This window comes from Pseudomonas sp. P4_B3 (assembly GCF_056402295.1).
In genome coordinates, this window is record NZ_JBFUHR010000019.1 from 1 (window position 1) to 57,671 (window position 57,671).

Here is a 57,671-nt window from a genome sequence, read left to right on the forward strand (position 1 = left end):
GCGAGCTTGCTCGCGATGGAGCTTGCTCGCGATGGACCTGAGGGCGACGCGTTCATCCAGACAACACGCGTTATCGTTAACGTCCATCGCGAGCAAGCTCGCTCCTACAGGCCAGCCTGCCAGGAGTACCCGCCCCATGCCGACCTCGACACCCGCCTTCGCGCACCTGTTCGAACCCCTGGAGATCCGTGGCAAGCGCCTGAAGAACCGCATTATGTCCAGCGGGCACGACACCTCGATGCCCACCGACAACCTGGTCAATGAACAATTGATCGCCTATCACCGGGCACGTGCCGAAGGCGGTGCCGGGCTGATCGTGCTGCAAGTGGCCGGGGTGCATGACAGTGCGCGCTACACCTCCCACGTGCTGATGGCCACCGACGACGCGTGCATCGAGGGTTACCGCAAACTGGCGCAAACCTGCCATGCCCACGGCACGGTGGTGTTGTCCCAGGTGTTCCATCCGGGGCGGGAGATCATGGAGTCCAGCGATGGCCTGCTGGCGGTGGCCTACTCCGCCTCGTCGGTGCCCAACGAACGCTTCCGGGTGATGCCCCGCGCGCTGGATCAGGCGATGATCGACGAGATCGTCGACGGTTACGCCGCTGCCGCCCGCCGCCTGCATCAGGCCGGGATCGATGGCGTCGAGGTCGTGGCCAGCCACGGTTACCTGCCGGCGCAATTCATCAACCCGCGGGTCAACCGGCGTACCGATGGCTACAACGGTGAGCTGGAACAGCGTTTGCGTTTTCTGCGCGAAGTCATCAAAGCCGTGCGCGCGGCGACCGACGAGCAGTTCATCATCGGCCTGCGCATCTCCGCCGACGAGCGCGACCCGGAAGGCCTGACCGAGGACGAATCCCTGGCCGCCGTGCAGTCACTGCAAGCGCAGCTCGATTACGTGCATATCGTCGCCGGTACTTCGGCATCCCTTGGCGGCGCGGTGCATATCGTGCCGCCCATGGCGATCGAAGCGGCGTACCTGGCTAAAGAAGCCGGGACATTCAAGGCGAGTCTGAACATTCCTTTGTTCGTCACCGGGCGCATCAACCAGCCCCAGGAAGCCGAGCTGATTCTGGCTCGCGGCCAGGCCGATGTGTGCGGCATGACCCGGGCACTGATCTGCGATCCGCAAATGCCCAACAAGACCGACACCGGCCGCGTCGAAGACGTGCGGGCGTGCATTGCCTGCAATCAGGCCTGTATCGGCCACTTCCACAAGGGCTTGCCGATTTCCTGCATCCAGCACCCGGAAACCGGGCGCGAACTGATCTTCGGCGAACGCCGACAAGCGCCACAGCGCAAACGCATCATGATTGCCGGCGGTGGTCCGGCCGGGATGAAAGCCGCCACCGTCGCGGCCCAGCGTGGTCATGAGGTGACGCTGTACGAAGCCAGTTCGCAATTGGGTGGTCAGGTGTTGCTCGCGCAGTTGCTGCCACGGCGCAGCGAGTTCGGCGGTGCCAGCACCAACCTGCAGCGGGAAATGGAGCTGGCCGGTGTGCGCGTGGTGCGCAATACCCGGGTCGACCGCACGCTGGTGGAGCAGGAAAAACCGGACATGGTGATCGTCGCCACCGGTGCCGAGCCCTACTGGCCAGCCTTCGAGCGCGGCGGTGAATTGCAGGTGGTGGACGCCTGGCAAGTGCTGCGCGATGAAGTACAGATCGGCCGTTCGGTGGTGGTGGTCGACTGGCGCTGCGACTGGATCGGCCCCGGCATCGCCGAACGCCTGGTCCGCGCCGGGCATCAGGTGCAACTGGCGGTCAACGGCACTCATTGCGGGGAAAACCTGCCGCTGTACGTGCGCGATCAACTGGCCGGCGAGCTGCATAAGCTGGGGGTTCCGATCACGCCGTACGCGCGGCTGTATGGCTGCGATGACAACACGGTGTACTTGCAACACACCGCCAGCGGCGAACCGATGCTGATGGAGAACATCGATACGCTGGTGCTGTGCCAAGGCCATCAACCGGTGGATACCCTGGGTGCTGAACTGCAAGGGCTGGTGGAGTTTCGCCGGATCGGCGACTGCCTGGCGCCGCGTACCGCCGAAGAAGCGATTTATGAAGGCTTGAAGGTCGCGTGGGAGCTTTAAGGCTGTTTATACTCCGGGGCTTTAGATTCAAATGATCGCTCTCTGTAGGAGCGAGCTTGCTCGCGATGGTCGCTAACGATGACGCGTGTTTTCTGGATAAGACGCGGTGTTCTGAAGTCCATCGCGAGCAAGCTCGCTCCTACAAGGGGCGAAGTGCAGCCCCCGGTTCGGAACATTCCATGAGCAACAACAGCAAGACCCCGCCCGCATCAGGCAGCGCCGAACCGCATTTCCTCGGCACGCGCATTCGTGGCCTGCGCAAGCGCCGGGGCATGACCCTGGCGGAACTGGCGCAACAGAGCGAACTCACCGCCGGCTACATCAGCCAGCTGGAACGCAACCTCGCCTACCCGTCGATTCCGGCGCTGTTCAACATTGCCCGCAGCCTCGGCGTGACCATCCAGTGGTTCTTCGCCAGTGAAGCGGTCACCGCGCCCGAAGACGATGGCGTCGTGGTGCGCAAGAGCAGCCGCCTGAACGTGCATTACGAAGACGGCATCGTCGACCAGTTGCTGACGCCGCAAGCCAACCGCCAACTGGAAATGCTCCACTCGCGTTTCCCGCCCGGCACCTACAGCCAGCAAAGCTACAGCCACGACGGTGAAGAAGCCGGTTACTTGCTCTCGGGGAGTTTCGAGTTGTGGGTTGGCGAGCGCCATTTCCAGCTCAATGAAGGCGACAGCTTCAGCTTTTCCAGCCAGGAGCCGCACCGCTACGGCAACCCCGGCGATGTCGATGCGGTGGTGATCTGGGTGATTACACCGCCGACGTTCTAGCGCCGGCTGCGACCGCTTGCCTGACTGGTACTCGCACGCTTGAGGGTGTCACTCGGCAACTCGTTGAACAACGCGCGATAGCTGCTGGAAAACCGCCCCAGATGCCAGAACGACCAATGCATGGCAACTTCAGCCACGGTGGTTTGCGTGGGCGTGCGGCTCAGCAGTTCGCGGCGGGCACTGTTGAGTCGGCGCAGGCGCAGCCACTGGGTCGGCGACATGCCGGTGTAGGTCTTGAACGCATGCTGCAACTGGCGCAGTGAAACCCCGGCAACCTGGGACAACTCCAGCAGGTTGAGGTGTTCTTCCGGGGTGTCCGCGGCCCATTCCCCTACCCGCTTCATGATCGCCCGCTCCCCGGCCCGACGCTGCAATGCACCCTGGTCGAGGCCGACACAGGCGTTGTCGAGAATGAACAGGCAATCTTCCAGCAATTGCTGGGTCAGCGCTTCGCGGCTCGGTGGATCGAAGGTTTGCGACAGCCGCGTCAAGGTGCCGCTGAGCCAACGGCAGAACAGCGCGTTCTGCCGGGAGTTGAGCGGCGCCATGAACAGCCCTTCGAGCCGGGCGATATCCAGGCTATGACGCTTTACAAACTCCGGACCGAACACCACGGCGATTTCCTGGTAGTTCTCCGGGGTGATCCAGATGTTGCGGCTTTCGCCATTCAACACGTACAGCGCGTTGTCGCCGCGATCGAAACAGAACGACAACGAGCCCTGGGGCGCACTGAAATTCTGCTCGACCCGGGTGTTCATCGACTCTTCGTAAATCTCCACGCCCTGCAGGTCCAGATAACGCACCCTACCCGCGAAATGCCCCGGCGACATCTGCTGGTATTGCTGCACCCAGCCCGGCGTGGCGCGGATTTGCTCGGCGACATCGGCGGTGTTGAAGGCTTGGACCTGGAGGGAATTGGAACCTGTCATGGGGCGACCTTACGCACTCTTTTGGTGCGCTTTGTGCTGCTTAAAGTGGATAGATGGAACTGCAAGGCTCGCACAAGATAGTCGTCAACGCGCTACAGGGGAAGTGTCCGGCGGATGAAACCGGTCTCTCCTGGCGTTAATAAAACCAATAACGAGGTCTTTATGAATGTCCCTTTCGATCAGCTGTTCACTTGGCTGAAAGATCACAAGATTACCGAAGTCGAGTGCGTCGTCAGCGACCTGACCGGCATTGCACGCGGCAAAATCGCACCCACCAACAAGTTCCTGCATGAGCGAGGCATGCGCCTGCCGGAAAGTGTGTTGTTGCAAACGGTAACCGGGGACTTTGTCGACGACGACATCTACTACGACCTGCTCGACCCGGCCGATATCGACATGGTCTGCAAGCCGGACGCCGACGCCGTCTACGTGGTGCCATGGGCCATCGAGCCGACCGCCATCGTGATCCACGACACCTTCGACAAGTTCGGCAACCCGATCGAACTGTCGCCGCGCAACGTGCTGAAGAAAGTCCTGCAGCTGTACACCGACAAAGGCTGGCGGCCGATTGTCGCGCCGGAAATGGAGTTCTACCTGACCCAGCGCTGCGAAGACCCGGACCTGCCGCTCAAGGCGCCGATGGGCCGTTCGGGCCGTGCCGAAAGCGGTCGCCAGTCGTTCTCCATCGACGCGGCCAACGAATTCGATCCGCTGTTCGAAGACGTCTACGACTGGTGCGAACTGCAAGGCTTGGACCTGGACACGCTGATCCACGAAGACGGCCCGGCGCAGATGGAAATCAACTTCCGTCATGGCAACGCCCTGGACCTGGCCGACCAGATCACCGTGTTCAAGCGCACCATGCGTGAAGCGGCGCTCAAGCACAACGTGGCGGCAACCTTCATGGCCAAGCCGGTCGGCGACGAGCCGGGCAGCGCCATGCACCTTCACCAGAGCGTGGTGGACATTGCCACCGGCCAGCCGATCTTTGCCGATGCCGATGGCAACATGAGCGAGCTGTTCCTGCATCACATTGGCGGCCTGCAGAAGTACATCCCGAAAGTGCTGCCGATGTTCGCGCCGAACGTCAACTCGTTCCGCCGCTTCCTGCCGGACACCTCGGCACCGGTGAACGTCGAATGGGGCGAAGAAAACCGCACCGTCGGCCTGCGTGTGCCGACCTCAAGCCCGGACGCCATGCGCGTCGAGAACCGTCTGCCGGGTGCCGACGCCAACCCGTACCTGGCGATCGCCGCCAGCCTGCTGTGTGGTTACCTGGGCATGGTCGAACGTATCGAGCCGAGCGCTGCGGTACAGGGTCGTGCCTATGAGCGTCGCAACCTGCGCCTGCCGATCACCATCGAAGACGCCCTGACCCAGATGGAAGAGTGCGACACCATCAGCCGCTACCTGGGCAGCAAGTTCGTGCGGGGCTATGTCGCGGTCAAACGCGCCGAGCACGAGAACTTCAAACGGGTGATCAGCTCGTGGGAGCGTGAGTTCCTGATGCTGAGCGTTTAAAGCCCTCGCTCCCCCAAGGGATCACACATCCCCCTGTGGGAGCGGGCTTGCTCGCGAAAGCGGCCTGTCAGTCAACGATGATGTTGAATGTACCGGCCTCTTCGCGAGCAAGCCCGCTCCCACAGGAGGACACAGAACACCAAAGATTTGCCTGAAGAATCCAATAATTCCAAGAAGGTATCGATATGCGTCTTTTGAAATCCGTGGTCCCGGCCGCGCTGGCGGTCTTGTTCAGTGCCGTTGCCCAGGCCCAACCCCAGGTCAGCGTGTACAACTGGACCGACTACATCGGCGAAACCACCCTCGTCGACTTCCAGGCCAAGACCGGGATCAAGGTGATCTACGACGTATTCGATTCCAACGAAACCCTGGAGGGCAAGCTGCTTGCCGGTCGTACCGGGTATGACGTGGTGGTGCCGTCCAACCACTTCCTCGCCCGCCAGGTAAAGGCCGGCGCGTTCCTCAAGCTCGATCGCGATCAACTGCCGAACTTCAAGAACCTCGACCCGAAACTGCTGGCGCTGCTGGAGAAAAACGATCCGGGCAACTCGCACTCGGTGCCGTACCTGTGGGGCACCAACGGCATCGGCTATAACGTCGACAAGGTCAAGCAAGTGCTGGGCATCGATCACATCGATTCCTGGGCCGTGCTGTTCGAACCGGAAAACATCAAGAAGCTCAGCGCCTGCGGCGTGTCGATGATGGACTCGGCGGACGAAGTGTTCCCGGCGATGCTCAATTACATGGGCATGGACCCGCGCAGCGAAAGTGTCGAGGACTACAAAAAGGCCGAAGCCAAGCTGCTGCAGATCCGCCCCTACATCACCTACTTCCACTCCTCCAAGTACGTCTCGGACCTGGCCAATGGCGATATCTGTGTAGCGTTCGGTTATTCGGGTGACGTGTTCCAGGCCGCCAACCGCGCCAAGGAAGCCAAGAACGGCGTGAACATCGCCTACGCCATTCCCAAGGAAGGCGCCAACCTGTGGTTCGACCTGCTGGCCATCCCCGCCGACGCCAGCAACCCGAAAGAAGCCCACGCCTTCGTCAACTACCTGCTGGACCCGCAAGTGATTGCCAAGGTCAGCGCGTCGGTCGGCTACGCCAACCCGAACCCGGCCGCCAAGCAGTACATGGACCCTGAGCTGGTCAGCAACCCCGAGGTTTATCCGTCCCAGGAAGTCCTCGACAAACTCTACATCTCCACCACGCCGCCGCAGTCGATCATGCGCCTGATGACCCGTTCGTGGAGCAAAGTGAAGTCCAACAAATGAATCAGTACACCAAGGAACACGCCCACTCCTATTACGCAGCGTCCGCCAAGGGCATGAGGCAGCGTCCCGCGCTGGCCTCGGACCTTACGGCCGATGTCTGCGTGGTCGGCGCGGGTTTCACCGGCATCAACACCGCCATCGAACTGGCCCAGCGCGGTCTCTCGGTGATCCTGCTGGAGGCCCGGCGGATTGGCTGGGGTGCCAGCGGGCGCAACGGCGGCCAGTTGATTCGTGGTATCGGCCATGACGTCAGTGGTTTCGCCAGGCACATCGGCGCCGATGGCGTGCAATACCTGGAACACGCCGGGACCGAATCGGTGCAAGTGGTGGCCAATCGCATCCGAGAGCACGGTATCGATTGCGACCTCAGCTGGGGCTTTTGCGAACTGGCCAATACCCCGGCCCAGTTCAAAGCGTTCAAGACCGAACAGGCGGAGCTGATCGAGTCCGGTTATGCCTTTGAAACCCGATTGGTCGCGCCGGATCAGATCCGTGAGCAGGTGGTGAACTCCGGCGTGTATGCCGGTGGCCTGGTGGACATGGGCTCGGGGCATTTGCATCCGCTGAACCTGGTCCTTGGCGAGGCGCAAGTTGCCGAGTCCCTAGGGGTGCAAATTTTCGAGCAGAGCCCGGTGCTGGAATTGATCCATGGCAGCACGGTGCAAGTGCGCTGTGCCGGTGGCACTGTGAGTGCAGGAACCTTGGTGCTGGCTTGCAACGCGCATCTGGAAGAACTCGAACCGAAGCTCAGCGGCAAGGTACTCCCTGCGGGTAGCTACATCATCGCCACCGAGCCGTTGTCGGAAGACGCCGCTGCAAAACTGATCCCGCACAACCTCGCGCTGTGCGACCAGAAGGTCGGCCTGGACTACTACCGGCTCTCGGCTAACCGTCGCTTGCTGTTCGGCGGTGCCTGCCATTACTCCGGGCGCGATCCTTCGGACATCAGCGCCTACATGCGTCCGCAAATGCTCAAGGTGTTCCCACAACTGGCCAATGTGCGCATCGAGTATCAGTGGGGCGGCAAGATCGGCATCTCGGCCAACCGCTTCCCCCAGGTCGGGCGCCTGAGCCAGCACCCGAACGTGTTCTACGCCCAGGGTTACTCCGGCCATGGCCTGAACGTGACCCACTGGTGCGCGAAGTTGTTGGGCGAAGCGATCCATGCCGGCCACAGCAAAGGCTTTGACGTGTTCAGCGCCGTGCCGCACATGACCTTCCCCGGCGGACGCGCCCTGCGCTCACCGTTGCTGGCCCTTGGCATGTTCTGGTATCGGATGCGGGAAGTGCTGGGTTGACCGGGTAGCCGTGGCGAGGGAGTTCCCCCGCCTGGCCGACAGAAATGCAGCGGTCTTGAGCAAGACCGCTGCCGCACCGCTAGTTAGGCACCGGGATATTGACGCCCTCCTTCTGCAAGCTTTCCCGAATCGACTGGAATTTCTGGTACTTCGACAATTCGATCGGCCCGTCATAGCCCATGCTTTGCAGCTTGCGTGGCGGGTATTTGATGTAGGTCTGCATCAGCTTGTTGATCGCCTGACTGATCGGCACCATGGTCCAGGTGCGCTCGGTGACATTACTCATGAAGATGTCATAGCGCTCCTGTGGATCTTGCAGCAAGTCAAAGACTTGCGGTACGACCGCCACGTACTTCGACTCACCTTTCCAGCCCAGGTTGGTGTCCACGGCCAGGCCACCGGTCGGCACACCGTTGTCGCCACGCAGGTTGAACACGGCCTTGTAGTTGCCTACGCGGGCCGCCCCCGGCGACAACTCGTTTTCGGTGAAATAGAACCACTCCTTACGTGGGTCGGGGCCAGTGCCGGTTATCACCGGGGTCATGTCGTAGCTGTCGAAATAGATCGGCTGACCTTCGCGATCTTTCTCCGGCAACTTGATGCCGGCCACCGAGGCGAAGGTCGCCATCAAATCGAGCCCGCCGAGAATGTCGTGGTTCTTGGCATTGGGCTTGATTTTTCCAGGCCAGGTCATGATTGCAGGGACCCGGTTACCGCCCTCGCGCACGGTGCCCTTGGTGCCACGGAATGGCGTGTAGCCGGCGTCCGGATAAACGTCCTGCCAGGCGCCGTTGTCGGTGGTGTAAACCACCAGCGTGTTTTTATCCAGGCCCAGCGCCTTGAGCTTGTCCATGATATGGCCGATGCGCGTATCCAGTTCGACCACCGAGTCGGCGTACTTGGACTTGGAGATCGACTTGTGAACGAACTCCGGTGCCGGCAGGTTCGGCTGGTGCACTTTCATGAAGTTGACGTTGATGAAGAACGGCTTGTCGGATTTGGCGGCGGTGTCGAGGAATTCCAGTGCGGCTTTTTCCACATAACCGTCAAAGTAGGGGATCCCGACTACACCGGGTTTGCCATCGATGACCGGCGTATCAACATACTGGCCGTTGATCTTGAACTCTTCGACGGCCTTTTCTCCCGCCTTGCCCGAGAGTGCGCCCTTGGTCACCTTGGTAAACATTTCCCGGGTTTCCGGGTCCATGTCGGGGAACCATGTCGGGTCGGCGTAGGTGTAGGCATTGAGGTGATAGAGGCCGACGTACTTCATCACGTCATAGCCCTGGGCATTGGGCAACGCATAGTCGGCTTCACCCAGGTGCCACTTGCCGGTGAAGTAGGTTTCGTACCCGCCGGTCTTGAGCACCGAGGCCAGCGTCCACTCGGCGGCGGGCAAACCACCGCCCTGGCCCTGGAAGGCCACGGTGGTCATGCCGCTGCGATTGGGGATGCGCCCGGTCTGCATGGCGGCTCGCCCTGGCGTGCAGCTTGGTTGCGCGTAGAACGAGTAAAAGGTTGTGCCCTCAGCGGCCAGTTCGTCGATGCTGGGTGTCGGCATGCCCCGGCCGACACCGCCACCGTACGGCCCCAGATCGCCGTAGCCGGTATCGTCGGACACGATGAACAGGATATTGGGCTTTTCTGTTTGTGCAGCCTGGGCCATACCGTTAAGCGCTATCAGTAATGAACCTGCAATGTAGAACCTTGAGCGATGCGAGAGTGTTTTCATGGCGACCTTCCTTTATCGGGACGGATCCTTGTGGCCGGCTACTTGTTTTCAAGTAATCCGTGACCGGACCCTGGTGAGTTACCCCAAACCATGCCCTCTGGTTAGTTCCAGGCGTTCTACTGACCAGACAACTGAATTCCTGTAGCTACTCAAGGCACCCGAGTCAGCCTAGTACGGTTATTTTCATTACGCGCAATGCAGGCAGTGGAATTCGAAGTCGTTCGTCGCTTGCTTCCCATGTAATTCCGTGGGTCGAGTCATCCCCCGGCGGCGGATAGTGTTCAAGGTGCGACTTTCGATTTGCTCAATTGCGAGTCACTTCTATATTGAGGGAGTGCTCTGAACCTCCTGCCTTCTGTTGAGCTTGACCCATGGCAACTACTGATCAGCTGATCATCTGCGAGCACTGCGACAGCGTGTACCAGAAAGTCACGCTCGCCAAACATCAAAAAACCCTGTGTACGCGCTGCGGCGGCGTGCTTCAGCGCTATAACGGCCTCACGGTGGAACAGCGTCTTGCGTTGACCTTCACGGCGCTGATGCTGTGGGTATTTGCCAATTTCTATCCGGTGATGAGCATCAGCCTCAAAGGCGTGAAGAACAGCGCAACGCTCTGGGACTCGGTGCTGGCCCTGAGCCTGGGGCCTATCACGTTCATTGCCATGGTGGCGGCAATCGCCATGATCATCGCGCCGATTTTCCAGCTGTTGCTGCTGATCTGGGTGCTGGGCTTCGCCCTCGCCCATCGACGTTCGCCCGGTTTCAAACTCTGCATGCGCTGGCTGGAAACCCTGAGGCCCTGGAGCATGCTCGAAGTCTGCCTGCTGGGCGCCATGGTCGCGGTGATCAAGCTCGCCGGTCTGCTCGATGTGCTGCCCGGCATCGGGTTGTTTGCCCTGGCTGCGCTGAGCCTGATGATGATCCGCATCGCCGGGCGCGACATCCGCGAATTATGGGACATTGTATGAGCACGCCTCCTTACGCCGACGAGCTCAACCTGTGCCTGTGCCACACCTGCGGCCTGGCCTGCGACATGACTGGCAAACCTCACGAATGCGAGCGCTGCGGCGCGCCTTTGCATCGACGCAAGACCAATGCCTTGACCCGGACCTGGGCCTACATGATCGCGTCCCTGGTGTTTTACATCCCGGCCAACCTGTTGCCGGTGATGAACACCAAAATGGTCGGCCATGGCGCCGACAGCACGATCATGAGTGGCGTGTTGGAGTTCTGGGAAGCCGGAGCCTGGGACATCGCCCTGATCATTTTCATTGCCAGTATCGCGGTGCCGGGCATCAAGTTCGTCGCCATCACGCTACTGCTGGTCACTGTGCATCGCGACAGCGAGTGGGCGCGCAAGGAGCGGTCGACGCTGTACCGCTTCGTCGAGGTCATCGGTTACTGGTCGATGCTCGATGTGATCGTGGTCGCCCTGGTGGCCTCGCTGGTGAAATTCCAGGCCCTGGCCGACATCGAACCGCGTCCGGGCATTCTGTTTTTTGGCCTGGTGGTGGTGTTCACCATGCTGTCGGCCATGAGCTTCGATCCACGCATGATCTGGGATAAAGAACGGGAAAACCCACACAATGAGGAGGTCACGGATGAAGTCACAAGCCACTGACGGGCCGCAAGCCCCCGGGCCGGCGCCGATCAAGACCCGCCGCTTCAGCGTTTCACTGGTCTGGATCGTGCCGATCGTCGCGGTGCTGGTGGGTATTTCGCTGGTGGTTCACAGCATTCTGCAGGAAGGTCCGACCATCGTTGTCACGTTCAAGACCGGGGACGGCCTGACCGCGAATAAAACCGAGGTCAAATACCGTAATGTCGTGATCGGTCATGTCTCCGATGTGGAGCTGAGCGGTGACCAGAAGAGCGTCAACGCCACCATCAAGCTGGAAAAGCAGGCCGAAAGCTTTACCCGCGAAGACTCGCAATTCTGGGTCGTGCGGCCGCGCATTGGCGCGGGCGGTGTGTCCGGCATCGACACGCTACTGTCGGGCGATTACATCGGTGCCGATATCGGCCAGGCCAACGGCCGGGCAAAAAACTTCATGGGGCTGGAGAGTCCGCCGCCCATCACCTACGGCGAGCCGGGAAAGCGTTTCACCCTGTTCACACAGGACCTGGGGTCGCTGGATATCGGCTCTCCGGTCTACTACCGCAAGATCCCGGTGGGTCAGGTGGTGGCCTACGCGCTGGACCCGGATGGCAAAGGCGTGAACATCGAGCTGTTCATCCATGCACCCAATGACAAGTACGTCACCGAAAACACCCGTTTCTGGAACGCCAGCGGCATAGACGTGAGCGTCGGTGCCAACGGTTTTGCGGTCAAGACCGAATCGTTGTCTTCCTTGCTGGTGGGCGGTATTGCCTTCCGCGCGCCCGACTACAGCCCTGACGATAAACCTGCGGCTGCCGAGTACGCCTACGAACTGTTCGAAGACCAGCAAACCGCCCTCGCCCCGCCAAACGGCAAGCCGCAGTACCTGGCCATGCGCTTCGACCAGGCACTGCGCGGGCTCAAGGTCGATGCCCCGGTGGAATTCCTCGGTGTGGAAATCGGCAAGGTGGTGGCAGTCAATCTGGATTACGACGAGAAAAAACGTTCCTTTCCAATCAACGTCGGTATCGTGATTTACCCGCAGCGCCTGGGCCAGGCCCATATCAAAATGCTCAAGGCGCTCGATCATGACCCTAATAACGAAGCCGCTGGCGTACGCTTGATCGGCACCTTCATCGAAAACGGCCTGCGTGCCCAGGCCCGCACCGGCAACTTCCTGACCGGCCAGTTGTACATTGCCCTGGACTTCTACCCCAAGGCCGACAAAGTCGCCTTCGATGCAAACGCACGCCCGGTCATGATCCCGACCCTTCCCGGCAGCCTCGAGCAATTGCAGGAAAAACTCGAATCCATGGTCGACAAGATCAACAAACTGCCGATCGAGCGAATCGCCGGCAATCTCGATGGCAATCTCGTCGAACTGCGCAAAGGCATCATGCAATTCAACGGCAAGATCATGCCTGGCGTGCAGACCACCTTGTCAGATGTCAGCAAAACCCTGGAAACCGCCAATTCGACCCTGCAGTCCGCCAGTTCGACCTTGGCCGACGATTCACCGCAACGGGAAAAACTGGGGCAAACCCTGGATGAGCTGGGACGCACGTCGAGGTCCTTGCGTGACCTTTCGGATTACCTGGGGCGGCATCCGGAATCGCTGCTTCGCGGCCGTCCGAACAATGCCGCACCCGTGGATCTGCAGGGGCCACCGCGCAATTGAACACAGGAGCAACACCCATGGCTTTTCCGCTGAAGTTCACCCTGGTCACCGCGATGTTGCTGCTCGCCGCTTGCCGCAGTGACCCGATTCAATTCCACACCCTGACCCCGGCCCAGGTGGGCGATCATTCAATGACCACCGTCGGGGTGATTCAGATCGAGACGATCAGCGTGCCGCCCCAGGTCGATCGTGCGCAGATCGTCATTCGCCAAGGCAACAGTGGCCTGGCGATCCTGGAAACCCATTGGTGGGCTGCGACCCTCGTGGATGAATTGCGCGGTGCGCTGGCCGATCAACTGAGCAACAGTCCGGTACAAGGCAAATATTCGGTGCGGGTCGATGTGCAGCGTTTTGACTCGGTCCCCGGTCAATACGCGTTGATGGACGTGAAATGGCGTCTGCGCAGTGCCGGCATCGGCGACACGGCACGGGTGATTTGCCGCAGCACCTTGCAAACACCGTCAGGTGCGAGCATCGATGACCTGGTGCTTGCCCAGCAAAACAACGTCAAACGCCTGGCCGCGCTGATCAGCCAGGCTGCCGCCAGACCACAGGCGAGCTGCCCTTCGCCCTGAACGCCTTTTCTCCTGCTTCCCGGATTAACGGCGACACGTTCGCCGTTAATCCCAACCCATACGCCCTCTCTGTTTCCCGCTGTCATTCCATGCAAGTGTAAAAGACAACGTTTCTCAGTAACAAACAAATTATCCGAGCGAACCTCCTATGCAATTTTTTCACATTCCTTTCACCGCTCCGACACCTGCACAGATTTAACGTGGGCCGCAGTTAATTCGCTGAACTTAGTCTCGGCGGACATTTTTTGTGCTGTTTCAGGTTTTGTTTAACAGTACTTCCCTGGCGCTCCTATTGGTGGACAAACTTGGTCAATTCCGTCTCGCGTAAACCGTCTTCGCGCCTGTCTAAATCGGTCGTGGCCATTGCTGCACTGACCGTCGCCGCGGTGGTCACCGGTTTGGTCCTGTGGCCGAAATCCCCGGCCAACCTGGCCCATGAGGGCGCGCAAGCCCGGGCCCAATTGCTGCAACAATGGAGTGCCGGCGAGATCGCGGTACTGGTTCGTCACGCCGAGCGCTGCGACCGTTCCAGCAATCCTTGCCTGGGCCCGGCTGACGGTATTACCCGAATCGGCAGTGAAGCGGCCGCCGGTGTCGGGCAAGGCCTGGCACGCCTGGGTTTGACGCAAGCCGACATCCTGACCAGCCCGGTGACGCGCACCGTGCAGACCGCGCATTACATGTTCAACAGCGACCCACGGACCCAGGAGTGGCTGGCGACCTGCGGCACGACCCTGCGTAACGATGTCGTGGCGCACAAGGTAGCCCATCGCAACCTGGTGCTGGTGACCCACAGCGGTTGCATCGCCGACTTTGAAAAGCAGGCCGGCCTGAAGCATTCGGCGAAGGACGCCGAGTACGCCAGCGCGCTGTTTGTCCACATCGATGGCAATGGTCAACTGCAAGTGCTCGGTATTGTGAATGCCGAAGACTGGAACACTCTGTTACAAGAAAAAAACTGAAATCATTACGGACCGAGAACTTTGCCACTAAGTTGTTTCAAGCCGGACTGAATGGAACCTGAACAAAACAGCGAGAAGTGTGATTGCACTTCTCGCCGTTCAATATCATTCCGGTTTTCTCTCTCACTAGTTGCACATCACTTTTCAACCAGCCATCTAAGCGCCAAGGTCGAGACATGACGTCTAGTCAGCCATTGCCAGATTTTACTGGCCATTCTTCCCGTCTGTACGCCCCACCCGCGCCGACCAGCGAGCGCTGGATGCTATTGGCGTTGTTACTGGCGTTCATCGTGTTCTACTTGCTGCCGCTGATGAGCCACGGTCTGTGGATTCCCGATGAAACCCGTTATGCCCAGATCAGCCAGGAAATGCTGCAGGGCGGGAACTGGATCTCACCGCACTTCATGGGCCTGCGTTATTTCGAGAAGCCGATTGCCGGGTACTGGATGATTGCCATCGGCCAGGCGGTGTTTGGTGACAATCTGTTCGGGGTACGCATCGCCTCAGCGTTGAGTACCGGGCTGAGCGTGTGGCTGACCTACCTGATTGCCCGCCGGTTCTGGGGCGATCCGCGCAAAAGCTTTGCCTGCGCACTGTTGTACATGAGCTTCGGGCTGATTGCCGGTCAGGCCGGGTACGCCAACCTCGATCCGCAGTTCACCCTGTGGGTCAACCTGAGCCTGGTTTCACTGTGGTTTGCCATCGACAGCCGCACCACGCGTGCCCGCCTGGGTGCCTGGACGATGCTGGGTATCGCCTGCGGCATGGGCTTCATGACCAAGGGCTTTCTGGCCTGGCTGCTGCCAGCGGCGATCGCCCTGCCCTACATGCTCTGGCAGCGCCGCATGGGTGAGCTGTTGCGTTACGGGCCACTGGCTGTTGTGGTCGCCGCGGCCGTCTGCTTGCCCTGGACATTGGCCATTCATCATCAGGAACCGGACTTCTGGAATTTCTTCTTCTGGAACGAGCACGTACGTCGCTTCGCCGCCGACAATGCGCAACACGCCCGTCCGTGGTGGTTCTACCTGCCGATGCTGGTCGTCTGCGCCCTGCCCTGGGCCGCGTTGTTGCCGACAACGTTCATCCAGGCCTGGAACGACAAGCGCCAGCCCGTCAGCGGTTTTCTCCTGCTCTGGCTGTTGTTGCCATTGGCGATTTTCAGCGTGAGCAGCGGCAAGTTGCCGACCTACATCATGCCGTGCCTGTTGCCGCTGGCGCTGCTGATGGGTCATGCGCTGACCAGCCTGCTGGAACGCGCACAGGGGCGGACGATTCGCGTCAACGGCTGGCTCAACGTGGTCATTGCCACGACGGCCTTGATCGCTTTGCTGTACCTGCAACTGAGCAAAGAGGTTTTTGAGAATACCGAGATGTTCAGCCTGTCCCTGGCGTTCATCGTGCTGCTGGGCTGGATCATCGCCAACGCCCTGCAAATCCTGCGGCCATTGACGTTATGGGCGATGCCGGCCCTCGGCATCTGGCTGCTGGTGGCACTGCTGCCCGCCGCCATGCCGGGCCAGATCGTCGACAGCAGGATGCCCGACCGGTTTATCGCCGAACACCTGGACAGCTTGAACCAGACCACCTCGCTGCTGAGCAACGACCTGGGTGCGGCCTCGGCCTTGTCGTGGCTGACCAGGCGACCGGAGGTGGCGCTGTACAATGTTGTCGGCGAGCTCAAGTATGGTCTTTCGGATCCGGACGCGGCCTCGCGCAAAGTGACTCAGCAAGACATCGGGCAATGGATGACCGAAGCGCGTAAGAAGGGCTCGGTCGGGGTGGTAATGAGGGTCAACAGCGTCGATGAAATTCAGGAAGTCGAGGCGCTGCCCATCGACGGAAAACGCTATCAGCGCGGCAACCTGCAAGTCCTGATCTTCCCGCAAATCCAGCCCTGACAGGCAAGACGCAAAAAACCCGAGAGGTCGAACCGGCCTCTCGGGTTTTTCGTTTTCGCATCGTTTAAGCGACGAGTCGAACCACAGTGGGCACAGCGCTGCTAATCTGAATGAAAATTACATGTATTTACGGTTTTTTTTACGTTATTTTCTCATTTGGATCTCTACATTCCCTGCAATTCAAAACATGCAAATGATTCGCATTGATTTACAAGCGTTTCAATGCGTATGACTTTCAGAAAAATGCACCAGGAGCAGCTCGCAGAATGATTCCCAACATCCCTTCGTTCTTGAAAAAGGCCCTGCTGGCCACCGCTTTGCTGAGCGCTGGCCAGGTCTACGCAGCTGACTCCGTCGGCATCGTGGTGTACAACGCGCAACACGAAGGCCTGACCAAGGCCTGGGTCGAGGGCTTTACCCAGGAAACCGGTATTCCCGTGACCTTGCGTAACGGCGATGACACCGAGATGGGCAACCAGATCGTGCAGGAAGGCACGGCTTCTCCGGCGGACGTATTCCTGACCGAAAACTCCCCGGCCATGGTGCTGGTCGACAACGCCGGGCTGTTTGCGCCTGTCGACAAGACCACGCTGGAACAGGTTGACTCCGCCTATCGCCCGGCCCACGGCAAATGGGTCGGGATTGCCGCGCGCTCCACGGTGTTTGTGTACAACCCGGGCAAACTGTCGGAAGCCAATCTGCCGAAATCGATCATGGACCTGGCCGATCCGAGCTGGAAGGGTCGCTGGGCTGCGTCGCCAGGCGGTGCTGACTTCCAGGCCATCGTCGCTGCCATCCTGGAACAAAAGGGTGAAGCCGCCACGCTGGAATGGCTGAAAGCGATGAAAACCAACTACACCAACTACCGTGGCAACAGCTCGGTACTCAAGGCGGTGAATGCCGGGCAGATCGACAGCGGCGTGATCTACCACTATTACAGCCTGGTGGATCAGTCCAAGACCGGCGAAAACAGCAAAAACACCGCCCTGCACTATTTCAAGCACAAAGATCCGGGCGCTTTTGTTAGCATCTCCGGCGGCGGCGTCCTCGCTTCCAGCCAACACAAAGAACAAGCCCAGGCGTTTCTCAAATACATTACCGGCAAGGATGGCCAGGCCGTCCTGAAAAACGGCAAGTCGTTTGAGTACGCCGTGGGCAAGAACGCTGAATCCAACCCTAAACTGGTGCCCCTGCAGCAACTCGATGCGCCGACTGTCGATGCTTCCAAACTCGACAGCAAAAAAGCCGTGGAGCTGATGACACAGGCCGGACTGCTCTAAATTGATGCCTGAAACCCTGCCTGCGGGTGTCGCCGAGGCGACACCCGCACATTTGCGTCGACGATCCCGCGGAGTCTTTGCGGGACGTGGCGGTGTATGGGTGATCGGTTTGTCGGTGCTGGTTTCATTACTGGCACTGCTACCGATCGCTTACGTTATTGGCGTGTCCCTGCAGACAGGCTGGTCAACCGTCGTGACCCTGGTGTTCCGCCCCCGGGTTGGCGAACTGCTGATCAATACCGTATTGCTGGTACTGCTGACGATTCCGTTGTGCGTGGCGCTGGGGGTGACACTGGCGTGGCTCACAGAACGTACAAATTTGCCCGGACGACGCTGGTGGTCGTTGCTGGCCACCGCACCGCTGGCGGTGCCCGCGTTCGTTCACAGCTACGCCTGGGTCAGCCTGGTGCCACCGATCCACGGCTTGTTTGCCGGTGTCCTGGTCTCGGTCATCGCCTACTTCCCGTTCCTGTATTTGCCGGTAGCGGCCACCTTGCGCCGGCTCGACCCGGCCATTGAAGACGTCGCCGAATCCATGGGGCTCAAACCCTGGAAAGTGTTTTTCCGCGTGGTGTTGCCGCAATTGCGCCTGGCGATCTGCGGCGGTGCCTTGCTGGTCGGCCTGCACCTTCTCGCCGAATACGGCCTGTACGCGATGATCCGCTTCGACACCTTTACCACCGCGATCTTCGATCAGTTCAAATCGACCTTCAACGGCGCAGCGGCGCACATGCTGGCCAGCGTGCTGGCGTTGTGTTGCCTGGCGATGTTGACGGCCGAATCCGCCGCCCGGGGTTCTGCCCGTTATGCTCGCGTCGGTTCGGGAAGCGCCCGGGAGCAACGGGTCGTGTGCCTGAAACCGGCATCCACCCTGCTCTCGTTGACCCTGCAAATCGTGACCTGCACCCTGGCCCTGGGCGTGCCCTTGATCACCCTGGGCAAATGGCTGATCGCCGGCGGTGTGGAAGTCTGGGACATGGCCGAATTGCTGCCGGCCCTGGAGCAAACCCTGTTGCTCGGTATTGCGGGCGCGGCGCTGACCACCTGCGCGGCGATCCCGATCGCCTGGCTGTCAATCCGCTACCCCGGCCGACTGCAACGAGTGCTGGAAAGCTGCAACTACATCACCAGCTCCCTGCCGGGAATTATCGTGGCGCTGGCGTTGGTGACCGTCACGATCCATTTTGCCCGGCCGATTTACCAAACCACCTTCACCGTGCTGCTGGCGTACCTGTTGATGTTCTTGCCCCGCGCGCTGGTGAGCCTGCGCGCAGGCATTGCCCAGGCCCCGGTGGAACTGGAAAACATTGCCCGCAGCCTGGGCCGCTCGCCGGCCCGGGCACTGTGGCTGATCACCTTGCGACTGGCCGCTCCGGGGGCTGCCGCCGGCGCGGCGCTGGTGTTCCTGGCGATCACCAACGAGCTGACCGCCACCCTGTTGCTGGCTCCGAATGGCACGCGCACCCTGGCGACCGGATTCTGGGCCATGACCAGCGAAATCGATTATGCCGCCGCTGCACCCTACGCCTTGTTGATGGTTATGCTGTCGCTGCCGCTGACCGGACTTCTTTATCACCAATCGAAAAAAACGGCTGGCCGATGAACACTCTTGAATTGAATGCCCTCTACAAATCCTATGGCGCCCATTGCGCCCTGGACAACGTCAGCCTGTCGGTGCCCAGCGGCAGTCGCACGGTGATCGTCGGTCCTTCCGGCTCCGGTAAAACCACGTTACTGCGGATGATTGCCGGCTTCGAATTCCCCGACGCCGGACGTCTTTCGTTCAATGGCCAGACCCTGGTCGACGGCACCCACGAAGTGCCGGCCCATCAACGCCTGATCGGCTACGTGCCGCAGGACGGCGCACTCTTTCCACACATGACCGTGGCCGCGAACATCGGCTTCGGCTTGGCGACCAAGGGCACTGAAAAACAACTGCGCGTCGCCGAGCTGATGGACAGCGTGGCGCTGGACGCGAAGATGGCCGAGCGCTGGCCTCACGAATTGTCCGGTGGCCAGCAACAGCGCGTGGCCCTGGCCCGGGCGTTGGCGCAACAGCCACGGCTGATGCTGCTGGACGAGCCGTTCTCGGCGCTCGATACCGGATTGCGCGCCGCAATGCGCAAGATGGTTGCGCGGCTGCTGGAAGACGCGGGCGTCACCACCATTCTGGTCACCCATGACCAGAGTGAAGCCCTGTCGTTCGCCGACCAGTTGGCGGTGATGCGCCATGGCCGACTGGTCCAGTCAGGGCATCCGCTGGACCTCTACCGCTACCCCGAAGACGAACAGACCGCCCTGTTCCTGGGGGATGCCGTGGTCATGCCCGCACGCATCGAGGCCGGTTGGGCCCATTGCGACCTGGGGCGGATCCCGGTCAACAACCACCGCAACAACAGCGCGGCGCAGATCATGCTGCGCCCCGAACAACTTCAACTGGCCAGCATCCTGCCCAGCGACCCGGAAGCCAGCGGTTGCCGGGCCGTGGTCACCGACCGGGACTTCAGCGGCAACACCTGCACGCTGACGGTGGAACTCCAGCCATTGACCAGCCGCGAGCAACCGGGCCGATCACTGCTGGTGCGCAGCTCAGGCATGTATGCACCACCCGCCGGCAGCTCGGTTCAGGTCTCGACCATCGGCCATGCCCATGTGCTGAGCGAGATGTGATCGTTCACAGATCGAATCGATCCACCGCCCGACGCCGCTCGTTGTCATCGCGCACATCGTAGTTGGCCGTGGTCTGGATGTTGCTGTGGTGCGCCAGCTTCTGCGCAATCGACAAGTCATGCTCTTCGATCACCCGGGTTATGAATGAACGCCGGAAGTCGTGGGGCATGATTTTCACCCCGACCTGCGCGCCCCGTTGCCGGGCGATGTAGTAAATCGCGTGCTTGGTGATGCGCTCACGGGTGATATGGCTGCCCCGGCGGATGCGGTTGAACAGGAACGGGTCGTCCGGCTCGCCGTCCTTGAGCAGCGAACGGCGCAGTTCAAGCCAGGCTTCAAGCTTGGCGAAGGCCCAGGCCGGGGCGTACTTGATCAACTGTTTGTTGCCCTTGGCCGTCACCCGCAGGCTGCGCTCGGTGAAATCGACCTGGTTCAGCTCCAGGTTCACCGATTCGGATTTGCGCATCCCCGAACCGTACAGAATCCCGATGATCGCTGCATCCCGCAGGCCTTGCGGCCGCGGATCGGCGGCGCAGACCGCCATCAATTCCTGAATCAGCGTGCGCCTGAGATTGCGCCCCTGGGACAGCCGTGTCCCGGCCATGCCCTTCACCGTACGCATCTTCAACAGATGGTCCTGAGAGATCAGGCTCATGCGCCACGCTTCGTTCATCACCCCGCGCACCGCGTTGACATACAGCGAGGAGGTGTTCGGCGCATAACCATCCGAACGCAAAGTGGCCACCAGGGCGATCACATCCTCGGGCTGCAAGTTGTGCCAGGGTATCTCCTCGATATCCTGGTCTTCGAAGCCCAGGCGGTCGGCGGCATCTTGCAGCACATAACGCATGGTCAGTTGGCTGGATGGCGCCAGTCGCGCCAGATACAGGGTCAGCGGATTGGTGAGGGGTGAGCGTGAGTCAGTAACAGGTAAGTCAATCAAACGAAACGGCCTTGAATGTAAACAGTTCAATGAAACAACTAAGAAGTGAAATAACGATGATATAAAAGACAATACACTTGTAGGACTTTTCCTAAAAACGCGGTAAACGGAAGAAGTCTGAACAGCGGCTTAATAGCCTTCAGATAAAACGATTCCCCAACCGTTTTTTCATGTTCCTTTCACAAAATCGGGCATAACCTTCTGTAAAGTCGGCGCAACCCAAATGGACGTCCAACCTGCCGGCCATGGCGAAAAAAGTCAACCGACGCGGTTTTTCACCTCCACACCAGTAACTAGTTGATTTGATGCAGATTCTGATTTAGCGTCTATGCTGATTTTTGGATCCCTTTTAGCCTCAAAGGCTATTTACGTTTTCAGCCCCTGAGGTGCCCATGAGTCAGGCGTTTCTCCCTTTCTCCCGTCCCAGCATCGGCGACGAAGAAATCGCGGCCGTAGAGCAAGTATTGCGCTCCGGGTGGATCACTACCGGACCGAAGAACCAGGCACTGGAAGAACACTTCGCCAACTACGTCGGTTGCCGACATGCCGTGGCACTTTCCTCAGCCACCGGCGGGATGCATATCACCCTGCTGGCATTGGGTGTCGGTCCCGGCGATGAAGTCATTACGCCCTCGCAAACCTGGGTTTCCACCGCCAACATGATCACCCTGCTGGGTGCCACGCCAGTGTTCGTCGACGTCGACCGCGACACGCTGATGACCGACGTGGCCACTATCGAAGCTGCGATCACTTCGCGCACCAAAGCCATTATCCCGGTGCATTACGCCGGTGCGGCATTCGACCTCGATCCGCTCTACGCCCTGGCCGACAAACACGGCATTGCCGTGATCGAAGACGCCGCCCACGCGGCAGGCACTTTCTATAAAGGTCGCCACGTCGGTTCCAAAGGCACGGCGATCTTCTCGTTCCACGCGATCAAGAACATGACCTGCGCCGAAGGCGCCATGTTCGTCAGCGACGATGAGGCCCTGGCCTCGCGAGTACGCATGCTCAAGTTTCACGGGCTGGGGGTTGATGCCTACGACCGCCTGACCCACGGCCGCAAGCCCCAGGCCCAGGTGGTCGAACCCGGCTTCAAGTACAACCTGGCCGACATCAACGCGGCCATCGCACTGGTGCAACTGGAACGCCTGGACGAAATCAACGCCAGGCGCACTCAACTGGCCCAGACCTACTTGCAGCGCCTGGAAGGCTTGCCGGTGCAGCCGCTGGCCGTCCCCGCCTATTCGCAAAAACACGCCTGGCACCTGTTCATCCTGCGTATCGATGCCGAGCGCTGCGGGCTGGATCGCGAAGCATTCATGAAAGCGCTCCAGGAACAGAATGTCGGCACAGGTATTCACTTCATTGCAACGCACCTGCACACTTACTACCGCCAGCGTTACCCCAACCTGTACCTGCCCAACACCGAATGGAATTCGGCGCGGCTGTGTTCGATCCCGTTGTTCCCCGACATGACCACCGATGATGTCGAGCGCGTCGTCGGTGCCATCGAAAACTGTATGGACAGAAGCCTTTGAGACCTTACCCAATCAACTTCGTTTCGATCGTCATTCCGGTCTACAACGAACAGGAAAGCCTGCCTGAGTTGCTCCGGCGCACTGAAGCGGCTTGCCAGCAGTTGCACCAGGCCTATGAAATCGTGCTGGTCGACGACGGTAGCCGTGATGACTCCGCGCAGATCCTGGAAGACGCCGCCTCCCGCGAAGGCAGCCCGGTGGTGGCAGTGATCCTCAACCGCAACTACGGCCAGCACGCGGCGATCATGGCCGGTTTCGAACAGTGCAAGGGCGATGTCGTCATCACCCTCGATGCCGACCTGCAAAACCCGCCCGAAGAAATCCCGCGGCTGGTGGCCCAGGCCGAACTTGGCTATGACGTCGTCGCGACGGTGCGCAACAACCGCCAGGACTCGGCCTTGCGCCGCTGGCCATCGAAGCTGATCAACCTCGCCGTGCAGCGTTCCACCGGCGTGGCCATGAGCGACTATGGCTGCATGCTGCGCGCCTACCGACGCACCATCGTCGACGCCATGCTCGCCTGCCGTGAACGCAGCACCTTCATTCCGATCCTGGCCAACAGCTTTGCCCGCCACACCACGGAAATCCCCGTGACCCACTCCGAGCGTGAACACGGCGATTCCAAGTACAGCCCCATGCGCCTGATCAACCTGATGTTCGACCTGGTCACCTGCATGACCACCACGCCGCTGCGACTGCTGAGCATCGTCGGCGTCGGCATGGCGGCCCTGGGTGTTCTATTCGCCATTGCGCTGATCCTGTTGCGTCTGGTGTTCGGTTCCGGCTGGGCCGGTGGCGGTACCTTCGTACTGTTCGCCGTGCTGTTCGTCTTCACCGGTGGTCAATTCATCGGCATGGGCCTGTTGGGTGAATACCTGGGCCGCATGTACAGCGACGTGCGCGCACGTCCGCGCTTCTTCATTGAAAAGGTGCTGCGTAGCCAGCCCGAATCCCCCTCTTCCGTTGTTACCGTCGACGGCCTTACTTCCACTTCTTCAGATCAGGTTCCTTCATGAGTGCAAAAGCTGTTGTCTTCGCCTATCACGATATTGGCTGCGCCGGCATCGAATCCCTGCTCTCCTCCGGGTTTGAGATCGCTGCGGTGTTCACCCACGCCGACGATCCGAAGGAGAATGCGTTCTACGGTTCCGTCGCACAGTTGTGCGCCCGCCACGGCATTGCCGTGCATGCACCGGAAGATGCCAACCACCCGTTGTGGATCGAGCGTATCGCCAAACTCGATCCCGACTACATTTTCTCCTTCTACTACCGCAACCTGCTGAGCGAACCGCTGTTGGCCACTGCGCGCAAAGGCGCGTTCAACCTCCACGGTTCCCTGTTGCCACGCTATCGTGGTCGCGCACCGGCCAACTGGGTACTGGTCAACGGCGAAACGGAAACCGGCGTGACCCTGCACCGCATGGTCAAGCGCGCCGATGCGGGCGCCATCGTGGCCCAGCAAAAGGTCGCCATCGAGCGCAGCGACACCGCGCTGAGCCTGCACGGCAAGTTGCGCACCGCCGCCGCTGAACTGCTGCGCGACACCCTGCCGGCGCTGCTGCAAGGCAAGGTCAGCGAAACACAGCAAGACGAATCCAAAGCCACGGTGTTCGGCCGTCGCACTCCGGCTGACGGCAAACTGGTCTGGGCCAAGCCGGCCGAAGAACTGTTCAACCTCGTGCGCGCCGTGACCCAGCCATACCCCGGTGCCTTCTGCGCGGTAGGCGAGCACAAGCTGATTGTCTGGAGCGCTGAAGTCGCCAAGGGCAACGAAGGCCTGGCGCCAGGCCGCGTCATCAGCGTCGACCCGCTGCGCATCGCCTGCGGTCAAGACTCGCTGATCATCAACGCCGGCCAGCGCAACGACAACGGTCTGTACCTGAGCGGTCCGCAACTGGCCAACGAACTGGGCCTGGTGGACGGTTCCGTGCTGCGCGGTGCCGAATCCGGCCGTGCCCCACGTCGCACCCGCGTGCTGATCCTCGGCGTCAACGGCTTCATCGGCAACCACTTGTCCGAGCGCCTGTTGCGTGACGACCGCTACGAGGTCTACGGCCTGGACATCGGTTCGGACGCCATCGAGCGCCTGCGCAGCCACCCGAACTTCCACTTCGTCGAAGGCGACATCAGCATCCACTCCGAGTGGATCGAGTACCACATCAAGAAGTGCGACGTGGTACTGCCGCTGGTGGCCATCGCCACGCCAATCGAATACACCCGGAACCCGCTGCGTGTGTTCGAACTGGACTTCGAAGAAAACCTGAAACTGGTTCGCTACTGCGTCAAGTACAACAAGCGCGTGATCTTCCCGTCGACCTCGGAAGTCTATGGCATGTGCCAGGACAACAACTTCGACGAAGACAACTCCAACCTGGTGGTCGGTCCGATCAACAAGCAGCGCTGGATCTACTCGGTCTCCAAGCAACTGCTGGACCGCGTGATCTGGGCCTATGGCCAGAAGGGTCTGAATTTCACCCTGTTCCGTCCGTTCAACTGGATGGGTCCACGCCTGGACCGTCTGGATTCGGCCCGAATCGGCAGCTCCCGCGCCATTACCCAGCTGATCCTGAACCTGGTGGAAGGTACGCCGATTCGCCTGTTCGACGGTGGCGAGCAAAAACGCTGCTTCACCGACATCGCCGACGGTGTTGAAGCCCTGGCACGGATCATCGATAACGACAACGATGTCTGCAATGGCCAGATCATCAACATCGGCAACCCGGAAAACGAGGCCAGCATCCGTCAGTTGGGCGAAGAGCTGCTGCGTCAGTTCGAAGCCCACCCGCTGCGCGCCAACTTCCCTCCGTTCGCCGGTTTCCGCGACATCGAAAGCAAGGCGTTCTACGGCACCGGTTACCAGGACGTGTCGCACCGCAAGCCGAGCATCGCCAACGCCAAGCGCCTGCTGGACTGGACGCCAACCGTGGAGATGAGTGAAACCATCGGCAACACCCTGGACTTCTTCTTGCGCGAAGCCATGCTCGAAATCGCGGACAAGCGTTGATGCAGGCGGGACTGCGGATCGATGTCGACACGTACCGGGGCACCCGAGAGGGAGTGCCTCGGTTGCTGGAAATCCTTGATGAAGCACAGATCAAGGCGACGTTCTTCTTCAGTGTCGGGCCGGACAACATGGGGCGCCACTTGTGGCGCCTCATCCGTCCACAGTTTCTCTGGAAAATGCTCCGTTCCAACGCAGCCGGCCTGTATGGCTGGGACATTCTGCTGGCCGGCACCGCATGGCCTGGAAAACCGATCGGCCGCGACCTGGGGCACTTGATGCGCCAGGCCCGGGATGCCGGGCATGAGGTTGGCCTGCACGCCTGGGATCACCACGGCTGGCAAGCCAACGCCGGGCGCTGGAGCGACGCACAACTGGTCGAACAGATACGCCGTGGCGTGGACACCCTCAGCGACATTCTCGGGGACAAGATCACCTGCTCGGCGTCCGCCGGCTGGCGTGCCGACGAGCGTGTGATCGAAGCCAAGCAGGGCTTCGGCTTTCGCTATAACAGCGATTGTCGCGGCCTGAGCCTGTTCCAGCCACGATTGGCCGATGGTCGCCTGGGCGCACCGCAAATTCCGGTGGACCTGCCGACCTTCGACGAAGTGGTCGGGCCGACCGTCGCCGCCAAGGACTTCAACAGGTTCATCCTGGACCGGTTCACGCCGGAAAAACTCAATGTCTACACGATCCATGCCGAGGTAGAAGGGATTCTGATGGCTAATGATTTCCGTCAACTGCTGAGCGATGCACATCAGCGGGACATCCGTTTTCAACCCTTGGGCGACTTGCTGCCCCAGGCCCCTGACAGTTTGCCGATCGGCCGCGTGGTACGCGGTGCGCTCGAAGGTCGCGAAGGCTGGCTGGGAGTGCAAGGCGCATGAGCAAACGCTGGGCTTTGCCGTTACTGCTGGCCATGGTGGCGCTGGCATACCTGCTGCCATTGGGCAGCCATGGCTTATGGATTCCTGACGAAACCCGCTACGCCCAGATCAGCCAAGGCATGCTCCTGAGCGGCAACTGGGTGTCGCCACACTTCATGGACGTGCGCTATTTCGAAAAACCCGCGGCCGGCTACTGGATGATTGCCATCGGTCAGGCGCTGTTCGGCCAGAACCTCTTCGGAGTGCGCTTCGCTTCGGCACTGAGCACCGGTTTGAGCGTGCTGCTGTGCTACCTGGTCGCCCGCCGGATGTGGAACGAACCGCGCAAGAGTTTCGCCTGCGCGCTGCTGTACATGAGCTTCACGGTCATTGCCGCTTCGGCGGGGTATGCCAACCTCGATCCGCAATTCACCTTCTGGGTCAATCTGAGCCTGGTCGCGTTGTGGTTTGCCCTGGACAGCGTCACCCGCGGTCAACGCCTGATCGCGTGGGCGGTGCTGGGCCTTGCCTGCGGCATGGGCTTCATGACCAAGGGTTTCCTGGCCTGGCTACTGCCGGTGCTGATTGCGCTGCCCTGGATGATCTGGCAAAAACGCTGGCGTGAACTGCTGGTCTACGGCCCGGTGGCGGTCGTGGTCGCCATCGCCGTCAGCCTGCCATGGGCGCTGGCAGTGCACGCCCAGGAGCCTGACTACTGGCGGTTTTTCTTCTGGCACGAACACATCCGCCGTTTTGCCGGGGACGATGCCCAGCATAACGCGCCATGGTGGTATTACCTGCCGTTGCTGGTCGCTTTCAGCATGCCGTGGGTTGCATTGCTGCCGCCCGCGCTGAAGCAAGCCTGGCAGACCCGACGCCAGTCCAATATCGGGTTCCTGCTGCTGTGGCTGTGGATGCCGTTGTTCTTCTTCAGCCTGAGCAAGGGCAAGTTGCCGGCCTACATCCTGCCGTGCCTGTTGCCCCTGGCATTGTTGCTCGGCCATGCACTGGCTGACCGATTGAAGCTGGAGCAAGGTCGCGTCCTGGGCATCAACGGCCTGCTGAACCTGGTGGTGGGTGTGGTCACCCTGTTGGCCCTGGTTTATCTGCAATTGAAAAAGCCGATTTACGATCATGAACTGCACAACCTGGTGTTGGTGTTCATCGGCTTGATCGGCTGGATCATGGCCAACCTGCTGCAGGCCTTCCGCCCGTTGCAGTGCTGGGCAGCCCCGGCTTTTGGCAGCCTGCTGCTCATCGGTTTATTGCCTGCCGGACTGCCCAATTCCGTAGTCGCCAACAAAACGCCTGACCAGTTCATCCTCGATCACGCCCAGGAGCTTGGCCAGAGTGCCAAATTGTTGAGCAACGATCTGGGTGCCGCGTCGGCATTGTCCTGGCGGGTGAAACGGCCGGAAGTGGCTTTTTTCAACACGATAGGCGAATTGAAATATGGCCTTGCCTATCCTGATTCGCTCAAGCAGCGCGTCAACCCTGACCAGGTGCAACAGTGGATGCACGACGCTCGCCAACTAGGCTCGGTCGGTGTGGTCATGCGGGTCAAAGGCGAAGAAGAGCTGCGCGAACTTGATCAATTGCCCAAAGAGGGCAAACGGTATGAACAAGGCAACCTGGTTATTTTGATTATCCCTCAGGCGACGCTATGAGCCTGCTATTGCTACTGGTCGCCTGCCTGCTGACCTGCCTGGGCCAGATTGCCCAGAAATATGCGGTAGAAAGCTGGCGCGGCAAACCTTCCGGGTGGATGGAGAGACTGCGCTCACCCTGGCTTTGGCTGGCCCTGGCCTCTTTGGGACTGGGCCTGCTGGTGTGGCTGCTGGTGCTGCAACGCCTGGAAGTCGGGATTGCCTACCCGATGCTGAGCCTGAACTTCGTGCTGATCACCCTGGTCGCGCGTTTCGTGTTCCACGAAACCATCGACCGCCGCCACTGGCTGGGTGTGGCGCTGGTGATCGGCGGCGTTGCACTGCTGGGGCAACACGCATGAACCTGAGTCGCGGTATCACCTTCGCACTGGGCAGTGTGTTGCTGGTCAGCGCCGCTCAACTGGGCATGCGCTGGAGCATGAGTCATCTGCCACAACCCGAACACTGGCTCAGCGCCCACATCGACCTGACACCCGTTGCCGTGGTGCTCGTAGCGATCTTCGCCTATGCCTTGTCGATGCTCTGCTGGCTCGCCGCCCTGCGGGACCTGCCCCTGGGCCGGGCCTACTCGTTGCTGAGCATCAGCTACGCGCTGGTGTACCTGCTGGCCGCCAGCCTGCCGCTGTTCAACGAATCATTCAGCCTTACAAAAAGCCTTGGCGTGGCATTGGTCATCCTCGGCGTCATTACCATCAATTCTCGACCTGCTCGTGCGCCCGAATTAAGGAGTGCCCCATGAAAATCAGTGTGTTTGGTAGCGGTTATGTTGGCCTGGTGCAGGCAGCGGTATTGGCGGAAGTCGGCCACGACGTAGTCTGCATGGACGTTGACCAGAAAAAAGTCGAACTGCTCAAGCAGGGCCACGTGAGTATTTTCGAACCCGGGCTGGCCAGCCTGGTACGCGAAGGCCTTGACGCCAAACGGTTGCAGTTCACCAGCGACGAAAAATTCGCGGTACAGCACGGAGAGGTGCTGTTCATCGCGGTCGGTACTCCATCCCGGGACGACGGTTCAGCGGATTTGCGCTACGTGATGTCGGTGGGCGAAGCGGTTGCACGTCATCGCGAACAGCCGGCGATCCTGGTGGAGAAATCCACCGTTCCGGTCGGCACCGGCGACGCCTTGCGTGCCCACATTGACAAATGCCTGCTCAATGCCGGGCGCGTATTGCAGTTCGATATCGTGTCCAACCCGGAGTTTTTGAAAGAAGGTTCGGCCGTGGCCGACTGCCGCCGCCCGGACCGTATCGTCGTTGGCTGTGAACGCGACGAAGTGCGTGAAGTGATGCGTGACCTGTACTCGCCCTTCAACCGCAACCATGAACGCATCATGTTCATGGACCTGCGCAGTGCCGAACTGACCAAGTACGCCGCCAACTGCATGCTGGCGACCAAGATCAGCTTCATCAACCAGATCGCCGAACTGGCCGAACACCTGGGTGCCGACATCGAATCGGTACGCCTGGGCATCGGCGCCGACTCGCGAATCGGTTACCACTTCATCTACCCCGGTTGCGGCTACGGCGGCTCTTGCTTCCCCAAGGACATGCGCGCCCTGATCCACAGCGCCGAAGAGGCCCATTGCTCCAGCGACCTGCTGCAAGCGGTGGAAGCCATCAACGAGCGGCAGAAACACAAACTGTTCGAACGCATCAACGCGTTCTACAAGGGCGACTTGCGTGGCAAGACCTTTGCCTTGTGGGGCCTGGCGTTCAAGCCAAACACCGACGACATGCGCGATGCACCAAGCCGGGTGTTGCTGGAATCGCTGTGGGCCGCCGGGGCGAATGTCCGTGCGTTCGATCCGGAAGCCATGCAGGAAACCCAGAAGCTGTATCCCGACGAATCGAAACTGATGCTCATGGGTACGCCTGAGTCGGTCTTGTCCGGTGCCGATGCACTGATCATCTGCACCGAATGGCAACAGTTCAAGGCGCCGGACTTCGAGCTGATCCAGCAGCGGCTCAACGCACCGGTGATCTTCGACGGCCGCAACCTGTACGACGCAGACCGTCTGGCACGCATCGGTTTCACCTACTTCCCGATCGGCCGCGGCGAATCGCGCAAATTGCCGATTCCTTACCAGCAATGGTCAACCGAACCCGTGGTCGCCTGAATCTCATGATCCCTCGCATCCGCCAACAGTCCCTCGCGCTGGGTCTGTTGGCGCTGGTGTTGTTCTGCGCCGGGATGTATCAGCAGGCGGCCATCGGTTTCGATTCGCGCTTCGTGCTGTTCGCCCAGGAGATGCTGCGCAATGGGCCGTCGTTTTTTCCGACGACCTATGGCCAGCCCTACGCAGACTATTCGGGACTTTCTACGCTATTCATCTGGCTGCTTTCACTGCCGTTCGGCCAGGTCACCAGCCTGACCGCATGGCTGCCAAGCGCCATCGCCGCAGCGGTCATCGTCACCTTGATGTACCGCCTGCTGGCACCCTATTCCACGCGTTGGGCGCTGCTGAGCATCGCCTTGATGCTGTTGACCAACACCTTCATCACGGAAACCCGCGCGGTTTCCCTCGACCTGATGCTGGCAGCTGTCGCGTTCAGCGTGTTCTACCTGGGCTACGCCGCCGATCACTTCGCGGCGCCGCGCCGCCGGGTTCTGATCTTTGCCTTGCTGATACTGGGCTTCTGGATTCGCGGGCCCATCGGCCTGGTTATTCCTACGGGGATGCTGTGCAGCTATTTCCTGGTCAATCGGCAATGGCGACGGCTGATCGTCTTCGGATTGCTGGCAGCGGTGCTGCTGGCGGTGTGCATCGGTCTGTTGTTGTGGCTGGCGGACGTCAGCGGCGGCCCGGCCTTCTTGCAGGACGTGATTCGCATGCAGTTCATGGGACGCATGGACGGTAGCGAAGGCTCCAACGAGGTGTTGTATTACTTCACCAGTTCGGTAGGCAACTACGCACTGGCTTGGCCACTGGCAGTGCTGGCGCTGGTGGCGATCGCCGCTTCTGGCCGACAACAGTCAGGCCCGGCATTGCGCCTGACGCTGTACTGCGCAGCCGCCGGGCTGATCGTGATGGTCGGCCTTTCTGTCCCGCAGGCGAAAAAGGCCCGTTACCTGCTGCCGATGCTGCCCATGGCGGCGATCATTGCGGCTTATCCGTTTTACGCCGTGCAAGGTCGACTGTTCAGTTGGTTGCGCGTATTGATGCAGGGGCTTTGGCTGCTGATCCCGGGGCTGCTGATCGTGACCTTGCTGGTGATACAGCGAAGATTCCCCGAAGACGTGGCTCCCCTCACTTCGTTGTTCATCATTCTCGGCGTGCTGCAAGCGATCGCCGTGGCAGCGTTCAAGCAGCCCCACTGGCGCGCACAGATTCTCGCCCTTTGCGCGGTCCTGGCACTGTGGTCGTTATATATCCTGCAGTTCGAGCCAATCCAGCGACAGCTTTACGACAACCGGACCTTCAGCCACGAAGCGTTTGAACTCGTGCAAAAAGACCCCGCACCACTGGTGATGCACGCGATGGGCAAGGATGCCAAAGCCATCAAGTTCATGGTCAACATCAATCAAGGCCTGCAACCGGAGTTCACCGATTCACCACAGGAACTTGAAACCATCCAGGGCCCGGCGTGGCTGATGATGGACCTGAACGTTTACAAGACACTGCAAGGCACGGCCATAGGTGCCTTGCCACCCGTGCTGAGCGGGCGTTTCGACAAGAATGATTTCGTGCTGCTGCACCTCCAGTAAACCCCGTAGCAAAGACCGAGTGTCCGACTGCCAGAGTAGTAGCGCTCACGACCGGGTTGATGCCGGCCCGATTGAATAAGGACATTCACGCCGTGACCACCTACTCCCCCCTCATCCGCCGCCTGCTGATCTGCTCTTTGACCATCGTCGTCAGCCGCGCCATCACCAGCCCGCTGCTCACACTGTTCATCAGCGACAAACTTGGCCTCAACCAACAGGACGTTGGCTTGCTGCTCGGCATTGCGGTGTTCGTCGCCACCCTGCTCTCCCTCTACGGCGGCTACATCATCGATCGCTTCGAAAAACGCCGGCTGCTGATCCTCGCCATGCTTTCCAGCGCCATCGGCCTGGTGCTGCTGACATTCGCCGAAAACCTTTACCTGACCACGATGACCCTGATCGTCACCGAAACCGCGTCGGCGCTGTTTCTGATCGGCTCGAAAGCGATTCTCAGTGAAAACCTGCCTGTGGGTCAGCGCGCCAAGGCGTTTTCCTTGAGCTATACCTTGACCAACATTGGCTACGCCATCGGCCCGATGCTCGGCGTGGTGATTGCTGGCCTGTTTACCCGTGCGCCGTTCCTGATCGCAGCGGCCATCGCCTTTTTCAGTATTTTCCTGATGACCGGGATCGCGAAGGACCCGGCGCGTCCGTCTGTCACCGGTCAGGCGCAGAGCTTCCTCAAAACCCTGATCACCCTGAAAAACGACCGCACGCTGATCATGTTCACCGCCGGTTGCCTGCTCAGCACGGTGGTGCACGGGCGATTTACCTTTTACCTGTCGCAGTACCTGCTGGTGACCAGTAATCCCCAACACACCATGGAAATCATGGCCGCCCTGCTCGCCTGCAACGCCATCAGTGTGATCTTGTTGCAATACCAGATCGGGCGTTTTCTCAAACGTGAGCAACTGCGCCAATGGATCGTGGCCGGCACCGGCCTGTTCATCCTCGGGCTGATCGGTTTCAGCCTGGCGGACAGCCTGGTGAGCTGGTGCGTGGCGATGTTTATCTTCACCCTCGGTGAAATCATCATTTACCCGGCCGAGTTTCTCTTCGTCGATACCCTGGCTCCGGAAGAACTGCGCGGCAGCTACTACGGCGCGCAAAACCTGGCTGCGCTCGGCGGTGCGTTGAGCCCGGTGATTTGCGGCGTCATGTTGATGCACACCCCGGCGCCAACGATGTTTTATGCCTTGAGCGCACTCGCTGCCCTGGGTGGTTTGCTGTGCTACATAAGCGGCCGACGGGGCAACTTACAGCAAAATTAATGCACTGAAAGCTCATTAATATGAATTTGTCAGTGGCTGGATTGAACGGCACACTGTGCGCGTTCCTCCCCCAACAGTTGGAACACCTTCAAGGGCTTTCTGGGTTTCCCAGCCAAGCCCTTTTTTTTACCTCGATTTTTCCTTGCCGGAGTTTTTGTCAGAATGCTTGCTCGCTGGTTGCCCGCCGCCATCAATACCCGCCCCACCGAATGGAGCCGCGCCGCCATCGGCATGGCCTTGGGGACACTGATGAGCGTGTGGCTCTGTAGCCAGGTGTTCGGCATTGAGGTGGCCCAGCACCTGATCGGCCCGCTGGGGGCGTCGGCGGTGCTGCTGTTTGCCGTGTCTTCGGGCGCGCTCGCCCAACCCTGGTCGATTCTGGGCGGCTACTTGTGCGCCGGGGTGATCGCCTTGCTGGTGGCCCATGTGTTGGGCCGAACCCTCGGTAGCGCTTGCCTGGCGGCGGGCATGGCGTTGATTCTGATGTGCTGGCTGCGGTGCCTGCATCCACCGGCCGGTGCATTGGCCCTGACCCTGGTGCTGGCCGATCCGGCGACCATTGCCATGGACTGGAGAGCCATTGGACCGGTGATGCTCAGCGCGGCGACGATGCTGCTCTGCGCCCTGGCCTACAACAACCTGACCCGCGTTCGTTACCCCAAGGGTGTCAGTGAACCGGTAGCCGTGATTCCTGCCGATCACCCGCCGGTCGACCGTCAGGCCATCACCGCCGAAGACCTGAAACTGGCGCTGGCTGACATGGAGGCGTTCTATGACGTCACGCCCGAGGACCTCGAACAGTTGATCCAGGCCAGCCAACTGCATGCCAAACGCCGCAGCGTGGGCGAGGTGTTCGCTCCACGACTGTAAACCACTGTTTTGGAGGTTCTTTTGCCGTGGCCGGGCGGTTCTGGCATCCTGCGCCTCCATTTTCTGACCCGGCCCGCCTTCTGGCACGCAAACCACCATGACCGCCTCCGAAAAAGCCCCCGCTCCACGCCACAGCGACCTGATTTACGGCCTTGATGACCGCCCGCATCTGACCGCCACCGTCTTCGCCGCCCTGCAACACGTGCTCGCAAGTTTCGTCGGCATCATCACCCCGACACTGATCATGGGCAGCGCCCTGGGCCTGCAAAGTGAAATTCCTTACCTGATCAGCATGGCGCTGTTCGTCTCTGGCCTGGGCACCTTCGTACAGGCACGGCGCTTCGGTCCGGTGGGCTCCGGCCTGTTGTGCCTGCAAGGCACCAGTTTCTCGTTCATCAGTGTGATTCTCAGCGCCGGCTTCATGGTCAAGGCCCGGGGAGGCGGCACCGATGAGATCCTCTCGACCATCTTCGGTGTGTGTTTTTTTGCCGCGTTCATCGAGGTGGTGTTGAGCCAGTTCATCGGTAAATTGCGCATGCTGATCACCCCGGTGGTGACCGGAACGATCATCACGCTGATGGGCCTGTCGCTGATCAAGGTGGCCATGACCGACATCGCCGGAGGCTTCGGCGCCCCGGACCTGGGCGCTGCCAGTCACCTGGCCCTCGCGGCGCTGGTACTGGGAACCATCGTGGTGTTGAACCGGGTGGACGTGCCGTTTCTGCGCCTGGGGGCAATTGTCATCGGCCTGACCCTGGGTTACGTAGTGGCATGGCTCATGGGCCAGGTGGATTTCCACAGCCTGCCCGAAGTCCCGCTGGTGAGCGTACCGGTACCGTTCAAGTACGGGTTCTCCTTCGATTGGGTGGCGTTCATTCCGGTGGCGGTGATTTTCCTCGTTTCGCCGCTGGAGGCCGCCGGCGACCTCACGGCCAACTCGATGATCTCCCGGCAACCGGTCAAAGGCCCGGTGTACATCCGCCGGATCAAGTCCGGCCTGCTCGCCGATGGCCTCAACTCGGCCATGGCGGCGGTGTTCAACAGCATGCCAATGGTGACCTTCGCCCAGAACAACGGGGTGATCCAGCTCACTGGCGTGGCCAGTCGTTACGTGGCGTTTTTCATTGCCGGTTTGCTGGTGATGCTTGGCCTGTTCCCGATGATCGGCGCGGTATTGCAGTTGATGCCCAAACCGGTGCTGGGTGGCGCGGAACTGGTGATGTTCGGCACCGTCGCCGTGGCCGGAATCAAGATTCTCGCCGAGGCCGGCCTGCATCGGCGCAACATGCTGATCGTGGCGATTTCCCTCGGCATGGGCCTGGGTGTAGCCGCGGTGCCGGAAGTCTTGCGTGAACTGCCCAAGGCCCTGCACAACATTTTCGAATCGCCCATCACCGTCGGCGCGCTGTGCGCTATCGTTCTTAATATCTTCCTGCCTGAGGAGTTCATCGAGCTGGAGGAAGACGAATTCGACCCGGAAGCCTCCGTGCTTCAGGTGATGCAGAACCCCGATATGACCGCCAGGGATGAACCCGCGAAGGCTGCGGTTGTCGCACAGTCAAACCGCTAGACGGGCTCAAGGGCTGAGCCGCTGGCGGTTCAGCCCATTTCAGATGAGAGCACGTCCATGCGCAGCCTCCACGCGGTCCTGATTTCCCTCCTGCTCTGCCTGAGCGCCTGTTCCTCGCTGCCCAATCGAGACCCGTTGAAAATCAACGTCGTGGGCGTCGAGCCCCTGCAAGGCGAAGGCATGGAAGTGCGCTTTGCCGTGAGAATCCGCGTGCAGAACCCCAATGACATCACCGTCACCTACAGCGGTGTCGCGCTGGATCTGGACATCAACGGCCAGCCCTTCGCCTCTGGCGTCACCGATGAGAGGGGCACGATCGGGCGTTTTTCCGACGTCGTCGTGAGCGTACCGGTCAGCGTTTCGGCGTTTTCGATGGTCCGCCAGACCTATGGCATCAGCCAGATGAAAACGCTCAACAACATGCCTTATATCCTGCATGGCAAGCTCTCGGGTGGCCTGTTCAACACCATGCGCTTCGTGGACAGTGGCACGCTCAATCTGCCGGGATCGACCACTGGCAGCCGTTAACAGCCTGCGAAGAAATGACCGTTGCGCTGCTGAACCTACTCGCTGTCATTGAGAATCAGGCTGCGGTAATGCCCCGGATTTGACCCCGACCATTTGCGAAACGCCTTGTAGAACGAACTGACGTCAGCGAACCCCAGCCGCGTGGCGATTTCGCTGAAGCTGATCGCCGGCTCGGCCAGCCAGACAATCGCCAGTTCCTTGCGCACGCCGTCCTTGAGGCCTTGGTAGGTTTGCCCTTCTTCGGCCAGTCGGCGGCGCAAGGTTGAAGCCGACATGCACAGGCGTTGCGCCAGGGCTTCGGTTTCCGGCCAGTGTTCGGCCGGCAGGTGGCGCAGGTCGTGTTTGATGCGGCTGGCCAGGCTCTGCGGGTCGCGGTATTTCACCAGAATGTTCGCCGGCGCACGGGCCAGGAATCGCTCGAGTTCTTCAGGGCTGCGCTTGATGGGCAGGTCCAGGCAATCGGCGGAGAAAATCATCCGCGTGCGCGGGCGGTCGAAGCGCAGGTTCTCGGAAAACATCACCTGATAGTCATCGCAGAAATCCGGCTTCGAACAGCGCAGTTCGATGGCCAAAATCGGAATCCGCCGCCCTGCCAGCCAGCAGGCAACGCCATGCACGATCATCCAGTAGGTGAAATAGGTGAAGGCCCGGCGCGGGTCTTTGTCGTCCTCCAGCAGGACGATTTCCGCCAGGCTTTGCTGACGCACCAGCTGCGCCGGCAAGTGCTCAAGCATCAACGACAGAAAGTCCAGGCCGCAGGTCAGTCCCGCCGCCACGTTGGGCTGGAGCATGGCCGTGCGACACAGAAAGGCAAAACTGCCGGACTTTAGCTTGCGCGGGTCCATGCCAAAAAACTCGTCATCCCCGCGCCGTGCCAACAGCCGCCAGCACTTCGCATAGGTGGTGGCCGGCAGGCGGGCATCGCTGCTGTCCAGTAACCGCGGGTCGATTCCGAGCTTGTGCAACACCTCTTCGGTGGCGGCTCCCGGGGCGCAACTTTGCAGCAGTGCTTCACGCAGCAGTTGTGCGCTGATGGTGTCTTTTTCCGACATGGATCGCGGCAAGGCCTGTTCTTGTTCGAGTGGGGGCATATTAGCTGAAACCGCTCGCCTGACGCTGTTCCTGTGGGCAACGAAACCCTGCGGGTGTTGGATTGGCTGAAAAATCTGTAATCGATCAATTACACCTGTAGGAGCGAGCTTGCTCGCGATGGTAGTGAACGATGGCATGCGCTTCCTGGATAAACGCGGTGCTCTCGGGTTCTTCGCGAGCAGGCTCGCTCCTACAGGTAATTGGCAACCTGAAAAGTCAGTGCCTGCGCAACCACTCGATAAACAGCGCAAACAACTCTGACTGCGAGCCCTCTTCCTCAAAGTGATGATGCCGGAATCAGCACCGTTCCCCACAGTCCAGCCGCAACCGCGCCACCACTGTAGATAAATTGCGACCCGGCACCGCGCCGAATCGCCTGCGTCCCGGCAGCTATGGCCAACCAAGACGAAGCACAGCCTGGATGACCCAACATTGCATCAAGGTCGCACAATCCCGACCTATCGACAGACATGGGGACTTCAGTCATCACGCGTGCAATGGCGGCCTTCCCCCGAACATCAATACCTGCTCGCCAAACCTGTTCGACTGATCTCGTTTCAAGCGGCGCCCACTCAATCGCCTGTCGCGTAGCGTAAAGCAGGTCATCGGAGATGGGCTTGCGCGCCTGCTCCGGCCGATGAAGTAAGGCTATCGGCGATAACGTGGTTTGCGTCAGACGGTTACCAAACAGCAACCCGACGGCAACTTCCGCCGTGCCATCCGGCTGCTGCGGCGCAAAGTGCACGGCCAAAACCAACAACAACTCCCGATCAGCAATACGCTTGTCCAGCCACTGGTCCAATGCAGTCAGCCCGCGACCATCGACGGGGGTTATGAGTTGGCGAATACCGGATTCGCGCCATGCCTGTCGCCACACTCGGCGCCATTGCTGCTCCGGCAAACCGGTATCGACATCCAGCAACAGGGCCAACGGTTGATCATCAGGCAACTGCGCCAAAGTCGGCGCCAGGTCGGCGAGTGTCTGCGCCCATACACTCAGCAATATTGCTTCCGGGTTTTCATCTGCATCGTTAGATAAACAACTATGGCGAAGTATTGATCCATCCACCCTGGACGCTTGTGACTTCAGCGCCTTCGTCCCACTCAGCAGAGCGTCCAGCTGTATTTCCGGATCATCCGCAGGTTCTGCAAGAGCAGTCTGCACGCTCACGCCAAACACCTGTTGCGAGCGACGCCCCTGACGCATCTTTCGGCTCATGTCTTTTTCGCGAGCCTCATCCCAGCCATCGGCGGCACCCTCTTCACCGGTGTACAACAGCACTCGCCCGAATCCCAGCACGCACCAACCCAGGATTGGGATGCCCAAGGCCAGGCTCCAGAAATCCGAAGGCCGCTGGGGTACGGTTTCGTCGCCGAACAACAGCGTGCCTCCGACGCCCAGCAAACAGAACAGCAACAACAGGCCGAGCCAAAGTAAAAATCGAGGTGGTTGAGGACGCAGTGCGAGAGGCGGAATTTTATCCAGTCTGATTGGCATGGCTTCGCCTAACTCGCCGAAAAATTTATCGACTTGCATTGCACCCACTTTGTAATTATTTCAACTTTCGCTTGGTATGAGACCTTGCACCATCCGCCCCACGAATCCTCCACTAAAACCTTGTCCCCCTTAATTAAATACATCTTTGGTGAATACTGCAGCAACGGTTCCGAACCGCCATCATAAAGAGATGCTTTTTCCATAATGGAGCCGTTTATTACTTTGCCAGTAAGGATGGTTTGAAACAAAGGCGACCCCGCCGTCTTCTGAACACTTTTTTTGTCTTTATACGGATACACATACGTAGTTCCCCCTTGCTTATCCACCTCATCCCCACCCAAATGAAAAAAACGAGTGAGCTTCTTGTCCAGAATTAGAGTATCCGCCTCCAACCTAAAAACACTTACATCGTAAATATCGCTTGCCGGATCCCATATTTTTGGCATCTCCATGCGATGTACGACGAACAACAGCTCTTCTCCCCCTTCACCAACGGGAAGAAAAAATGCGTCAGTGATTACTCCTCCCGTACCCAAGTATGGAAACTCATAAACAAGCTTTGGGTTTTCAGATAAAATAACTGAATAAAGGGATATTCCATCAGTCTCACGAAACAATTGCGCATCTGCTTGCAAATTAGTTTTTGTGTAGACAATACATGCATTCACTCTATCTAGCTCCATAGAGCTATAAGCCTCCCGAAGACCAATACCGCTGCATTTATTCGCCCCGGATATTTTTTTTGGGCCAAGCTCTATCGTTTGGATGTCTCGATATGCACTATCGGGTAAATAATTTAAACCAGGGAGATCACAATTTTTATTGAAAACCTTTTCACCTTGTTTTTTTGCAACAACTTTATAGCTCAAGGAGTTCAGACTTTCGAAGGAGTACAGGTAATTTCCCTTTGTAAAGCGAAGAGCTACCCCGTTACTTTCATGGTTTGTCGAATTGTAAATCGTGAATATTCCTTTGGGAGGTGTTTTTTTCTCTGGATACTGCAACTCTACGCTTGCCGGACCAAGACCGTAGGACGGTTTACCAAAGCGATACTGTACATAGCCACTATCAGGAGATGTATTGGCCTTCGCGCAAATTGACGCAACTCTCCCTACATAGTTGCATTGATCCTGACCGGGATTAAATGCGCAACTAATGTAAATATCCTCCCCTTCAGTGCACATTGTTGAATTTATGTCTACGTATGGATCCCTCGCCCAAACCTTAAGACTCACAAAAGATGCAACAGCCAAAAAAACCATCAGTATTTTTTTCAATTTAAACTCCCTTTCTTTAACAGGTCAACAAAGTACCCCCTTCTATCTGGGTGGCTCGCTGTATGTTTATTTACAACAGTGGTTATTGAATCCACAACATCCAAAGCGCTGCCTTTATCTGCTATTTTATATAACTCATTATTCAGCCAAAAACTCGCAGCCGATCGAACTGCATATTTCATCTCCAACAACAAATCAGGATTCACAACAAAATCTGCATTATCGTTTGGCCACTGCGCCGAATACTTTGAGTGCCAACGTTGAAATAGTGTGTAATTGTGTAACCCTGTCAACTGCTTCAAACCTCGCCCTCTATACCTCCACCCATCACCGCTTGAAACCCCTCGATTGCCAAGTTCGGTACGCCCCCCATAGGCGCCATTAGCGATGGCCTCGTAATCGACTCGGGTCATAGGCGCGCCGTTTTCTTTGATTTTTCCTGTCTTAATTTTGTACCCGTATCGCCCGGCTTCTTCCGGGTTACTCCGAAAATAACTGAACAAGTCAATCAACGCGCTGGATTTATACGCGAAACTTTCATCTACCGATAAATCCTCCCCTGTTTCTTGTTTTATCTGTGCAAAAAATGAGCTCTTCGCAACGGAGTATCTAACTTGAAAAAATCGAGATTTGCGTTTAACTCGTCAGCGATTTCCTGCAAATCACCGTATCGATCTTCACGGAGCGTCGGATAAATGCTTTTCATAGTTTCAAGGGAAAACTTAAATCGGTTACTGCTAAAAATCCCCACCAACCCAATCGGATGAAAGTGATAAGCACTCCCCCAAGAAGGCAACCCGACCTTTTCCGCAACCTCCCTCCACCACCCCATCTGCGCAATCCGCTGCTTCTCCGCCAGCCAATTCAAGTGCGGTGTCGAGCCGCTATGGCCTAGCAACTCATCCAGTGCGTCCCATATCTTCGGCTGCTGAAACCACTCGCTTTCCTTGTACAGAATCATCTGCGAAATCGACTGCGCATGAGCCGGTCGCTCAAGGGCCGCCAGCAATTCAGAGACCGTTAGCGTGCCGTCGGGGTTGCGACCGATGATTTCGTACAACCGCCTTTTCATCGGGCCCTTGTCGTCTTTTTCGGCAATGGCACGATAGCGCTCGCGTTCCTCGTCGCTGAAACGGCCAATGGTGCTGAGAAAAGAGGCCAGCAAGTGTTTGGGTCTGCTGTAGTCGATGATGACGTCATAGCCTTCCCAGGCCCACGGACTGACCCAAGGCGTTACGCCTGGCTCTTCACACACCCAGCCATCAAGAAGATTGTTGTCGGCGTCGTGAAGCAAATGTTTCAGGTAATACCAGGTGCGAGCTTTGCGTGTCGGGCTCGCGGGCACCTGGATTTTTCGGTCCGCCGGCAGATCATCGAGCAGCTTCTTGGGGACCAGCAAATCGGCAGCACTGCGCGGGCTGGAAGCACTCGATGCCTGCAATAGCGCAGCCGTGGTATTTCCTTCAGGAGGTACTACGGGCGTGCCCATAGGGAGCTTCAGCCAGGTCCTGTCTTTCTCCGGCAGGCGTTGGGCCCACAATCGACTGGCTTCGATGAATTCCTCAACGTCATCACCACTGAAGGTTTCCAGGTGGAGCTTCTCGTCCGGCTGATTCGCGCCGCCGTCCTGATACAGGCCAAGATGGCCGATGAGGTCACCTGCCTTGATTGCGACAGGCTGGTCAAGCACCACGATCTGATCTGTCGCTACCGGCTCAATGGCACTTTCCAGCGAGTCAAAATGTACATACTGGTTGATGCGTTCGAGCTTGCGAAACTCGCCTTCGCCACTGACCGTGACCTCCGATTCAAGCGGTAAATCGAAAATTACGTTATCGGCAATCACCGGTTCGGCCCGGACGTTGACTGTCCTCTTCGACGAACTGATGCGGGTTTCTTTGCGGTCTGGGTGTTTGAGCACCTGAGTAGAGAGATAGCCCTTGATCGAGCCATCGGGGTTGAGCAGTTTTGCCGGCCCCAGGCTGCTCTCCAACCTGCGAAATGGTCCGGTGCCACTGATAGCCACTTCGGCGCCTCGCGGCAGAAAATCGATTAGCTGACCATTCGACTTGTTGTACACCTTCAAACCAAGCTGTTCAGGCTGGCCGGGAAGGACGTCATTTGCCGTCTGCTTGACGCGAAAGGTCGGATGCTCGGGCCAGAATTTCGGGCGAGCGAGGGTGGAATCCTTCTGGTACTTCGCCCAATCTTGCAGATGCATGTAGAGGCTATAAAAAGTCAGGCTCGGTGGAGTGTCCTGGCTGCTTTCGATCTTCGGCGGTTGAAGGTGATGGCGAACCAATACGAAGTTGCGCGAAAAGGGTTTCTCGACCGTTCGATCGTTGGCGAAGTAAGCGGTTGTCGGCGACTGCGTATCGATGCGGTAGGCCACCACTTCGCCGTCGGCCAGGCAATGCACGCTGGATTGCTCCAGGGTGCCGGCGGTGCCGCTGTCGAAGTGCACGCCGCCGTGCCACAGGCCGCTACGTCCAAGTGGGTAATAGCCAGCCACCGCTTTGGCCAGTTGGGTCAGTTGCATCAGCGAATCGCGGGTGTCCTTGAACGGATGGCACCAGTTTTCCACGGGGCGCAGTGTACGGGTGGCGGGCACTGCCGCCGGCTCGGGCAAGATTGAGATCTGCGGTGCATCAGAACGCGAAGTCGTGTCGTACTTGTGGAGTCCAAACAGTCGAGAAAGAACGCTGGCCATGTTGTATGTCGCTCCTTGTTTTGCAAAGGGGTCAACCAGGGAGATGCGTACGTCCCAGGGGATCAAATTCATGCTCGGTCAATGCAGAGCGATGACGGCCCGACAGCTTTCTAGAAGCTGGTAAGCGTTCAAATAGGAAATATCTACAAGGCACGTAGGATGGGTCCGGGAAGGCTGCGCGCCCGGTCCGTCAGTTTTTGTACGGTCTTGTCGACTGGTTGTGGTGAGGGGTTTTCGGCGTTTGGTTTCAGCGGTTTTGCGAGCGAGCGGCTACTTGTTTAAACGCCTTCGAGGTTACTTCACGAAAGCTACATCACCTTGCGTCGTTGCCTACGGTTACGCCAGAATCCGCCGGCTTGTGCGCCCTGGGACCGCTCGGTAACTTGATTCGCGTCACTGATTGTCAGTGATCGGGTTTAGTAGCCCGTGGTTAAATCTAAGTCGTACAACGCTTCTATCAGTCAGGCATTGCGCCTGCGGTTTGATGGTGGCTGTACGTAGGGCGCCCTTGGGCGCGCCGGCTTCTTAGATTCCCCGGTCTACTAACCTGCGTACAGCTGCCACCCCTTTCTTTAGTAGGGAACTGGTGCCGGCACAAATCAGGAATCTAAGAAATGTTCAAGGTAACGCCAAGCCCGCCGGATACTGATCCGACAACGTCCTCCAGAACCAATAATCCCCTCGACCCCACCGCCACCATTCCCTCTGCAGCCGATATCCGAGACGCTCCACGCAAACTATGCACGATGTTTTTCGTTAATCCTGAACTCGATACCGAAAGCCTCCTGGCCCACGCGTGCGAATCGCTGGCCTCTGCCAATGTCATGACGATGGATCTGGCGGACCGGACGGAGGGATCGAGTCGCAATACGCTCTTGGGTATCGCGCAAGTCATCATGCTGGGAGAACTGGCGGTGAATCGGGCGCTGGATCGAATTGATCCGCCTGAGTAGAAGAGCAAAAGATCGCAGCCTGTGGCAGCTCCTACATGAGTCCTGTGCAACCGCCATTTTGCGGGTGTACGCAAGACCTGTGGGAGAGACTGCCAGCGATGACGCCTACCAGCCGACCAGGTTTTTCACAGGCGAACGAATTCCGCGATCAGGCCGGCCGGTAGGCCGCCTCGCTTTGGCTTTGGTTTTTGATCTTCTTGCCCCCTCGAGAGGCCGAGCGCAGGTTCTGCTCAGTGGGTAACCCGGCATGGATGCCGGGTTAGCCGCCCCCGGCCATGGATGGCCGATGGCGGCGGGCCCACGGAGCAGGACCGGAGCGAGGGCATGCCGAGCCTAGGCGAGGCACCGAACGACAGGGGCAAGAGCCCTTTGGTTACTTTGGGGCTTTTCCAAAGTGACCCGCTGTAAGAGCGGAACCATAAGTGGCCATGACCGCAGCAACGGATATGTACACCTCATGGAAAATAGTCGGCAATCAGGCCGCCATCGCTGGCAAGCCAGCTCCTACAGGGTAAAGCGTGATCTTCAGGATCGTTCAGCTTAGGTTCAGGTAACTGCCAATCAATACCATATGTGAATGAGTGTCATTATGTTACAACTTAGCTCCCTAACTAAGTTCGAGACGCCGCTGAATGCTTGTTCCTTTCTTGATCATGCTGCGCGAAGGTGTCGAGGCCGCGTTGATCGTTGGCATCATCGCCAGTTACCTCAAACAGACCGGTCGCGGCCGATGGCTGCCGGCGATGTGGATCGGGGTGTTTCTTGCCGTCACCCTCGCCCTGCTGGTGGGCGGTGGCCTGGAACTGCTCAGTGCCGAGTTTCCGCAGAAACAACAGGAGCTGTTTGAAGGCATCGTCGGGCTGATGGCCGTCGGCATTCTCAGCTCCATGGTGTTCTGGATGCGCAGGGTGGCGCGTTCGATCAAACATTCATTGCACGCGTCCCTCGACCACGCGTTGACCGGTTCCGGGCACCAGGTGATTGCGCTGATCGCCATGGTGTTTTTCGCCGTGGCCCGCGAAGGCCTGGAAACGGTGTTCTTCCTGCTCGCCGTGTTCCAGCAAAGCCAAGGCCCGGCGGCACCGATCGGCGCCCTGCTCGGCCTGGTCCTGGCCATCGTCATCGGCTTTTTGATCTACAGCGGCAGCATGCGCCTCAATCTTGCGGCGTTCTTTCGCTGGACCGGCCTGTTCATCCTCGTGGTGGCGGCCGGCATCCTCGCCAACTCAGTGCAGGCGCTGCATGAAGCCGGGCTGTGGAACCACCTGCAAACCGTGCTGTTCGACGTCAGCGCGACACTGCCGATGGACGGCCCGTTGGGTTCGGTGCTGGCCGGCATGTTCGGTTACCAGGACGCCCCGACCGTCAGCACCCTGGGCGCGTATCTGATCTATCTGCTGGTGGCGCTGGGGATGTTCTTCACCCCGGCCGGCGCACCCGCCCGGCAATCCTCTTCCGTTTCCAGCCAGTAAGGGCTCCCATGCCAAATCAAGCCCCACCCCAGGCTTCCCCTCCCCGCGCCTTGCGCTGGGCGGTGGCCGGCTCGGTGATCGTGATGATCGCCGCCGGCGGCCTGTTCTACTACGCCGCGAAAATCGCGGCGGCCAAACGCCAGGCCAACCAAGATGAGGTGGTGGTGACCATCCACCCGCACAGCTGTGAACCCAATGCGCTCACCATCCCGGCCGGTCGCGCCAGCTTTCGCATCGTCAACCGCTCCGACCGCGCCGTGGAATGGGAAATCCTCGACGGTGTGCTGGTGATCGAAGAACGGGAAAACATCGCCCCCGGTTTGAGCCAGGTGATCAACGCCAACCTGCTGCCCGGCGACTACAGCATCACCTGCGGACTGCTGAACAACCCCCGTGGCACCTTGCATGTCACGCCGACAGCCGCCTCCGAGGCTGCCGCCAAATCCAGGCCGTCGATGGTCGCGTTTGTCGGGCCGCTGTCGGAATTCCGCGTGTACCTGAGCAGCCAGAGCACTGCGCTGATCAAAGCCGTCGCCGCCCTTCAGCAAGCCATCGAGTCCGGCGACCTGAGCCAGGCGCAAGCCCTATATGTTCCGGCGCGCGCGGCGTATCAGCATGTGGCGCCTGCCGCTCAACGCCTGGCGGAGCTGGATAACGCCATCAATGCTCGCGCCGACTATTTCGAAAAACGCGAGCAGGACCCGGGCTTCACGGGTTTCCATCGCATCGAGTACGCACTGTTTCAACAACGTGAACTCGCGGACCTGGCACCGATTGCCCAGCGACTGCTGACGGACGTCACCACCCTCAAACAACAGTTGCTGGCCCAGTCACTGCCGCCGGAGCAACTGGTGAGCATCATGGTGCGCAATCTCAACGGCATCGCCGATGTACGCGCCAGCAGCGGCGAAGAAGAACGCTACAGCCATAGCGACCTGAACGGCTTCGCCGCCAACCTCGACGCCACCCGCAAAGTCGTCGACCTGTTGCGTCCGTTGCTGAGCAAATCCGCGGCCGGGCTGCTGCCGACAATCGACGCTGCCCTCAACGCCTTCGACGCCGAACTCAATGGTTTCAAGGTCGGCGACGGTTATGCCAGCTACGACAGCGTCAGCGCCGAGCAGCGCCAACAGATCGCCGACAAGGCCAAGGCACTGGCCACCGCACTCGATGCAATCGATCCCGCCCTTGGCCTTTCCGGCCTGTCAGCAGAAGACGCAAACCGATGAACGATCCAGAGCAATTCAATCTCCAGCGCCGCCGCGTACTGATGGGCATGGGCGCCGCCCTCGCCGGCTCAGCGCTCAGTTGCCCGGCCATCGCCGCCAGCCCCGCGCAAGTCACCGAAGCACCGAGCAGCGACAAAACCTTCGACCGTCACGCGTTCCATGGCAGGCACCAGACCGGCATCGTCACGCCGCGCCCGGCGGCCGGCATGCTGGTGTCGTTCGATGTGTTGGCCAGCGACCGTGAAGACCTCGAGCGGCTGTTTCGCACCTTGAACCAGCGCATTGCGTTCCTGATGCAGGGCGGCCCGGTGGCCCAGGTCGATCCGAAGCTGCCGCCTGTGGACTCGGGCATCCTCGGTCCGGTGGTGACCCCGGATAACCTGACCATCACCGTGTCGGTGGGCGAATCGCTGTTCGACGAACGTTTCGGCCTGGCCGCCGCCAAGCCCAAGCGACTGGTGCGCATGGTCGGTTTCCCCAACGACGCGCTGGAAGCCGATTGCTGCCACGGCGACTTGAGCCTCCAGTTCTGTGCCAACACCACCGACACCAATATCCACGCCCTGCGCGACATCGTGAAAAACCTGCCGGACTTGCTGCTGGTGCGCTGGAAACAGGAAGGCAGTGTGCCGCCCCAGGCCCCGGCGAAATCCGGCGTGCCGGCACAGAGCGCGCGCAATTTCCTCGGTTTCCGCGACGGTTCGGCCAACCCCGATTCCAACGACGCCAAGGCCATGGACAGCATCGTCTGGGTGCAGCCCGGCAGCGATGAGCCGGCGTGGGCAGCCAATGGCAGCTATCAGGCCGTGCGGATCATCCGCAACTTCGTCGAGCGCTGGGACCGCACGCCGTTGCAGGAACAGGAAAGCATTCTCGGCCGGGTCAAAAGCACCGGTGCGCCCATGGGCGGTGCCCACGAATCCGCAGTGCCGGACTACAGCAACGACCCGCAAGGCAAGCTGACCCGACTTGACGCGCACATTCGCCTGGCCAACCCGCGCACCGCCGCGACCCGGGCCAACCTGATCCTGCGTCGGCCGTTCAACTACTCCAACGGCGTGAACAAGAACGGCCAGCTCGACATGGGCCTGCTGTTCATCTGCTATCAGGCCGACCTGGAGAAAGGCTTCATCACCGTGCAAACCCGGCTCAACGGCGAACCGCTGGAGGAATACCTCAAGCCAGTCGGCGGCGGCTACTTCTTCACCTTGCCCGGTGTCACCGGCGAGCAGGATTTCATTGGTCGCTCGCTGCTCGATGCCACACAACCAAAAACAACCGCCTGACCAATACAACACTAACGGAACCGCCCCATGAAAAAGTCGCCCCTCGCGTTAACGCTGACCCTTGGCTTGCTCAACACTTCGCTTTCGACCTTCGCGGCGACAGCGCCGCTGGACCTGGTGGGGCCGGTTTCGGACTACAAGATTTACGTGACCGAGCAACTGGATGAACTGGCCAGCCACACCCGGCAATTCACCGACGCCGTGAAAAAGGGCGACCTGGCCACCGCGCAAAAACTCTACGCGCCGACTCGCGTCTACTACGAGTCGATCGAGCCGATTGCCGAGCTGTTCAGTGACCTGGATGCGTCCATCGACTCCCGCGTCGACGATCATGAGAAAGGCGTGGAGGCGGAAGACTTCACCGGTTTCCACCGGCTCGAGTACTCGCTGTTTTCGCAAAAGAGCACCAAAGACCTGGGCGAACTGGCTGACGACTTGAACAAAGACGTGAAAGACCTGCAAACCCGCGTCGCCGGCCTGACCTTCCCGCCTGAGAAAGTCGTGGGCGGTGCCGCTGCGCTGCTCGAAGAAGTGGCGGCGACCAAGATCTCCGGCGAAGAAGACCGCTACAGCCATACCGACCTCTATGACTTCCAGGGCAACATCGACGGTGCGAAGAAAATCGTCGACCTGTTCCGTCCGCAGATCGAGAAGCAGGATGCGGCGTTCGTGGCCAAGGTCGACAAGAACTTCGCCACCGTGGACAAGATCCTGGCCAAGTACAAGACCCAGGACGGCGGGTTCGAGACCTACGACAAAGTGAAGGACGTCGACCGCAAGGCGCTCGTTGGCCCGGTCAATACTTTGGCTGAAGATTTGTCGACGCTGCGTGGGAAACTGGGGCTGAACTGAGTTTTGCAGCGCCGGTAAGGTCCTCATCGCGAGCAAGCTCGCTCCTACAGTGGATCGGGGTCGAACACAACATTGTGGCCGACACCAAACCCTGTGGGAGCGAGCTTGCTCCGGGCGGCGTTCCGACGATTGCTTTTCTGAAGTCCACCGGATTTACAGGATGCGGTAGAGCAAGCGCTCGATCCGCACACGGCTCACACGCTTGAGAAACTTGGCCACGCCCGCCGGGTACTCGGCCAGGGTCTCCAGGTTCTGGAAATGCTCGATTCGCCGGGTGTGCTGGAAGATCTCTGTCAGCTCGTTGTGACGCGGCTCCAGCAGTTCGCCATGGGGATCATCGATCAACAAGGCGTTTTCCAGATCGAGTCGAAACGCCCGCGGGTTGAGGTTGTTGCCGGTCAGCAAGGTATAGCGCCGGTCGATCCACATGCCCTTGAGGTGATAGGTGTTGTCACCATCACGCCACAGGTGCAGGTTCAACTGCCCACTGTCGATGTTGCGCTGATGGCGCTTGGCAAACCGGCGCAAGCTGATTTCGTACAGGTACGGCAGCGCCGAAATGACCCGGAACGGTTCGCTCGGCGGAATGTAGAAATCGTTGGCGGTCTTGTCGCCGACCACAATGTCGATCTTCACCCCACGGGCCAGTGCGCGGTTGATCTCGCGGATGATCGCCAGCGGCAGGTTGAAGTACGGTGTGCAAATGGTCAGTTGCTGCTGGGCGCTGGCGATCAGTTCGCAGATCACCCGGTTCAGCGGATTGTTCTTGCCGACGCCGAGCAAGGGGCTGACAGACAAACCGGTCCGGTCGGTAGTGCCCCGCGTGGTGTCGTAGGCCGCGTGCTTGAGGCGGCTGCGCAGGTCGCCGATGTCATGGCGCAGGCTGCGGGTGGTCGGCAGGTTCGGCAGGTCGAGGCGGTGCACCGCCTTGGAAGCCACCAGGCCGTGCTGCACCAGGTGCTGCATCGAATCGGCCAGATCACGATTGTGCAGCAGGTGATAGCGGTCGTAGCGGTACTTGTCGAACTTGTGCAGATAGACGTTGTTCAGGCTCGCGCCGCTGTAGATCACGCAGTCATCGATCACGAAACCTTTCAGGTGCAACACGCCGAACAGTTCGCGGGTTTGTACCGGAACGCCGTAGACCGGCACAACACTTTCGTGGGTGCGGGTCATTTCCTGATACCAGGCGGAGTTGCCCGGTTGCTTGCCGGCACCGATCAGGCCGCGCTGGGCGCGCAGCCAGTCGACGACGACCACCACGTCCAGTTCCGGACGTGCCAGCTTGGCCGCGTGCAAGGCATCGAGAATTTCCTGGCCGGCTTCATCCTGTTGCAGGTACAGCGCAACGATGTAAATGCGCCGGGTCGCGCTGGCGATTTTCTCCAACAGGCAATGACGGAATTCTGCAGCGCCGGAGAGAACGCTAACGGCATCGGCCGCCAGCGGAAAACTGCGCAACTTGGGCAGCAGGGAGCGTTTGAAAAGCGACGGCATAGGGCTCGCAATTGGGTCGAATCCGAAGAACCCGAGAGCTTACACCATGCAAAGGTTCGGGTCTTGTTACCGTCTGTAATGTCCCCTTCGCGAGCAGGCTCGCTCCTACATTGAAATGCATTCTCCTGTGGGAGCGAGCCAGCTCCGGGCGGCGTTCCGACGAAGACCATTTATCAGGCGCTACAAAAACACCTATTGACCATGGAGAACGATCATTCTACTGTTAGCCACATGAACGAAATCATCAGCAATGACACACGCGACATCATTCTGGATGTCACCGAAAAGTTGATCTACAAAAGTGGCATAGCCGCCACTGGCATGGATCTTCTGGTGAAAACCGCCGGCGTCTCCAGAAAAAGCATCTACCGCTACTTCGCCAACAAGGACGAACTGGTGGTGGCCGCCCTGCAACGCCGCGACCAGCGTTGGATGCACTGGTACAGAGGCGCAGTCGGCCAGGCACGAACCCCGGCCGAGCGACTGCTCAACCTGTTTACCGTACTCAAGTCCTGGTTCGCCTCCGACGGTTTCCGCGGCTGCGCTTTCATCAACACCAGTGGCGAAACCGGCGACCCGCAAGACCCGGTGCGCCTGGTCGCCAAAGACCATAAACAGAAGCTGCTCGACTACGTGTGCGAGCTGTGTACCGAATATGGTGCCGAGGATCCGCAGACGCTGGCCAGACAACTGCTGATCCTGATCGATGGTGCCATTACCGTGGCGCTTGTAATGGGTGATCACAGTGCCGCCGATAATGCGCAATGCATGGCGCGAAAGTTATTGGACCTGTAGTAACTCAATCAAGCTCGACACAATGTTTGAACTTTAACTTGATACGGAGACTTGAAATGTCTGATGCCGAAGTTCGTCCGCCATTACCCCCTTTCACCCGTGAATCGGCGATTGAAAAAGTTCGCCTGGCTGAAGACGGCTGGAACTCGCGCGACCCCGAGCGCGTGTCCCTGGCCTACACCCTGGACACTCAATGGCGCAATCGCGCCGAGTTCGCCCACAACCGCGAAGAAGCCAAAGCTTTCCTGACCCGCAAATGGGCCAGGGAACTGGATTATCGGCTGATCAAGGAACTCTGGGCCTTTACCGACAACCGCATCGCCGTGCGTTATGCCTATGAATGGCATGACGACTCGGGCAACTGGTTCCGCTCCTACGGCAACGAAAACTGGGAGTTCAACGAGGACGGCCTGATGGCCCACCGCTTCGCCAGCATCAACGACATGCCGATCAAGGAAAGCGAGCGCAAGTACCACTGGCCGCTGGGGCGTCGTCCTGACGATCATCCGGGGCTGTCGGATCTGGGCCTGTAAACACACATCGCAAGCTTTTGCTTCACCCCCTGTAGGAGCTGCCGCAGGCTGCGATCTTTTGACTTTTGCATGATAGCCAGAATGCATGAGCGGTCGCCGTCGGAAGGGGTTATGGGTAATATGTCGCCCCTTCCCCGCAGCCCTTTCTGCACCCGCCGAATAAGCCGAGCCCATGCCTTTCGAACTCAGCGTTGACCTCTCCACCCTGGCCATCCTGGCCCTTGTCGCTTTTGTTGCCGGTTTCATCGACGCCATCGCCGGTGGCGGTGGGCTGTTGACCACCCCGGCCTTGTTGACCGCAGGCCTGCCGCCGCACCTGGTGCTGGGCACTAACAAACTCAGCTCGACCTTCGGCTCGGCGGTTGCCAGTTTCACCTTCTACCGCCGCAAGCTGTTCCACCCCGCGCAATGGGTACACGCCATCATCGGTACACTGGTCGGCGCGCTGACCGGTGCCGTGGTCGCGCACTACCTGCCGGCGGAGTGGCTGAACAAAATGCTGCCGGTGATCGTCTTCGCCTGTGGCGTTTATCTTTTGTTTGGCGGCACGCCGAAAGCGCCAGTGGACAGCGATGCACCGATCAAGAAAAAGTGGCAGTCGACCCAGGGCTTCAGCCTCGGCTTCTATGACGGCGTGGCCGGTCCCGGCACGGGCGCGTTCTGGACCGTCAGCAGCCTGCTGCTCTACCCCGTCGACCTGGTGAAGGCCAGCGGCGTGGCGCGCAGCATGAACTTCGTCAGCAACGCGGCAGCGCTGTCGATCTTCATCTTTTCCGGTCAGGTGGACTGGATCATCGGCCTGTGCATGGGCTCGTCGTTGATGGTCGGCGCGTTCCTTGGTGCCCGCACCGCCATCAGCGGCGGTGCGAAATTCATTCGCCCGGTGTTCATCACCGTGGTGCTGGGCCTGACCGTGCGCCTAGCCTGGCAGCACTGGTTCAGCGTGGCCTAAACGCCGCGCCACATAGAGGTCGATCAGGTAACGGGCAATCGAGCGTGACGCCGGCAACGGCGGCAGCTCGTGCACGTTGAACCACTGGGCGTCCTCGATCTCGTCTTCCTGACAGACGATCTCGCCGCCGGCGTATTCGGCATGAAAGCCGAGCATCATCGAGTGCGGGAACGGCCAGCACTGGCTGCCCATGTACTGGATGTTCCGGACCTCGATGCTCACCTCTTCGCGAACCTCGCGAATCAGGCAGTCCTCGGCCGATTCGCCCGGTTCGGCAAACCCGGCCAGGGTGCTGTAGACCCCCGGCACAAAACGCGGCGAACGCCCCAGCAGAATCTCGTCGCCGCGGGTCACCAGCACGATCATGCTCGGCGAAATCCGCGGGTAATAGCGCAAGTCACACGGCTCGCAGTACATCGCCCGCTCACGCACCACCTGATGGGTTGCCTGCCCACAATTGCCGCAAAAACGATGCTCGCGGGCCCAGGTGCCGATCTGTGCGGCGTAACCGAGCACCTTGTAGACCGTGTGATCGCCCTCCAGCATGAACGCCCGCAGGCTTTTCCAGTTGCAGCCCGGCACTTCGCTTTGACTGCGCAGCTCCAGCAGATAGACCGGCTCGCCATCGAGATGACCGATGCCATGCTCGGCGAGAATCGACAGGTCCTGACGTTTGAGCCATTCGCGCGCGAACAGTGCGCCATTGTCATCGAACAGAAAGCCTTCGGGGCTGCGCGCAATGGCCCAGCCGCCGGGTTGATCGGTGTCCAGTACTGCGGTGGTCCAGCGAGGAATCATGGTTAATCAATCCAGAAATTCGGGTTTCTGTTTGCTCATATGGGCGGCCATGGCCACACGCAGATCGGTGGATTGCAGCATGGCGGCGTTCCAGGTAGCGATGTATTCGAGGCCGTCATCGATGCGATGGTCGCGCATGTAGCTGATCATCTCTTTGGTGCCGGTGACGGCGATCGGCGACTTGCTGGCGATTTCGCGGGCAATGCCCATGACGCCGTCGAGCAGACTGGCGTTGTCGCTGTAGACGCGATTGACCAGACCCATGCCCCGCGCCTCGTCGGCGCCAAACGTGCGACCAGTGTAAGCCAGTTCGCGCAGCATGCCGTCACCGATGATCCGCGGCAAGCGTTGCAACGTGCCGACGTCGGCGGCCATGCCGATGTCGATTTCCTTGATCGAAAACTGTGCGTCTTCGGCGGCATAACGCATGTCGCACGCGGCAATCAGGTCGATGGCGCCACCCAGGCAGTAGCCCTGAATCGCTGCAAGCACCGGTTTGCGGCAGTTATCGACGGCATTGAACGACGCTTGCAGGGTGAGGATCTTGCGCCGCAGCAGTCGCGCATTGCGTCCGACGTCCTTGCCCAGTTCATTGGCCACGCCAGCCAGCATCATCAGGTCGATACCCGAGGAGAAATGCTTGCCTGCGCCGCTGAGAACCACCACGCGCACTTCATCGGTGTCGTCGATCCACTGGAAGATCTCGACGATCTCGCTCCAGAACGCAGCGTTCATCGCGTTGATCTTCTCCGGGCGGTCGATCTGCACATGGGCGATTTTATCGACCAGTTCGACGTTGAACGCGCTGTACTGAGACATGCCAGTGATCCTTTTGCGGGCAAAAATGAGGCCCGAACTATAACAAGGCATCAAGGTGGGCAGTAAGGCAGCGGTTCGGCCAAATGCGGGACTCACGACGCGCACCACAATGGTGCGTGCATACTGAATCGTGTCGCACATTTATGTGACTGCCCAGTGACTTTTTGCGGCAAAAACGCAAAAAAACATGCACTTCGTCGGGGCGATTGCACCTCGATCAGGCACGTCCGTCCCGCTACAAACCGATTGTCGAACAATTTTGCCATCTGCCCTTTACCGCTCTAAGTTCTGGCCTAGACTCATTTTCTCGAGACGAAACCGATCGGTCACAAAATGAAAAAACAGTCGAAACTTTTTCCAATCCCGATCGGTCCTCTGACAAGAAGGTGCGTTGCGACTGGTGCAATCTTTGCAGTGGCTCATTCACCCATTCTGCTTCAGCGCATTGGGCAGCGCTTGCTCACTGATGCGTAGCGCATTTGCGCCGGCCACGGACATTGGCCATGGAACACCGTTTGCCAGACCTAAGAACTAGATCAACAACACGGGAGATTCATATGATCAGTACGGCTTTGGAAATACAGGGAGAGCGTGCTCATCAGGTCGGCGAATCGAGCGCCGTAACTGCCGCGAACACCCAACCCGTCAGCGTTCCTGGCACCCGGACGCTGACCCCGGCAGCCCACCGGAATCCGAACCGTAAAAAAGTCTTGTTCGTCACCTCGGAAATCGCCGACCTGGTGAAAACCGGTGGCCTGGGCGACGTTTCCGCGGCGCTGCCACGGGCCATGGCCCATCTGCACGATGTGCGGGTGTTGATCCCGGGTTACCCGCAGGTGCTGCACAGCGAGAACCCCATTCATATCATCGGTGAGCTCGGCGGTCATGCTGCGTTGCCACCGTGCAAGATCGGGCGCATGGACATGCCCGACGGTCTGGTCATTTACGTACTGATCTGCCCCGAACTCTACGAGCGCGAAGGTTCGCCCTACGGCGCCAACAACGGCCGCGACTGGCCGGACAACCATATCCGTTTCGCCCGCCTGGGCCTGGCGGCGGCCGATATTGCCGCCAACCTCGCGCAAATCCACTGGTGCCCGGACCTGGTGCACGCCCACGACTGGCCGGCCGGCCTGGCCCCTGCTTATATGCACTGGCGTGGACAGCGCACACCCACCCTGTTCACCATCCACAACCTGGCGTACCAGGGCGTAACCAGCCTGGGGTCGTGCCCCGAATTGGGCATCCCCCATCACGCGCTGCAGCAGGAAGGCATGGAGTTCTACGGCAAGATGTCGTTCCTCAAGGCCGGCATGGCCTATTCGAGCCACATCACTACGGTTAGCGCGACCTACGCCCAGGAAATCACCACCCCGGATTTCGGCTGCGGTCTCGACGGTTTTCTCGCCGCCAAGACCCAGCAAGGCCTGCTCAGCGGGATTCCCAACGGCATCGATGAAAGCTGGGATGCGGCGACCGATCCGCACCTGTTCTGCCCGTTCAACATCGGCGACTGGGATGGCAAGGCCGTGAACGCCGCTCATGTGCGCGAGCTGTTCGGCCTGGAAGATTCCGAAGGCCCGCTGTTTGCGGTGGTCTCGCGGCTGGTTTATCAGAAAGGCCTGGACCTCACCGAGGCGGTCTCTGAATACATCGTCAAATCCGGTGGCCAGATCGCGATCATCGGCCGTGGCGAGCCGGAAGAAGAACAGTCGATGCGCGAACTGGCCCTGCGTTTCCCCGGGCAGATAGGCGTGCGCATCGGCTTCAACGAAACCGACGCCCGGCGCATGTTCGCTGGCAGCGACTTCCTGCTGATGCCGTCGCGTTACGAGCCGTGCGGCCTGAGCCAGATGTACGCCCAGCGCTTCGGCTCGTTGCCGGTGGCACGCAACACCGGTGGCCTGGCCGACACCATCGAAAACGGCGTGACCGGTTTCCTGTTCGATGAATCCACGGTGCAGAGCTACCAGGAAGCCCTGAGCCGTGCGTTCAAGGTATTCGCCTTTCCCGACCTGCTGCACGCCATGCGCTGCCGGGCCATGGCCGCGCCGTTCAACTGGTGCAAGGCGGTCGAACCCTACGCCGAACTCTATGAACAGCTTGTGGCGAAAGCATTGGGGAAATCGAACAAACAGTAAGAGGCTTTCAAGATGCCGTTACGGACCCTCGAGACCTGGCCCCACGGCGCAATCATGCTGGACGCAGAGCACACGCGATTTGCGTTGTGGGCGCCAGATGCGTTTTACGTCAGTGTCGAACTGGAAAATGGACAGTCCTTGCCGTTGCTGCCCCAGGCCGACGGCTGGTTCGTGAGCAACATCCGATGCGCGGCGGGCACGCGTTACCGCTACAGCATCGACGGCGAACTGGAAGTGCCCGACCCGGCCTCCCGCGCTCAGGCCGGCGATATCGACCGGCACAGCGTGGTGGTCGATCCGCTGGCCTATGCGTGGCAACACAGTACTTGGCTGGGACGGCCGTGGAACGAAGCGGTGATCTACGAACTGCATGTCGGTGCGCTCGGCGGCTTCAGCGCCGTCGAGCAGCATCTGGCGCGCCTGGTCGAACTGGGTGTCACCGCGATCGAACTGATGCCCATCGCGCAGTTTCCCGGTGAGCGTAATTGGGGTTATGACGGCGTCCTGCCCTATGCGCCCCAGGCTTCCTACGGCTCACCCGAGCAGCTCAAGCACTTGATCGACACCGCCCACGGCCACGGTCTGGCGGTGATTCTCGACGTGGTCTACAACCACTTCGGCCCGGACGGCAATTACCTGCATCGTTATGCCAGTGCTTTCTTTCGCGAAGACCAACACACGCCATGGGGCGCGGCCATCGACTTGCGCCGTCGCGAAGTACGGGACTTCTTCATCGAAAACGCCTTGATGTGGCTGCTGGAATACCGTTTCGACGGATTGCGCCTGGACGCGGTGCACGCCATCGAAGACCCGGACTTTCTTCAGGAACTGGCGCAACGGGTGCGCCAGCAGACGGGACCGGCGCGGCATGTGTGGCTGATGGTCGAGAACGAACACAACCAGGCCAGCCTGCTCGAACAGGGTTACGACGCGCAATGGAATGATGACGGCCACAACGCCCTGCACGTATTGCTGACCGGCGAAACCGACGCCTATTACGCCGACTACGCGCAAAACCCCACCGAACAACTGGCGCGCTGCCTGAGCCAGGGTTTCGTGTTCCAGGGCCATCTCAACCGCCATGGTGTGGCACGCGGTGAACCCAGCGGGCATTTGCCCCCCGGCGCATTCATCCTGTTTTTGCAGAATCATGACCAGATCGGCAACCGGGCCTTCGGCGAGCGCCTGCATCAACTCGCCCACCCGCAAGCGCTGCAGGCCGCCACGGTGTTGCTGCTCCTGTCGCCGATGATTCCGCTGCTGTTCATGGGTGACGAGTTTGCCGTCGAACAACCCTTTCTGTTTTTCACCAGCCATCACGGTGAATTGGCAAAACGGGTACGCGATGGCCGGCGCAACGAGTTCGCGGCGTTCAGCGCGTTTGCGGACCCGCGTCAACGCGAACACATTCCGGACCCGAACGATCCGCAGACATTTGCGGCGTCCCGCCCTGTCCTGCCCTCGATCGGCCACAGCGAGATGCACGACTTGTACTGCCGACTGTTGCAGATCCGT

The 57,671-nt window shown here is 59.7% G+C and carries 48 protein-coding genes (1 of these 48 running past the window's edge); 37 read left to right on the forward strand and 11 right to left on the reverse strand.

Going from position 1 to position 57,671, the window contains the following annotated elements; all coding sequences use genetic code 11:
• The first annotated feature begins 136 nt into the window (after positions 1 to 136).
• Together AC1DWG_RS21275 and AC1DWG_RS21280 are read left to right on the forward strand one after the other, a co-directional pair.
• Positions 137 to 2,098, forward strand: coding sequence for an oxidoreductase (locus AC1DWG_RS21275; protein ID WP_477788305.1), 1,962 nt, complete (start codon positions 137 to 139; stop codon positions 2,096 to 2,098).
• A 179-nt stretch (positions 2,099 to 2,277) separates the two neighbouring features.
• Positions 2,278 to 2,874, forward strand: a complete 597-nt coding sequence (locus AC1DWG_RS21280; RefSeq protein WP_477788306.1) for a cupin domain-containing protein — start codon at positions 2,278 to 2,280, stop codon at positions 2,872 to 2,874.
• Here the strand turns inward: AC1DWG_RS21280 and AC1DWG_RS21285 are convergent.
• Positions 2,871 to 3,803 carry a helix-turn-helix domain-containing protein gene (locus AC1DWG_RS21285; protein ID WP_477788307.1) on the reverse strand — a complete coding sequence of 311 codons (933 nt, stop codon included), beginning with the start codon at positions 3,801 to 3,803 and terminating at the stop codon, positions 2,871 to 2,873. The genes AC1DWG_RS21280 and AC1DWG_RS21285 overlap by 4 nt on opposite strands.
• A gap of 162 nt (positions 3,804 to 3,965) precedes the next feature.
• Here AC1DWG_RS21285 and AC1DWG_RS21290 point away from each other — a divergent pair, with 162 nt between their 5' ends.
• From AC1DWG_RS21290 to AC1DWG_RS21300, 3 genes are all read left to right on the forward strand, one after another.
• Positions 3,966 to 5,324, forward strand: a complete 1,359-nt coding sequence (locus AC1DWG_RS21290; RefSeq protein WP_090455086.1) for a glutamine synthetase family protein — start codon at positions 3,966 to 3,968, stop codon at positions 5,322 to 5,324.
• Positions 5,325 to 5,509: 185 nt separating this feature from the next.
• Positions 5,510 to 6,598: a polyamine ABC transporter substrate-binding protein gene (locus AC1DWG_RS21295; protein ID WP_477788308.1), complete on the forward strand. Its 1,089-nt coding sequence runs from the start codon at positions 5,510 to 5,512 to the stop codon at positions 6,596 to 6,598.
• Positions 6,595 to 7,896, forward strand: a complete 1,302-nt coding sequence (locus AC1DWG_RS21300; protein ID WP_477788309.1) for an NAD(P)/FAD-dependent oxidoreductase — start codon at positions 6,595 to 6,597, stop codon at positions 7,894 to 7,896. The genes AC1DWG_RS21295 and AC1DWG_RS21300 overlap by 4 nt, the downstream gene beginning before the upstream one ends.
• Before the next feature lie 79 nt (positions 7,897 to 7,975).
• On the opposite strand, the gene AC1DWG_RS21305 is transcribed toward AC1DWG_RS21300, so the two are convergent.
• Entirely contained in the window at positions 7,976 to 9,628 is a 1,653-nt protein-coding gene (locus AC1DWG_RS21305) for an arylsulfatase (protein WP_477764204.1), read from the reverse strand.
• A 371-nt stretch (positions 9,629 to 9,999) separates the two neighbouring features.
• Here AC1DWG_RS21305 and AC1DWG_RS21310 point away from each other — a divergent pair, with 371 nt between their 5' ends.
• The 9 genes from AC1DWG_RS21310 (at position 10,000) to AC1DWG_RS21350 (ending at position 20,291) form a co-directional block, all read left to right on the forward strand.
• Complete coding sequence (locus AC1DWG_RS21310; protein ID WP_477764203.1) at positions 10,000 to 10,596, forward strand: paraquat-inducible protein A; 597 nt, start codon at positions 10,000 to 10,002, stop codon at positions 10,594 to 10,596.
• On the forward strand, positions 10,593 to 11,249 hold the full coding sequence (locus AC1DWG_RS21315) for a paraquat-inducible protein A (RefSeq protein ID WP_477788310.1): 657 nt from the start codon (positions 10,593 to 10,595) through the stop codon (positions 11,247 to 11,249). Before AC1DWG_RS21310 ends, AC1DWG_RS21315 begins: the two co-directional genes overlap by 4 nt.
• Positions 11,230 to 12,906, forward strand: a complete 1,677-nt coding sequence (locus tag AC1DWG_RS21320; protein WP_477764201.1) for a PqiB family protein — start codon at positions 11,230 to 11,232, stop codon at positions 12,904 to 12,906. Before AC1DWG_RS21315 ends, AC1DWG_RS21320 begins: the two co-directional genes overlap by 20 nt.
• 17 nt (positions 12,907 to 12,923) lie before the next feature.
• On the forward strand, positions 12,924 to 13,481 hold the full coding sequence (locus tag AC1DWG_RS21325) for a PqiC family protein (RefSeq protein ID WP_477764200.1): 558 nt from the start codon (positions 12,924 to 12,926) through the stop codon (positions 13,479 to 13,481).
• 305 nt (positions 13,482 to 13,786) lie between these two features.
• On the forward strand, positions 13,787 to 14,443 hold the full coding sequence (gene pmrG / locus AC1DWG_RS21330) for a lipopolysaccharide core heptose(II)-phosphate phosphatase PmrG (protein WP_477753660.1): 657 nt from the start codon (positions 13,787 to 13,789) through the stop codon (positions 14,441 to 14,443).
• A 176-nt stretch (positions 14,444 to 14,619) separates the two neighbouring features.
• Positions 14,620 to 16,341, forward strand: a complete 1,722-nt coding sequence (gene arnT, locus AC1DWG_RS21335) for a lipid IV(A) 4-amino-4-deoxy-L-arabinosyltransferase (RefSeq protein ID WP_477788311.1) — start codon at positions 14,620 to 14,622, stop codon at positions 16,339 to 16,341.
• A 266-nt stretch (positions 16,342 to 16,607) separates the two neighbouring features.
• Positions 16,608 to 17,621 carry an iron ABC transporter substrate-binding protein gene (locus AC1DWG_RS21340; protein ID WP_477753658.1) on the forward strand — a complete coding sequence of 338 codons (1,014 nt, stop codon included), beginning with the start codon at positions 16,608 to 16,610 and terminating at the stop codon, positions 17,619 to 17,621.
• 4 nt (positions 17,622 to 17,625) lie between these two features.
• Entirely contained in the window at positions 17,626 to 19,224 is a 1,599-nt protein-coding gene (locus AC1DWG_RS21345) for an ABC transporter permease (protein WP_477753657.1), read from the forward strand.
• A complete protein-coding gene (locus AC1DWG_RS21350; RefSeq protein ID WP_477764197.1) occupies positions 19,221 to 20,291 on the forward strand; it encodes an ABC transporter ATP-binding protein in 1,071 nt (356 codons plus the stop codon). Before AC1DWG_RS21345 ends, AC1DWG_RS21350 begins: the two co-directional genes overlap by 4 nt.
• A gap of 4 nt (positions 20,292 to 20,295) precedes the next feature.
• Here the strand turns inward: AC1DWG_RS21350 and AC1DWG_RS21355 are convergent, their stop codons facing one another.
• Positions 20,296 to 21,234, reverse strand: a complete 939-nt coding sequence (locus AC1DWG_RS21355; RefSeq protein ID WP_477753655.1) for a site-specific integrase — start codon at positions 21,232 to 21,234, stop codon at positions 20,296 to 20,298.
• Between the two features lie 392 nt (positions 21,235 to 21,626).
• On the opposite strand from AC1DWG_RS21355, the gene arnB reads away from it, so the two are divergent.
• The 13 genes from arnB (at position 21,627) to AC1DWG_RS21420 (ending at position 36,252) form a co-directional block, all read left to right on the forward strand.
• The gene (arnB, locus tag AC1DWG_RS21360) at positions 21,627 to 22,775 is read left to right on the forward strand and encodes a UDP-4-amino-4-deoxy-L-arabinose aminotransferase (RefSeq protein ID WP_477764196.1); all 1,149 of its coding nucleotides are present in this window, start codon (positions 21,627 to 21,629) and stop codon (positions 22,773 to 22,775) included.
• Positions 22,772 to 23,791 carry an undecaprenyl-phosphate 4-deoxy-4-formamido-L-arabinose transferase gene (gene arnC, locus AC1DWG_RS21365; RefSeq protein ID WP_477764195.1) on the forward strand — a complete coding sequence of 340 codons (1,020 nt, stop codon included), beginning with the start codon at positions 22,772 to 22,774 and terminating at the stop codon, positions 23,789 to 23,791. The genes arnB and arnC overlap by 4 nt, the downstream gene beginning before the upstream one ends.
• On the forward strand, positions 23,788 to 25,779 hold the full coding sequence (gene arnA / locus AC1DWG_RS21370; RefSeq protein WP_477788312.1) for a bifunctional UDP-4-amino-4-deoxy-L-arabinose formyltransferase/UDP-glucuronic acid oxidase ArnA: 1,992 nt from the start codon (positions 23,788 to 23,790) through the stop codon (positions 25,777 to 25,779). The genes arnC and arnA overlap by 4 nt, the downstream gene beginning before the upstream one ends.
• Positions 25,779 to 26,663, forward strand: a complete 885-nt coding sequence (gene arnD, locus AC1DWG_RS21375; protein WP_477753651.1) for a 4-deoxy-4-formamido-L-arabinose-phosphoundecaprenol deformylase — start codon at positions 25,779 to 25,781, stop codon at positions 26,661 to 26,663. The genes arnA and arnD overlap by 1 nt, the downstream gene beginning before the upstream one ends.
• The gene (gene arnT / locus AC1DWG_RS21380; protein WP_477764192.1) at positions 26,660 to 28,309 is read left to right on the forward strand and encodes a lipid IV(A) 4-amino-4-deoxy-L-arabinosyltransferase; all 1,650 of its coding nucleotides are present in this window, start codon (positions 26,660 to 26,662) and stop codon (positions 28,307 to 28,309) included. The genes arnD and arnT (AC1DWG_RS21380) overlap by 4 nt, the downstream gene beginning before the upstream one ends.
• Positions 28,306 to 28,650 (forward strand): 4-amino-4-deoxy-L-arabinose-phosphoundecaprenol flippase subunit ArnE, encoded by a 345-nt coding sequence (gene arnE / locus AC1DWG_RS21385; protein WP_477764191.1) that lies wholly within the window; start codon positions 28,306 to 28,308, stop codon positions 28,648 to 28,650. Before arnT (AC1DWG_RS21380) ends, arnE begins: the two co-directional genes overlap by 4 nt.
• Complete coding sequence (gene arnF, locus AC1DWG_RS21390) at positions 28,647 to 29,048, forward strand: 4-amino-4-deoxy-L-arabinose-phosphoundecaprenol flippase subunit ArnF (RefSeq protein WP_477753648.1); 402 nt, start codon at positions 28,647 to 28,649, stop codon at positions 29,046 to 29,048. The genes arnE and arnF overlap by 4 nt, the downstream gene beginning before the upstream one ends.
• On the forward strand, positions 29,045 to 30,424 hold the full coding sequence (locus AC1DWG_RS21395) for a UDP-glucose dehydrogenase family protein (RefSeq protein ID WP_477764190.1): 1,380 nt from the start codon (positions 29,045 to 29,047) through the stop codon (positions 30,422 to 30,424). The genes arnF and AC1DWG_RS21395 overlap by 4 nt, the downstream gene beginning before the upstream one ends.
• A 5-nt stretch (positions 30,425 to 30,429) precedes the next feature.
• Positions 30,430 to 32,013, forward strand: coding sequence for an ArnT family glycosyltransferase (locus AC1DWG_RS21400; RefSeq protein WP_477764189.1), 1,584 nt, complete (start codon positions 30,430 to 30,432; stop codon positions 32,011 to 32,013).
• A gap of 92 nt (positions 32,014 to 32,105) precedes the next feature.
• Entirely contained in the window at positions 32,106 to 33,284 is a 1,179-nt protein-coding gene (locus AC1DWG_RS21405; protein WP_477788313.1) for an MFS transporter, read from the forward strand.
• Between the two features lie 162 nt (positions 33,285 to 33,446).
• Positions 33,447 to 34,154, forward strand: a complete 708-nt coding sequence (locus tag AC1DWG_RS21410; protein ID WP_477788314.1) for an HPP family protein — start codon at positions 33,447 to 33,449, stop codon at positions 34,152 to 34,154.
• 97 nt (positions 34,155 to 34,251) lie between these two features.
• Positions 34,252 to 35,724: a nucleobase:cation symporter-2 family protein gene (locus AC1DWG_RS21415; RefSeq protein ID WP_477764187.1), complete on the forward strand. Its 1,473-nt coding sequence runs from the start codon at positions 34,252 to 34,254 to the stop codon at positions 35,722 to 35,724.
• A gap of 57 nt (positions 35,725 to 35,781) precedes the next feature.
• Positions 35,782 to 36,252, forward strand: a complete 471-nt coding sequence (locus AC1DWG_RS21420) for an LEA/WHy family protein (protein WP_477764186.1) — start codon at positions 35,782 to 35,784, stop codon at positions 36,250 to 36,252.
• 35 nt (positions 36,253 to 36,287) lie between these two features.
• Here AC1DWG_RS21420 and AC1DWG_RS21425 read toward each other — a convergent pair whose 3' ends face one another.
• The 5 genes from AC1DWG_RS21425 to AC1DWG_RS21445 form a co-directional block, all read right to left on the reverse strand.
• Positions 36,288 to 37,304, reverse strand: a complete 1,017-nt coding sequence (locus tag AC1DWG_RS21425; RefSeq protein WP_477764275.1) for an AraC family transcriptional regulator — start codon at positions 37,302 to 37,304, stop codon at positions 36,288 to 36,290.
• Positions 37,305 to 37,621: 317 nt separating this feature from the next.
• The gene (locus AC1DWG_RS21430) at positions 37,622 to 38,881 is read right to left on the reverse strand and encodes a hypothetical protein (RefSeq protein WP_477788315.1); all 1,260 of its coding nucleotides are present in this window, start codon (positions 38,879 to 38,881) and stop codon (positions 37,622 to 37,624) included.
• Positions 38,851 to 40,119, reverse strand: a complete 1,269-nt coding sequence (locus tag AC1DWG_RS21435; RefSeq protein ID WP_477788316.1) for a hypothetical protein — start codon at positions 40,117 to 40,119, stop codon at positions 38,851 to 38,853. Before AC1DWG_RS21435 ends, AC1DWG_RS21430 begins: the two co-directional genes overlap by 31 nt.
• Positions 40,116 to 40,532: a glycoside hydrolase family 19 protein gene (locus tag AC1DWG_RS21440; protein ID WP_477788317.1), complete on the reverse strand. Its 417-nt coding sequence runs from the start codon at positions 40,530 to 40,532 to the stop codon at positions 40,116 to 40,118. Before AC1DWG_RS21440 ends, AC1DWG_RS21435 begins: the two co-directional genes overlap by 4 nt.
• A 158-nt stretch (positions 40,533 to 40,690) precedes the next feature.
• Entirely contained in the window at positions 40,691 to 42,829 is a 2,139-nt protein-coding gene (locus AC1DWG_RS21445; protein ID WP_477788318.1) for a hypothetical protein, read from the reverse strand.
• A gap of 614 nt (positions 42,830 to 43,443) precedes the next feature.
• Here AC1DWG_RS21445 and AC1DWG_RS21450 point away from each other — a divergent pair.
• From AC1DWG_RS21450 to efeO (AC1DWG_RS21470), 5 genes are all read left to right on the forward strand, one after another.
• A complete protein-coding gene (locus AC1DWG_RS21450) occupies positions 43,444 to 43,782 on the forward strand; it encodes a DUF6124 family protein (RefSeq protein ID WP_223543149.1) in 339 nt (112 codons plus the stop codon).
• A 632-nt stretch (positions 43,783 to 44,414) separates the two neighbouring features.
• Positions 44,415 to 45,254 carry an iron uptake transporter permease EfeU gene (gene efeU, locus AC1DWG_RS21455; protein ID WP_477764182.1) on the forward strand — a complete coding sequence of 280 codons (840 nt, stop codon included), beginning with the start codon at positions 44,415 to 44,417 and terminating at the stop codon, positions 45,252 to 45,254.
• An 8-nt stretch (positions 45,255 to 45,262) separates the two neighbouring features.
• Entirely contained in the window at positions 45,263 to 46,483 is a 1,221-nt protein-coding gene (efeO, locus tag AC1DWG_RS21460; protein WP_477764181.1) for an iron uptake system protein EfeO, read from the forward strand.
• Complete coding sequence (gene efeB, locus AC1DWG_RS21465; protein ID WP_477788319.1) at positions 46,480 to 47,769, forward strand: iron uptake transporter deferrochelatase/peroxidase subunit; 1,290 nt, start codon at positions 46,480 to 46,482, stop codon at positions 47,767 to 47,769. The genes efeO (AC1DWG_RS21460) and efeB overlap by 4 nt, the downstream gene beginning before the upstream one ends.
• A 27-nt stretch (positions 47,770 to 47,796) precedes the next feature.
• Positions 47,797 to 48,621 carry an iron uptake system protein EfeO gene (efeO, locus tag AC1DWG_RS21470; protein ID WP_477764179.1) on the forward strand — a complete coding sequence of 275 codons (825 nt, stop codon included), beginning with the start codon at positions 47,797 to 47,799 and terminating at the stop codon, positions 48,619 to 48,621.
• A 153-nt stretch (positions 48,622 to 48,774) separates the two neighbouring features.
• Here the strand turns inward: efeO (AC1DWG_RS21470) and pssA are convergent, their stop codons facing one another.
• Positions 48,775 to 50,118 carry a CDP-diacylglycerol--serine O-phosphatidyltransferase gene (gene pssA, locus AC1DWG_RS21475; RefSeq protein WP_477764178.1) on the reverse strand — a complete coding sequence of 448 codons (1,344 nt, stop codon included), beginning with the start codon at positions 50,116 to 50,118 and terminating at the stop codon, positions 48,775 to 48,777.
• A 231-nt stretch (positions 50,119 to 50,349) separates the two neighbouring features.
• Between pssA and AC1DWG_RS21480 the strand changes: the two genes are divergently transcribed.
• The 3 genes from AC1DWG_RS21480 to AC1DWG_RS21490 all read left to right on the forward strand — a co-directional run bounded on the left by AC1DWG_RS21480 (position 50,350) and on the right by AC1DWG_RS21490 (position 52,398).
• The gene (locus AC1DWG_RS21480) at positions 50,350 to 50,913 is read left to right on the forward strand and encodes a TetR/AcrR family transcriptional regulator (protein ID WP_477788320.1); all 564 of its coding nucleotides are present in this window, start codon (positions 50,350 to 50,352) and stop codon (positions 50,911 to 50,913) included.
• 56 nt (positions 50,914 to 50,969) lie between these two features.
• Positions 50,970 to 51,446 (forward strand): nuclear transport factor 2 family protein, encoded by a 477-nt coding sequence (locus tag AC1DWG_RS21485; protein ID WP_477788321.1) that lies wholly within the window; start codon positions 50,970 to 50,972, stop codon positions 51,444 to 51,446.
• 172 nt (positions 51,447 to 51,618) lie between these two features.
• Positions 51,619 to 52,398 (forward strand): TSUP family transporter, encoded by a 780-nt coding sequence (locus tag AC1DWG_RS21490; RefSeq protein WP_477764176.1) that lies wholly within the window; start codon positions 51,619 to 51,621, stop codon positions 52,396 to 52,398.
• Here the strand turns inward: AC1DWG_RS21490 and nudC are convergent.
• Together nudC and AC1DWG_RS21500 are read right to left on the reverse strand one after the other, a co-directional pair.
• Positions 52,366 to 53,196 carry an NAD(+) diphosphatase gene (gene nudC / locus AC1DWG_RS21495; RefSeq protein ID WP_477788322.1) on the reverse strand — a complete coding sequence of 277 codons (831 nt, stop codon included), beginning with the start codon at positions 53,194 to 53,196 and terminating at the stop codon, positions 52,366 to 52,368. The genes AC1DWG_RS21490 and nudC overlap by 33 nt on opposite strands.
• Positions 53,197 to 53,202: 6 nt before the next feature.
• Positions 53,203 to 54,015: a crotonase/enoyl-CoA hydratase family protein gene (locus AC1DWG_RS21500; protein ID WP_477764174.1), complete on the reverse strand. Its 813-nt coding sequence runs from the start codon at positions 54,013 to 54,015 to the stop codon at positions 53,203 to 53,205.
• A 557-nt stretch (positions 54,016 to 54,572) separates the two neighbouring features.
• Here AC1DWG_RS21500 and glgA point away from each other — a divergent pair.
• A complete protein-coding gene (gene glgA / locus AC1DWG_RS21505; protein WP_477764173.1) occupies positions 54,573 to 56,156 on the forward strand; it encodes a glycogen synthase GlgA in 1,584 nt (527 codons plus the stop codon).
• Positions 56,157 to 56,168: 12 nt separating this feature from the next.
• Positions 56,169 to 57,671, forward strand: the 5' portion of a protein-coding gene (gene treZ / locus AC1DWG_RS21510) for a malto-oligosyltrehalose trehalohydrolase (RefSeq protein ID WP_477764172.1). The gene runs 297 nt beyond the window's last position; the window shows 1,503 of its 1,800 coding nt (coding positions 1-1,503); the start codon lies at positions 56,169 to 56,171; the stop codon falls past the right edge of the window.

What these genes read in the sequence shown, in the direction of transcription:
- AC1DWG_RS21280 (WP_477788306.1), top strand. Translation starts at nt 2,278, where the DNA reads ATGAGCAACAACAGCAAGACCCCGCCCGCATCAGGCAGCGCCGAACCG.
- AC1DWG_RS21310 (WP_477764203.1), top strand. Translation starts at nt 10,000, where the DNA reads ATGGCAACTACTGATCAGCTGATCATCTGCGAGCACTGCGACAGCGTG.
- arnB (WP_477764196.1), top strand. Translation starts at nt 21,627, where the DNA reads ATGAGTCAGGCGTTTCTCCCTTTCTCCCGTCCCAGCATCGGCGACGAA.
- AC1DWG_RS21450 (WP_223543149.1), top strand. Translation starts at nt 43,444, where the DNA reads ATGTTCAAGGTAACGCCAAGCCCGCCGGATACTGATCCGACAACGTCC.
- AC1DWG_RS21350 (WP_477764197.1), top strand. Translation starts at nt 19,221, where the DNA reads ATGAACACTCTTGAATTGAATGCCCTCTACAAATCCTATGGCGCCCAT.
- AC1DWG_RS21480 (WP_477788320.1), top strand. Translation starts at nt 50,350, where the DNA reads ATGAACGAAATCATCAGCAATGACACACGCGACATCATTCTGGATGTC.
- AC1DWG_RS21400 (WP_477764189.1), top strand. Translation starts at nt 30,430, where the DNA reads ATGATCCCTCGCATCCGCCAACAGTCCCTCGCGCTGGGTCTGTTGGCG.
- AC1DWG_RS21415 (WP_477764187.1), top strand. Translation starts at nt 34,252, where the DNA reads ATGACCGCCTCCGAAAAAGCCCCCGCTCCACGCCACAGCGACCTGATT.
- AC1DWG_RS21490 (WP_477764176.1), top strand. Translation starts at nt 51,619, where the DNA reads ATGCCTTTCGAACTCAGCGTTGACCTCTCCACCCTGGCCATCCTGGCC.
- efeO (WP_477764179.1), top strand. Translation starts at nt 47,797, where the DNA reads ATGAAAAAGTCGCCCCTCGCGTTAACGCTGACCCTTGGCTTGCTCAAC.
- AC1DWG_RS21345 (WP_477753657.1), top strand. Translation starts at nt 17,626, where the DNA reads ATGCCTGAAACCCTGCCTGCGGGTGTCGCCGAGGCGACACCCGCACAT.
- glgA (WP_477764173.1), top strand. Translation starts at nt 54,573, where the DNA reads ATGATCAGTACGGCTTTGGAAATACAGGGAGAGCGTGCTCATCAGGTC.
- AC1DWG_RS21285 (WP_477788307.1), bottom strand. Translation starts at nt 3,803, where the DNA reads ATGACAGGTTCCAATTCCCTCCAGGTCCAAGCCTTCAACACCGCCGAT.
- arnT (WP_477788311.1), top strand. Translation starts at nt 14,620, where the DNA reads ATGACGTCTAGTCAGCCATTGCCAGATTTTACTGGCCATTCTTCCCGT.
- AC1DWG_RS21410 (WP_477788314.1), top strand. Translation starts at nt 33,447, where the DNA reads ATGCTTGCTCGCTGGTTGCCCGCCGCCATCAATACCCGCCCCACCGAA.
- AC1DWG_RS21430 (WP_477788315.1), bottom strand. Translation starts at nt 38,881, where the DNA reads ATGCAAGTCGATAAATTTTTCGGCGAGTTAGGCGAAGCCATGCCAATC.
- nudC (WP_477788322.1), bottom strand. Translation starts at nt 53,196, where the DNA reads ATGATTCCTCGCTGGACCACCGCAGTACTGGACACCGATCAACCCGGC.
- AC1DWG_RS21485 (WP_477788321.1), top strand. Translation starts at nt 50,970, where the DNA reads ATGTCTGATGCCGAAGTTCGTCCGCCATTACCCCCTTTCACCCGTGAA.
- AC1DWG_RS21315 (WP_477788310.1), top strand. Translation starts at nt 10,593, where the DNA reads ATGAGCACGCCTCCTTACGCCGACGAGCTCAACCTGTGCCTGTGCCAC.
- arnT (WP_477764192.1), top strand. Translation starts at nt 26,660, where the DNA reads ATGAGCAAACGCTGGGCTTTGCCGTTACTGCTGGCCATGGTGGCGCTG.
- efeU (WP_477764182.1), top strand. Translation starts at nt 44,415, where the DNA reads ATGCTTGTTCCTTTCTTGATCATGCTGCGCGAAGGTGTCGAGGCCGCG.
- AC1DWG_RS21395 (WP_477764190.1), top strand. Translation starts at nt 29,045, where the DNA reads ATGAAAATCAGTGTGTTTGGTAGCGGTTATGTTGGCCTGGTGCAGGCA.
- efeB (WP_477788319.1), top strand. Translation starts at nt 46,480, where the DNA reads ATGAACGATCCAGAGCAATTCAATCTCCAGCGCCGCCGCGTACTGATG.
- AC1DWG_RS21305 (WP_477764204.1), bottom strand. Translation starts at nt 9,628, where the DNA reads ATGAAAACACTCTCGCATCGCTCAAGGTTCTACATTGCAGGTTCATTA.
- AC1DWG_RS21325 (WP_477764200.1), top strand. Translation starts at nt 12,924, where the DNA reads ATGGCTTTTCCGCTGAAGTTCACCCTGGTCACCGCGATGTTGCTGCTC.
- AC1DWG_RS21500 (WP_477764174.1), bottom strand. Translation starts at nt 54,015, where the DNA reads ATGTCTCAGTACAGCGCGTTCAACGTCGAACTGGTCGATAAAATCGCC.
- AC1DWG_RS21320 (WP_477764201.1), top strand. Translation starts at nt 11,230, where the DNA reads ATGAAGTCACAAGCCACTGACGGGCCGCAAGCCCCCGGGCCGGCGCCG.
- pssA (WP_477764178.1), bottom strand. Translation starts at nt 50,118, where the DNA reads ATGCCGTCGCTTTTCAAACGCTCCCTGCTGCCCAAGTTGCGCAGTTTT.
- AC1DWG_RS21340 (WP_477753658.1), top strand. Translation starts at nt 16,608, where the DNA reads ATGATTCCCAACATCCCTTCGTTCTTGAAAAAGGCCCTGCTGGCCACC.
- AC1DWG_RS21295 (WP_477788308.1), top strand. Translation starts at nt 5,510, where the DNA reads ATGCGTCTTTTGAAATCCGTGGTCCCGGCCGCGCTGGCGGTCTTGTTC.
- arnF (WP_477753648.1), top strand. Translation starts at nt 28,647, where the DNA reads ATGAACCTGAGTCGCGGTATCACCTTCGCACTGGGCAGTGTGTTGCTG.
- AC1DWG_RS21425 (WP_477764275.1), bottom strand. Translation starts at nt 37,304, where the DNA reads ATGTCGGAAAAAGACACCATCAGCGCACAACTGCTGCGTGAAGCACTG.
- AC1DWG_RS21440 (WP_477788317.1), bottom strand. Translation starts at nt 40,532, where the DNA reads ATGACCCGAGTCGATTACGAGGCCATCGCTAATGGCGCCTATGGGGGG.
- arnD (WP_477753651.1), top strand. Translation starts at nt 25,779, where the DNA reads ATGCAGGCGGGACTGCGGATCGATGTCGACACGTACCGGGGCACCCGA.
- AC1DWG_RS21300 (WP_477788309.1), top strand. Translation starts at nt 6,595, where the DNA reads ATGAATCAGTACACCAAGGAACACGCCCACTCCTATTACGCAGCGTCC.
- AC1DWG_RS21275 (WP_477788305.1), top strand. Translation starts at nt 137, where the DNA reads ATGCCGACCTCGACACCCGCCTTCGCGCACCTGTTCGAACCCCTGGAG.
- AC1DWG_RS21290 (WP_090455086.1), top strand. Translation starts at nt 3,966, where the DNA reads ATGAATGTCCCTTTCGATCAGCTGTTCACTTGGCTGAAAGATCACAAG.
- efeO (WP_477764181.1), top strand. Translation starts at nt 45,263, where the DNA reads ATGCCAAATCAAGCCCCACCCCAGGCTTCCCCTCCCCGCGCCTTGCGC.
- arnE (WP_477764191.1), top strand. Translation starts at nt 28,306, where the DNA reads ATGAGCCTGCTATTGCTACTGGTCGCCTGCCTGCTGACCTGCCTGGGC.
- arnA (WP_477788312.1), top strand. Translation starts at nt 23,788, where the DNA reads ATGAGTGCAAAAGCTGTTGTCTTCGCCTATCACGATATTGGCTGCGCC.
- AC1DWG_RS21445 (WP_477788318.1), bottom strand. Translation starts at nt 42,829, where the DNA reads ATGGCCAGCGTTCTTTCTCGACTGTTTGGACTCCACAAGTACGACACG.
- AC1DWG_RS21420 (WP_477764186.1), top strand. Translation starts at nt 35,782, where the DNA reads ATGCGCAGCCTCCACGCGGTCCTGATTTCCCTCCTGCTCTGCCTGAGC.